The organism is Telluria mixta (assembly GCF_029223865.1).
Taxonomy (GTDB): domain Bacteria; phylum Pseudomonadota; class Gammaproteobacteria; order Burkholderiales; family Burkholderiaceae_D; genus Telluria; species Telluria mixta.
Genome location: NZ_CP119520.1, coordinates 7,146,186 through 7,201,699, shown reverse-complemented (window position 1 = coordinate 7,201,699; position 55,514 = coordinate 7,146,186). Strand labels below are relative to the sequence as shown.

Annotated in this window: 54 protein-coding genes and 2 tRNA genes (2 of these 56 cut by a window edge); 39 read left to right on the top strand and 17 right to left on the bottom strand. The window is 66.8% G+C overall.

Annotated elements, in window-relative coordinates; translation table 11 throughout:
* The 3 genes in view from P0M04_RS31655 to P0M04_RS31645 are tightly spaced (at most 60 nt apart) and all read left to right on the top strand, a layout consistent with a single transcriptional unit that may run on beyond the window.
* Nucleotides 1-1,394, top strand: partial view of a DNA translocase FtsK gene (locus P0M04_RS31655; RefSeq protein ID WP_259452532.1) — the 3' portion only. Its footprint begins 1,252 nt before the window's first position; the window shows 1,394 of its 2,646 coding nt (coding positions 1,253-2,646); its start codon lies beyond the left edge, outside the window; it ends in the stop codon at nt 1,392-1,394.
* Complete coding sequence (gene lolA, locus P0M04_RS31650; protein ID WP_259452533.1) at nt 1,391-2,005, top strand: outer membrane lipoprotein chaperone LolA; 615 nt, start codon at nt 1,391-1,393, stop codon at nt 2,003-2,005. The genes P0M04_RS31655 and lolA overlap by 4 nt, the downstream gene beginning before the upstream one ends.
* 60 nt (nt 2,006-2,065) lie before the next feature.
* The gene (locus tag P0M04_RS31645) at nt 2,066-3,385 is read left to right on the top strand and encodes a replication-associated recombination protein A (RefSeq protein WP_259452534.1); all 1,320 of its coding nucleotides are present in this window, start codon (nt 2,066-2,068) and stop codon (nt 3,383-3,385) included.
* On the opposite strand, the gene P0M04_RS31640 is transcribed toward P0M04_RS31645, so the two are convergent.
* The gene (locus P0M04_RS31640; protein WP_259452535.1) at nt 3,386-3,886 is read right to left on the bottom strand and encodes a DUF421 domain-containing protein; all 501 of its coding nucleotides are present in this window, start codon (nt 3,884-3,886) and stop codon (nt 3,386-3,388) included.
* A gap of 115 nt (nt 3,887-4,001) precedes the next feature.
* Here P0M04_RS31640 and serS point away from each other — a divergent pair, with 115 nt between their 5' ends.
* The 5 genes from serS (at nt 4,002) to P0M04_RS31615 (ending at nt 9,370) form a co-directional block, all read left to right on the top strand.
* Nucleotides 4,002-5,297: a serine--tRNA ligase gene (serS, locus tag P0M04_RS31635; RefSeq protein ID WP_259452536.1), complete on the top strand. Its 1,296-nt coding sequence runs from the start codon at nt 4,002-4,004 to the stop codon at nt 5,295-5,297.
* Between the two features lie 74 nt (nt 5,298-5,371).
* A tRNA-Ser gene (locus P0M04_RS31630) sits at nt 5,372-5,461 on the top strand.
* 309 nt (nt 5,462-5,770) lie between these two features.
* On the top strand, nt 5,771-7,111 hold the full coding sequence (locus P0M04_RS31625) for a glycoside hydrolase family 5 protein (RefSeq protein WP_259452537.1): 1,341 nt from the start codon (nt 5,771-5,773) through the stop codon (nt 7,109-7,111).
* A gap of 29 nt (nt 7,112-7,140) precedes the next feature.
* Nucleotides 7,141-8,355 carry a glycoside hydrolase family 5 protein gene (locus P0M04_RS31620; RefSeq protein ID WP_259452538.1) on the top strand — a complete coding sequence of 405 codons (1,215 nt, stop codon included), beginning with the start codon at nt 7,141-7,143 and terminating at the stop codon, nt 8,353-8,355.
* Between the two features lie 19 nt (nt 8,356-8,374).
* Entirely contained in the window at nt 8,375-9,370 is a 996-nt protein-coding gene (locus P0M04_RS31615) for a 2-hydroxyacid dehydrogenase (RefSeq protein ID WP_259452539.1), read from the top strand.
* A gap of 54 nt (nt 9,371-9,424) precedes the next feature.
* Here P0M04_RS31615 and P0M04_RS31610 read toward each other — a convergent pair.
* A tRNA-Ser gene (locus P0M04_RS31610) sits at nt 9,425-9,514 on the bottom strand.
* Between the two features lie 220 nt (nt 9,515-9,734).
* Here P0M04_RS31610 and P0M04_RS31605 point away from each other — a divergent pair.
* The 9 genes from P0M04_RS31605 (at nt 9,735) to P0M04_RS31565 (ending at nt 17,152) form a co-directional block, all read left to right on the top strand.
* Nucleotides 9,735-10,976, top strand: coding sequence for a beta-ketoacyl-[acyl-carrier-protein] synthase family protein (locus tag P0M04_RS31605; RefSeq protein ID WP_259452540.1), 1,242 nt, complete (start codon nt 9,735-9,737; stop codon nt 10,974-10,976).
* 10 nt (nt 10,977-10,986) lie between these two features.
* The gene (locus tag P0M04_RS31600; protein ID WP_259452541.1) at nt 10,987-11,811 is read left to right on the top strand and encodes a MaoC/PaaZ C-terminal domain-containing protein; all 825 of its coding nucleotides are present in this window, start codon (nt 10,987-10,989) and stop codon (nt 11,809-11,811) included.
* A gap of 16 nt (nt 11,812-11,827) precedes the next feature.
* On the top strand, nt 11,828-12,079 hold the full coding sequence (locus tag P0M04_RS31595; protein ID WP_259452542.1) for an acyl carrier protein: 252 nt from the start codon (nt 11,828-11,830) through the stop codon (nt 12,077-12,079).
* Entirely contained in the window at nt 12,079-12,972 is an 894-nt protein-coding gene (locus tag P0M04_RS31590; protein WP_259452543.1) for a diiron oxygenase, read from the top strand. Before P0M04_RS31595 ends, P0M04_RS31590 begins: the two co-directional genes overlap by 1 nt.
* Entirely contained in the window at nt 12,972-14,483 is a 1,512-nt protein-coding gene (locus tag P0M04_RS31585; protein WP_259452544.1) for a phytoene desaturase family protein, read from the top strand. The genes P0M04_RS31590 and P0M04_RS31585 overlap by 1 nt, the downstream gene beginning before the upstream one ends.
* Before the next feature lie 14 nt (nt 14,484-14,497).
* On the top strand, nt 14,498-15,292 hold the full coding sequence (locus P0M04_RS31580) for an alpha/beta hydrolase (protein WP_259452545.1): 795 nt from the start codon (nt 14,498-14,500) through the stop codon (nt 15,290-15,292).
* A complete protein-coding gene (fabG, locus tag P0M04_RS31575; protein WP_259452546.1) occupies nt 15,274-16,026 on the top strand; it encodes a 3-oxoacyl-ACP reductase FabG in 753 nt (250 codons plus the stop codon). Before P0M04_RS31580 ends, fabG begins: the two co-directional genes overlap by 19 nt.
* Nucleotides 16,027-16,037: 11 nt before the next feature.
* Complete coding sequence (gene fdxA, locus P0M04_RS31570; protein WP_259452547.1) at nt 16,038-16,361, top strand: ferredoxin FdxA; 324 nt, start codon at nt 16,038-16,040, stop codon at nt 16,359-16,361.
* 62 nt (nt 16,362-16,423) lie between these two features.
* Nucleotides 16,424-17,152 carry a helix-turn-helix transcriptional regulator gene (locus P0M04_RS31565; RefSeq protein WP_259452548.1) on the top strand — a complete coding sequence of 243 codons (729 nt, stop codon included), beginning with the start codon at nt 16,424-16,426 and terminating at the stop codon, nt 17,150-17,152.
* Between the two features lie 104 nt (nt 17,153-17,256).
* Here the strand turns inward: P0M04_RS31565 and P0M04_RS31560 are convergent, their stop codons facing one another.
* On the bottom strand, nt 17,257-18,255 hold the full coding sequence (locus tag P0M04_RS31560; protein WP_259452549.1) for an SLAC1 anion channel family protein: 999 nt from the start codon (nt 18,253-18,255) through the stop codon (nt 17,257-17,259).
* Nucleotides 18,256-18,377: 122 nt separating this feature from the next.
* Nucleotides 18,378-19,343: a methyltransferase gene (locus tag P0M04_RS31555; protein WP_259452550.1), complete on the bottom strand. Its 966-nt coding sequence runs from the start codon at nt 19,341-19,343 to the stop codon at nt 18,378-18,380.
* 195 nt (nt 19,344-19,538) lie between these two features.
* Here P0M04_RS31555 and P0M04_RS31550 point away from each other — a divergent pair, with 195 nt between their 5' ends.
* From P0M04_RS31550 to P0M04_RS31530, 5 genes are all read left to right on the top strand, one after another.
* On the top strand, nt 19,539-19,721 hold the full coding sequence (locus P0M04_RS31550) for a hypothetical protein (protein WP_259452551.1): 183 nt from the start codon (nt 19,539-19,541) through the stop codon (nt 19,719-19,721).
* A gap of 36 nt (nt 19,722-19,757) precedes the next feature.
* Nucleotides 19,758-20,627, top strand: a complete 870-nt coding sequence (ypfJ, locus tag P0M04_RS31545; RefSeq protein ID WP_259452552.1) for a KPN_02809 family neutral zinc metallopeptidase — start codon at nt 19,758-19,760, stop codon at nt 20,625-20,627.
* Between the two features lie 195 nt (nt 20,628-20,822).
* Nucleotides 20,823-22,007: a zinc-dependent alcohol dehydrogenase gene (locus tag P0M04_RS31540; protein WP_259452553.1), complete on the top strand. Its 1,185-nt coding sequence runs from the start codon at nt 20,823-20,825 to the stop codon at nt 22,005-22,007.
* Nucleotides 22,008-22,016: 9 nt separating this feature from the next.
* Nucleotides 22,017-22,613 (top strand): hypothetical protein, encoded by a 597-nt coding sequence (locus P0M04_RS31535; RefSeq protein ID WP_259452554.1) that lies wholly within the window; start codon nt 22,017-22,019, stop codon nt 22,611-22,613.
* 159 nt (nt 22,614-22,772) lie between these two features.
* A complete protein-coding gene (locus P0M04_RS31530) occupies nt 22,773-24,536 on the top strand; it encodes a M4 family metallopeptidase (protein ID WP_259452555.1) in 1,764 nt (587 codons plus the stop codon).
* Nucleotides 24,537-24,548: 12 nt separating this feature from the next.
* On the opposite strand, the gene P0M04_RS31525 is transcribed toward P0M04_RS31530, so the two are convergent.
* The 3 genes from P0M04_RS31525 to P0M04_RS31515 form a co-directional block, all read right to left on the bottom strand.
* On the bottom strand, nt 24,549-26,771 hold the full coding sequence (locus tag P0M04_RS31525; protein ID WP_259452556.1) for an alpha-galactosidase: 2,223 nt from the start codon (nt 26,769-26,771) through the stop codon (nt 24,549-24,551).
* Between the two features lie 68 nt (nt 26,772-26,839).
* On the bottom strand, nt 26,840-27,550 hold the full coding sequence (locus P0M04_RS31520; protein WP_259452557.1) for a M23 family metallopeptidase: 711 nt from the start codon (nt 27,548-27,550) through the stop codon (nt 26,840-26,842).
* Between the two features lie 24 nt (nt 27,551-27,574).
* The gene (locus P0M04_RS31515) at nt 27,575-28,588 is read right to left on the bottom strand and encodes a L,D-transpeptidase family protein (RefSeq protein WP_259452558.1); all 1,014 of its coding nucleotides are present in this window, start codon (nt 28,586-28,588) and stop codon (nt 27,575-27,577) included.
* 105 nt (nt 28,589-28,693) lie between these two features.
* Between P0M04_RS31515 and P0M04_RS31510 the strand changes: the two genes are divergently transcribed.
* On the top strand, nt 28,694-28,993 hold the full coding sequence (locus P0M04_RS31510; protein ID WP_259452559.1) for a 2Fe-2S iron-sulfur cluster-binding protein: 300 nt from the start codon (nt 28,694-28,696) through the stop codon (nt 28,991-28,993).
* 6 nt (nt 28,994-28,999) lie between these two features.
* On the opposite strand, the gene P0M04_RS31505 is transcribed toward P0M04_RS31510, so the two are convergent.
* A complete protein-coding gene (locus P0M04_RS31505; RefSeq protein WP_259452560.1) occupies nt 29,000-29,896 on the bottom strand; it encodes an alpha/beta hydrolase in 897 nt (298 codons plus the stop codon).
* A gap of 107 nt (nt 29,897-30,003) precedes the next feature.
* Here P0M04_RS31505 and P0M04_RS31500 point away from each other — a divergent pair, with 107 nt between their 5' ends.
* Together P0M04_RS31500 and P0M04_RS31495 are read left to right on the top strand one after the other, a co-directional pair.
* A complete protein-coding gene (locus P0M04_RS31500; protein ID WP_036234269.1) occupies nt 30,004-30,183 on the top strand; it encodes a hypothetical protein in 180 nt (59 codons plus the stop codon).
* 22 nt (nt 30,184-30,205) lie between these two features.
* Nucleotides 30,206-30,391, top strand: coding sequence for a hypothetical protein (locus tag P0M04_RS31495; RefSeq protein WP_259452561.1), 186 nt, complete (start codon nt 30,206-30,208; stop codon nt 30,389-30,391).
* Between the two features lie 73 nt (nt 30,392-30,464).
* Here P0M04_RS31495 and P0M04_RS31490 read toward each other — a convergent pair whose 3' ends face one another.
* Nucleotides 30,465-30,671, bottom strand: coding sequence for a hypothetical protein (locus P0M04_RS31490; protein ID WP_259452562.1), 207 nt, complete (start codon nt 30,669-30,671; stop codon nt 30,465-30,467).
* Nucleotides 30,672-30,830: 159 nt separating this feature from the next.
* Between P0M04_RS31490 and P0M04_RS31485 the strand changes: the two genes are divergently transcribed.
* Nucleotides 30,831-30,968 carry a hypothetical protein gene (locus P0M04_RS31485; protein ID WP_176936574.1) on the top strand — a complete coding sequence of 46 codons (138 nt, stop codon included), beginning with the start codon at nt 30,831-30,833 and terminating at the stop codon, nt 30,966-30,968.
* A gap of 69 nt (nt 30,969-31,037) precedes the next feature.
* A complete protein-coding gene (locus P0M04_RS31480; RefSeq protein WP_259452563.1) occupies nt 31,038-31,400 on the top strand; it encodes a hypothetical protein in 363 nt (120 codons plus the stop codon).
* Nucleotides 31,401-31,419: 19 nt separating this feature from the next.
* Here P0M04_RS31480 and P0M04_RS31475 read toward each other — a convergent pair whose 3' ends face one another.
* From P0M04_RS31475 to P0M04_RS31465, 3 genes are all read right to left on the bottom strand, one after another.
* The gene (locus P0M04_RS31475) at nt 31,420-31,641 is read right to left on the bottom strand and encodes a hypothetical protein (RefSeq protein ID WP_259452564.1); all 222 of its coding nucleotides are present in this window, start codon (nt 31,639-31,641) and stop codon (nt 31,420-31,422) included.
* Between the two features lie 127 nt (nt 31,642-31,768).
* Nucleotides 31,769-34,600 (bottom strand): bifunctional diguanylate cyclase/phosphodiesterase, encoded by a 2,832-nt coding sequence (locus P0M04_RS31470; protein WP_259452565.1) that lies wholly within the window; start codon nt 34,598-34,600, stop codon nt 31,769-31,771.
* 94 nt (nt 34,601-34,694) lie between these two features.
* Nucleotides 34,695-35,474, bottom strand: coding sequence for a fused MFS/spermidine synthase (locus P0M04_RS31465; RefSeq protein ID WP_259452566.1), 780 nt, complete (start codon nt 35,472-35,474; stop codon nt 34,695-34,697).
* Between the two features lie 76 nt (nt 35,475-35,550).
* Here P0M04_RS31465 and P0M04_RS31460 point away from each other — a divergent pair, with 76 nt between their 5' ends.
* The 7 genes from P0M04_RS31460 (at nt 35,551) to P0M04_RS31430 (ending at nt 44,167) form a co-directional block, all read left to right on the top strand.
* The gene (locus tag P0M04_RS31460; protein ID WP_259452567.1) at nt 35,551-35,826 is read left to right on the top strand and encodes a hypothetical protein; all 276 of its coding nucleotides are present in this window, start codon (nt 35,551-35,553) and stop codon (nt 35,824-35,826) included.
* A gap of 7 nt (nt 35,827-35,833) precedes the next feature.
* The gene (locus P0M04_RS31455) at nt 35,834-37,006 is read left to right on the top strand and encodes a GGDEF domain-containing protein (protein WP_259452568.1); all 1,173 of its coding nucleotides are present in this window, start codon (nt 35,834-35,836) and stop codon (nt 37,004-37,006) included.
* Between the two features lie 124 nt (nt 37,007-37,130).
* Nucleotides 37,131-38,063: a Ppx/GppA phosphatase family protein gene (locus P0M04_RS31450; RefSeq protein WP_259452569.1), complete on the top strand. Its 933-nt coding sequence runs from the start codon at nt 37,131-37,133 to the stop codon at nt 38,061-38,063.
* Between the two features lie 81 nt (nt 38,064-38,144).
* Entirely contained in the window at nt 38,145-38,936 is a 792-nt protein-coding gene (locus P0M04_RS31445) for a substrate-binding periplasmic protein (RefSeq protein ID WP_259452570.1), read from the top strand.
* Between the two features lie 40 nt (nt 38,937-38,976).
* A complete protein-coding gene (locus P0M04_RS31440) occupies nt 38,977-42,468 on the top strand; it encodes a response regulator (RefSeq protein ID WP_259452571.1) in 3,492 nt (1,163 codons plus the stop codon).
* Nucleotides 42,468-43,613: a response regulator gene (locus tag P0M04_RS31435; RefSeq protein ID WP_259452572.1), complete on the top strand. Its 1,146-nt coding sequence runs from the start codon at nt 42,468-42,470 to the stop codon at nt 43,611-43,613. Before P0M04_RS31440 ends, P0M04_RS31435 begins: the two co-directional genes overlap by 1 nt.
* Nucleotides 43,614-43,714: 101 nt before the next feature.
* Nucleotides 43,715-44,167 carry a hypothetical protein gene (locus P0M04_RS31430; RefSeq protein WP_259452573.1) on the top strand — a complete coding sequence of 151 codons (453 nt, stop codon included), beginning with the start codon at nt 43,715-43,717 and terminating at the stop codon, nt 44,165-44,167.
* Between the two features lie 7 nt (nt 44,168-44,174).
* Here P0M04_RS31430 and P0M04_RS31425 read toward each other — a convergent pair whose 3' ends face one another.
* Both P0M04_RS31425 and P0M04_RS31420 read right to left on the bottom strand, forming a co-directional pair.
* Nucleotides 44,175-44,486, bottom strand: a complete 312-nt coding sequence (locus P0M04_RS31425; protein ID WP_259452574.1) for a hypothetical protein — start codon at nt 44,484-44,486, stop codon at nt 44,175-44,177.
* Nucleotides 44,487-44,703: 217 nt separating this feature from the next.
* The gene (locus P0M04_RS31420) at nt 44,704-45,351 is read right to left on the bottom strand and encodes an ABC transporter ATP-binding protein (RefSeq protein WP_259452575.1); all 648 of its coding nucleotides are present in this window, start codon (nt 45,349-45,351) and stop codon (nt 44,704-44,706) included.
* Nucleotides 45,352-45,501: 150 nt separating this feature from the next.
* Here P0M04_RS31420 and P0M04_RS31415 point away from each other — a divergent pair, with 150 nt between their 5' ends.
* From P0M04_RS31415 to P0M04_RS31395, 5 genes are all read left to right on the top strand, one after another.
* Nucleotides 45,502-46,848, top strand: coding sequence for an IS4 family transposase (locus P0M04_RS31415; protein ID WP_281042231.1), 1,347 nt, complete (start codon nt 45,502-45,504; stop codon nt 46,846-46,848).
* 127 nt (nt 46,849-46,975) lie between these two features.
* A complete protein-coding gene (gene egtD, locus P0M04_RS31410; RefSeq protein ID WP_259450448.1) occupies nt 46,976-47,944 on the top strand; it encodes an L-histidine N(alpha)-methyltransferase in 969 nt (322 codons plus the stop codon).
* 10 nt (nt 47,945-47,954) lie between these two features.
* Complete coding sequence (egtB, locus tag P0M04_RS31405; protein WP_259450447.1) at nt 47,955-49,178, top strand: ergothioneine biosynthesis protein EgtB; 1,224 nt, start codon at nt 47,955-47,957, stop codon at nt 49,176-49,178.
* A complete protein-coding gene (locus P0M04_RS31400; RefSeq protein WP_259450446.1) occupies nt 49,175-50,104 on the top strand; it encodes a YihY/virulence factor BrkB family protein in 930 nt (309 codons plus the stop codon). Before egtB ends, P0M04_RS31400 begins: the two co-directional genes overlap by 4 nt.
* On the top strand, nt 50,104-51,303 hold the full coding sequence (locus P0M04_RS31395; RefSeq protein WP_259450445.1) for a glycosyltransferase: 1,200 nt from the start codon (nt 50,104-50,106) through the stop codon (nt 51,301-51,303). Before P0M04_RS31400 ends, P0M04_RS31395 begins: the two co-directional genes overlap by 1 nt.
* A gap of 23 nt (nt 51,304-51,326) precedes the next feature.
* On the opposite strand, the gene leuA is transcribed toward P0M04_RS31395, so the two are convergent.
* The 3 genes from leuA to senB all read right to left on the bottom strand — a co-directional run.
* Complete coding sequence (leuA, locus tag P0M04_RS31390; RefSeq protein WP_259450444.1) at nt 51,327-53,015, bottom strand: 2-isopropylmalate synthase; 1,689 nt, start codon at nt 53,013-53,015, stop codon at nt 51,327-51,329.
* 477 nt (nt 53,016-53,492) lie between these two features.
* The gene (selD, locus tag P0M04_RS31385; RefSeq protein ID WP_259450443.1) at nt 53,493-54,548 is read right to left on the bottom strand and encodes a selenide, water dikinase SelD; all 1,056 of its coding nucleotides are present in this window, start codon (nt 54,546-54,548) and stop codon (nt 53,493-53,495) included.
* Nucleotides 54,545-55,514, bottom strand: partial view of a selenoneine biosynthesis selenosugar synthase SenB gene (gene senB / locus P0M04_RS31380; protein ID WP_259450442.1) — the 3' portion only. The gene runs 17 nt beyond the window's last position; 970 of the gene's 987 nt are visible here — the last part of the coding sequence; its start codon lies off the right edge, out of view — the gene reads right to left on this strand; it ends in the stop codon at nt 54,545-54,547. The genes selD and senB overlap by 4 nt, the downstream gene beginning before the upstream one ends.

Genomic DNA, 55,514 nt, shown 5'->3' with positions numbered 1-55,514 from the left:
AGAAGCTGTCCGACTTCGGCGTCGAGGCGAAGGTCGTCGCCGCGTATCCGGGCCCGGTCGTGACGCGCTACGAGATCGAGCCGGCAACGGGCGTGAAGGGCAGCCAGATCGTCAACCTGGCGCGCGACCTGGCGCGTTCGCTGTCGCTGACGTCGATCCGCGTCGTCGAGACGATCCCCGGCAAGAACTACATGGCCCTCGAGCTGCCGAATCCGAAGCGCCAGATCGTGCGCCTGACAGAAATCCTCGGCTCCAAGGTCTATGGCGACAGCGCATCGAGCCTGACCGTCGCGCTGGGCAAGGACATCGCCGGCAAGCCGGTCGTCGCCGACCTGGCGAAGATGCCGCACCTGCTGGTGGCGGGTACGACCGGTTCCGGTAAATCCGTGGGCATCAACGCGACGATCCTGTCGCTGCTGTATAAAGCCGATCCGGCCGACGTGCGCCTGATCCTGATCGACCCGAAGATGCTGGAGATGTCGGTGTACGAAGGCATCCCGCACCTGCTGGCGCCGGTCGTGACGGACATGCGCCAGGCCGGCCACGCGCTGAACTGGGCCGTGAACGAGATGGAGCGGCGCTACAAGCTGATGTCGAAGCTGGGCGTGCGTAACCTGGCCGGCTACAACGGCAAGATCGCGGAAGCTGCCAAGCGCGAGGAACACATCCCGAACCCGTTCTCGCTGACGCCGGACGCGCCGGAACCGCTCGATAAGCTGCCGACGATCGTCATCATCATCGACGAGCTGGCCGACCTGATGATGGTGGTCGGCAAGAAGGTCGAGGAGCTGATCGCCCGTATCGCCCAGAAGGCGCGCGCGGCGGGCATCCACCTGATCCTCGCGACGCAGCGTCCGTCCGTGGACGTCATCACGGGCCTGATCAAGGCGAACATCCCGACGCGTATCGCGTTCCAGGTGTCGTCCAAGATCGACTCGCGCACGATTCTCGACCAGATGGGCGCGGAAACGCTGCTGGGCATGGGCGACATGCTGTACATGCCGCCGGGCACGGGCCTGCCGGTCCGCGTGCATGGCGCGTTCGTGTCGGACGATGAAGTGCATCGAGTTGTAAAACATCTCCAGTCCACGGGCGAACCGAATTACATTGAAGGCATCCTCGAAGGCGGCGTGGCTGAGGATGGCAGCGGCGGCGGTGCCGACGGCGTGCCGGCCGGCGAAGGCGGCGGCGAGTCCGACGCGATGTACGACCAGGCCGTGGCCGTGGTGCTGAAGAACCGCCGGGCGTCGATCTCGCTGGTGCAGCGCCACCTGCGCATCGGCTACAACCGCGCCGCGCGCCTGCTCGAGCAGATGGAGCAAAGCGGCATCGTGTCGCCGATGCAGTCGAACGGCAACCGGGACATCCTGGTGCCTGCAACGAACGCGGAATGAGAATGCTTAAAAAAACACTGATCGCTACCACTTTTCTAATTGCTGGCGTCGCCCACGCCACCGCGCTGGACCAGTTCAAATCCTTCGTGTCGGGCACCAAGTCCGCCCGCGGCGAATTCACCCAGACGCAGGTCCAGAAGACCAAGACGGGCAAGACGTCCAGCGGCACGTTCGTGTTCGCGCGCCCCGGCAAATTCATCTGGACGTACCAGAAGCCGTACGAGCAGTTGTTGCAGGCCGACGGCGAGACGCTGTACCTGTACGACAAGGATCTGAACCAGGTCACGACGCGCAAGCTGGGCGGCGCGCTGGGCAGCTCGCCGGCTGCCATCCTGTTCGGCAGCAACGACCTGGAAAAGAATTTCACCCTGGCCGAAGCGGGCACGCGCGATGGCCTGGAATGGCTGAACGCGACGCCGAAATCGAAGGACACGACGTTCGAACAGATCGGCATCGGCCTGAAGGACGGCATCCCGCAGGCGATGGAGTTGAAGGACAACTTCGGCCAGACCGTGCTGCTGAAATTCACGAGCTTCCAGCGTAATCCGGCGCTGGGCGCGCAGACGTTCAAGTTCGACGTGCCGAAGGGTGCCGAGGTCGTAAATCAGTAACACTTGCGTTTTCGTGGGCGCGGCCATATATAGGCAAGATGGAGAATAACAACGCCGCCCATGGATGACCTTTTCAAGACGGAACCTGCCGCCCCGCTGGCGGAAGCCCTGCGCCCGAAGACGATCGACGAGGTAATCGGCCAGTCCCACCTGCTGGGCGAGGGCAAGCCGCTGAACCTCGTGTTCAAGTCGGGCCGGCCGCATTCGATGATTCTGTGGGGCCCGCCCGGTGTCGGCAAGACGACGCTGGCGCGTCTGACGGCGAATGCATTCGACTGCGAATTCATCGCGCTGTCGGCCGTGCTGTCGGGCGTGAAGGACATCCGCGCTTCCATCGAACAGGCCGAGCACTACCTCGCGGGCGGGAAGCACACGATCCTGTTCATCGACGAGATCCACCGCTTCAACAAGTCGCAGCAGGATGCGCTGCTGCCGTTCGTGGAATCCGGCCTCGTCACGCTGATCGGCGCGACGACGGAAAACCCGTCGTTCGAAGTGAACTCGGCACTGCTGTCGCGTTCGCAGGTGTACGTGCTGAAGGCGCTGAACGACGACGAGATGCGCCAGCTGCTGGAGCGCGCACGCGGGCAGGGCGGCCTGTCGCACCTGCAGTTCGACGACATCGCCGTCCAGACCCTGATCGGCTACGCGGACGGCGACGCCCGCCGTTTCCTGAACCTGCTGGAGCAGACGAAGACGTCGGCCGACACCGCGCGGACGACCCACATCACGCGCGAATTCGTCGAGAACGCGCTGACCCTGAACGCGCGCCGCTTCGACAAAGGTGGCGACAATTTCTACGACCAGATCTCGGCGCTGCATAAATCCGTGCGCGGCTCGCATCCGGACGCCGCGCTGTACTGGCTGTGCCGGATGCTGGACGGCGGCGCGGATCCGAAATACCTGGGACGGCGCATCGTCCGGATGGCGTGGGAAGACATCGGCATCGCCGACCCGCGCGCCATCCAGCTCGCGAACGACGCGGTCGAGACCTACGAGCGCCTCGGCTCGCCCGAGGGAGAGCTCGCGCTGGGCCAGGCCGTCATCTACCTTGCCATCGCCGCCAAGAGCAATGCCGGCTACAACGCGTTCAATGCCGCGATGGCGTTCGTGCACAAGGACAAGTCGCGGGAAGTCCCGGTCCACCTGCGCAACGCGCCGACCAAGCTCATGAAGGAACTGGGCTACGGCCACGAATACCGCTACGCCCACGACGAGCCGCACGCCTACGCGGCCGGTGAGACCTATTTGCCGGACGGCATGCCGGAGCCGGGCTGGTACCAGCCGGTGCCGCGCGGGATCGAGGCGAAGATCGCGGACAAGCTTGCCTGGCTGAGGAGTCTCGACGACGACGCCCGGGCCGGCGGCGACCCGGACTGATCACGATTCCCGTGTGCCGCGCCGGCGCAGCACCGTCAACTGGCCGTCCGGTTCCAGCCACGCGCGCTTGACCTGGGCGATGTCGTCGACTTCATGCTCGTGCAGCATCGCATGCAATTCCTCGTCGCTGATCAGTTCCCGGCGCAGCGCGGCGTCCTGCTTGACGCCGTCCTTGATGATGCAGATCGGCGGCGCCAGCGCAAAGCGGCGGAAGCGGGGAAAGCGGAAACTCAGCCAGTTCAGGCCGTAACTCCAGCCGATGATGGTGCCGATGAGGAGGAAACCGTCGACGATGGAAATATAGTCGCCCGCCATGGCGTTCTGGGCGGCGTCGGCGATGATCACCAGCACGAGCAGGTCCGAGAGGCCCAGCGCCCCGGCGTCGCGCCGCACGACGAAGCGGAACAGGCAGAACAGGAACAGGTACGTCAGCGTGCCGCGCACGAACAGTTCCAGCGGCGGTACGCTGAACGTGAAGAGCGATTCCCAATCGACGTCCATGGCGGTTCTCTCCTCGGCATTGGACTGCCGTGCCAGCCGAAAGATCGGCGCGCGAGAACCTCATACGACTTGGTACAATTGCGGTTTCGATATCCCACCCTGCAGATTCCCGACAATGATAGACATCCAACTCCTCCGCAAAGACATCGACAACGCCGCCGCACGTCTCGCGAGCCGCAAGTACCAGCTGGACGTCGCCGGATTCAACGCCCTCGAAGCCGAGCGCAAGGCGATCCAGACGCGCACCGAGGAATTGCAGGGCAAGCGCAACTCGCTGTCCAAGCAGATCGGCATGCTGAAAGGCAAGGGCGAGGACACGAGCGCCGTGATGGCGGAAGTGGCCGGCATCGGCGACGAGTTGAAGGCCAACGAGACCGCGCTCGCCCAGGTGCAGGACAAGCTGGCCCAGTTCATGGCCGCGATCCCGAACCTGCCGCACCCGTCCACGCCGGTGGGCCAGGACGAGTCGGGCAACGTGGAAGTCCGCAAGGTGGGCACGCCGCGCGCATTCGATTTCGAAGTGAAGGACCACGTCGACGTCGGCAGCCCGCTGGGCCTCGATTTCGACACGGCCACCAAGCTGACCGGCTCGCGCTTCGCCGTGATGAAAGGCGGCATCGCCCGCCTGCACCGCGCGCTGGCGCAATACATGCTGGACACGCACACGGGCCAGCACGGCTACACGGAGTGCTACACCCCGTACATGGTCAACGCGGATTCGCTGCGCGGCACGGGCCAGCTGCCGAAGTTCGAGGAAGACCTGTTCGCCGTGAAAAAAGGCGGCGCGGAAGGCGAGGGCGAGAATTTCTACCTGATCCCGACGTCGGAAGTGTCGCTGACCAATATGGTGCGTGACGAGATCGTCGCGGCGGAATCCCTGCCGATCAGGATCACGGCGCATACCCCGTGCTTCCGCTCGGAAGCGGGCAGCTATGGCCGCGACACCCGCGGCATGATCCGCCAGCACCAGTTCGACAAGGTCGAGCTCGTCCAGATCGCGCACCCGGAACAGTCGTACGACGCGCTGGAAGAGATGGTGGGCCAGGCCGAGACGATCCTGAAGAACCTGGGCCTGCCGTACCGCGTGATGCAGCTGTGCACGGGCGACATGGGCTTTTCCGCCGCGAAGACCTACGACCTGGAAGTGTGGCTGCCGGCGCAGAACACCTACCGCGAGATCTCGTCGCTGTCGAACTGCGAAGACTTCCAGGCCCGCCGCATGCAGGCCCGCTTCCGCAACGCCAAGGGCAAGCCGGAACTGCTGCACACGCTGAACGGGTCGGGCCTGGCCGTGGGCCGTACGCTGGTCGCGGTGCTGGAGAATTACCAGCAGGCGGATGGCAGCGTCGTGATTCCGGAGGTGCTGCGTCCGTACATGGGTGGGCTGGAGCGTCTGGCGCCGGCGGCGTAATCAAATAGCCCTTCCGTTTTCCCGAGAGGCCGTCTATAATGCGGCCTCACGCGAATACAAGCGACCGGTTACCAGGAGAGGTGGCAGAGTGGTCGAATGTACCTGACTCGAAATCAGGCGTACGGGTGACCGTACCGTGGGTTCGAATCCCACCCTCTCCGCCAGAACAAACAAGGCCCCATCGGGGCCTTTTTTGTTTTGGCGGAGAGAGCAGGGCGCCTGCGCGCCCTGCGGGGTGGGATTCGAAGGGCCGGGCCTACGAGCCCGGCCCTCTCCGAATCGCCCATTTGCCGTCCGCAAGGCGGACGGCCCCGCGCGCCGAGGGCGCGCGCTGCAAAGCCCGCGCAGCTAACACAGCCTCCAACTTTCCTTCAATAATCTGCACATTGTTAGCAATCCCCCGCCAATAGCTATCCTGAAGGCATAAGTTCTTTCTACTCTGCAGGTTTATGAGAAATACCTGGAGGAGATCCATGAAAGCCTTGTCCACGCTGTCTGCCGCATTGCTCGCGGTGCTGCTCGCCGGTTGCGGAGGTGGCGGTTCCGCATCGGCGCCCACTGCTCCGGTTGCCGTCATGCCGACGCCGGCACCAACGCCGGCACCAACGCCGGCACCAACGCCGGCACCAACGCCTGCGCCGGCACCCACACCCGCGCCCGCTACAAGCCTGTACCCGAGCTACAACACGAATCCCATCCCCGCCGACATGACGGGCATGTCCCATGACGCCCAGCAGATCGCAGCCTCGGTCCGCATCGGCTTCAACATCGGTAACACGATGGAAGCCATCGGCGGCGAAACAGCCTGGGGCAATCCCCTGATCACGAACGACCTCATCAAGGCCGTCAAGCAAGCCGGCTTCAACGCGATCCGCCTGCCCGTGGCGTGGGACCAGTATGCGGACCAGAAGACGGGCCAGATCAGTGCCACCTGGCTCGCCCGCGTGAAGCAGGTCGTCCAGTACTGCGTCGACAACGACATGGTCGTCCTCGTCAACATCCACTGGGACGGCGGCTGGCTGGAAAAGAACATCACGCCCGCCAGGAAGGACGCCGTGAATGCCAAGCAGAAGGCGTACTGGGAACAGATCGCGACGACCCTGCGCGATTTCGACGAGCACGTGATGTTCGCCAGCGCCAACGAACCGGCCACGGGCAATGAGCAGAATACCGACGTGCCGACGCTGAAGGCGGCAGTCGATGTCCTGAAGAGCTATCACCAGACCTTCGTCGACACGGTGCGCGCCACCGGCGGCAAGAACGCCTACCGCGTGCTGGTCGTGCAGGCCCCGGAGACCAACATCGACCTGATGGTGAAATACATGCCGACGCTGCCGACCGACAAGGTGGCTGGCCGGATGATGGCCGAGGTCCACTTCTACGCGCCGTTCAATTTCGTGCTGATGGAAAAGGATGAAAGCTGGGGCAAACAGGCTTATTACTGGGGCGCGGGCAACCACTCGACGACGGATACCGACCGCAATCCGACATGGGGCGAGGAAGATTACGTCGATGCGCAATTTGCCAGCCTGAAGACGGCGTTCGTCGACAAGGGCATTCCGGTCCTGCTCGGCGAGTTCGCCGCCCAGCGGCGCACGAACCTGACGGGCGACGCCCTGGCGCTGCACCTCAAGTCGCGCAACTACTATCATACCTACGTCGTCAAGAAGGCCCGCGCCAACGGCGTGCAGCCGTTCTTCTGGGACATCGGGGCACCGGACGACCAGTCGGGCAGCATCTTCGATCGCCGGACGTACCAGGTGCGCGGCCAGGCGACGCTGGATGCGCTGATGGCGGGCCTGGCGGCGAAGTAAGGGGGGCGCCTTCTCAAGTGGAGACCCGGATGAGCGTTTTCTCCAGGTTCTGCATCACGTTGCTCGCGGTGTCGCTTGCGGGTTGCGGCAGCAGTGGCGCGGCCACCGCCGCCGCAACGACGGCCCGGACGGCGGCGGCCCCGTATCCGAGCTACAACACGAACCCGGCACCGGCCGACATGACGGGCATGTCGCACAATGCGCAACAGATCGCGGCGTCGATCCGCATCGGCTGGAACATCGGCAATGCGATGGAGGCGATCGGCGGCGAAACGGCATGGGAGAATCCCCAGGTCTCGAATGCGCTGATCCAGGCCGTCAAGAAAGCCGGATTCAATGCAATCCGCCTGCCCGTGTCGTGGGACCAGTACGCGGACCAGAAGACGGGCCAGATCAGCGCCGCCTGGCTCAATCGCGTGAAGCAGGTCGTCCAGTACTGTGTCGACAACGACATGGTTGTACTCGTCAACGTCCACTGGGATGGCGGCTGGCTCGAGAGGAATGTCACGCCCGGCAAGAAGGACGCCGTCAATGCCAAGCAAAAGGCGTACTGGGAACAGATCGCCACGGCGTTGCGCGACTTCGACGAGCACGTGATGTTTGCCAGCGCCAACGAACCGGGTGCGCCGAACGCGCCGGCGGCCACGGTCCTGATGAGCTATCACCAGACCTTCGTCGACGCGGTGCGCGCCACCGGCGGCCGGAACGCCTACCGCGTGCTGGTCGTGCAGGGGCCCGACACCGACATCGACAAGACGGTCAAGCTGATGCACACGCTGCCGGCCGACAAGGTACCCGGCCGGATGATGGCCGAGATCCACTTCTATGGCCCGTATAATTTCGTGATGATGGACAAGGACGAAAGCTGGGGCAACCAGGCCTATTACTGGGGCGCGGGCAACCATTCGAAGACGGACACGAAGCACAATCCGACGTTTGGCGAGGAAGCGTTCGTCGATGCGCAGTTCGCCAGCCTGAAGCGGAAATTCGTCGACAAGGGCATTCCCGTCGTGCTGGGAGAATTCAGCGCCATGCGGCGCAAGAACCTGACGGGCGATGCCCTGGCGCTGCACCTCAAGTCGCGCAATGACTACCATACCCATGTGGTCAAGGCGGCCGTCGCCAACGGCGTGCTGCCGTTCTACTGGGACGTCGGTGTGACGGACGGCATCTTCGACCGCAAGACCAGCCTGGTGCGCGACCAGGCGACGCTCGATGCGTTGATGGCGGGTCTCGCTCCCTGATTGCGCTAGACTGGCGGTCATGAAAACCGCCATCTTCAGTGCCCGTCCGTACGACAAGTCGATGCTGTCGGACGCCAACCGGGAAGCCGGCCACGACCTGCGCTTCCTGGAAGATCGCCTGACGCTTCAGACGGCCGCCCTGGCAACAGGCTGCGGCGCCGTCTGCGTCTTCGTCAACGACACGGTCGACGCAGAGGTCCTCGCGCTGCTCGCGCAGCAGGGCACACGCCTGGTGGCGACGCGCTCCACCGGCTACAACCACATCGACGTGGCCGCGGCCGGGCGGCTCGGCATCGCGGTCGTGCGCGTGACGGACTATTCGCCGCACTCGGTGGCGGAATTCGCGGTGGGCCTGCTGCTCGCGGTGAACCGCAAGATCGCCCGCGCGAGCGCCCGCACGCGCGACGGCAACTTCGATCTGCACGGCCTGATGGGCTTCGACCTGCACGGCAAGACCGTGGGCGTGATCGGCACAGGCAAGATCGGCACGATCTTCGCGCGCATCATGACCGGCTTCGGCTGCACGGTGGTCGGCCACGACCGCTATCCGTCGCCGGCGTTCGAGGCGCTGGGCGGACGCTACGTCGGCATCGACGAACTGCTGGACTGCAGCGACGTCGTCTCGCTGCACTGCCCACTGACGGAAGAGACGCGCCACATCGTGAACGCGACGTCGCTGGCGCGGGCCAAGCGGGGTGGCATCCTTGTGAACACGAGCCGCGGCGGACTGGTGGACACCGAGGCCGCGATTGCCGCGCTGAAGACGGGGCAGCTGGGCGGTCTCGCGATCGACGTGTACGAACAGGAGGCAAGCCTGTTCTTCCAGGATTTGTCGTCGACGATCATCACGGATGACGTCATTCAGCGGCTGGTGTCGTTTCCGAACGTGATCGTCACCGGGCACCAGGCGTTCTTTACCGTCGAGGCCATCGGGCAGATTATGCGGACGACCATCGAGAGTTTGACGGCGTTCGAGCAGGGGAGGGAATTGGTGAATCGCGTCCCGGTCAGCTAAGTGCCCGGCTGTTTCAAGCAAAACAAAAAGGCCCCGATGGGGCCTTGTTTGTCTTGGCGGAGAGGGTGGGATTCGAACCCACGGTACGGTCACCCGTACGCCTGATTTCGAGTCAGGTACATTCGACCACTCTGCCACCTCTCCTGGTAACTTCATCATGCGGTCGTTTCGCGTGAGGCCGCATTATAGACGGTGGGTAAGAGAATCGCAAGCGTCGCATATGCGCCGAGGCGCGCGCCACAAACTCACCCCCCGCAGGGAGGGACAACCCCCCGATAACCCGATCGGAGTATTGTCCGCCCACCCTATCCAAGTAACACTTCTCCCATCGAAATTTAACCTTTCACGTCGATTGGAGAAGTACATGCACCCCAAACGCGTCGTCGTCACCGGCTACGGAGCCGTCTCCGCCCTGGGCGAAAACGTCCCGGAAATCTGGGACGCGATCATGAATTACCGCGTCGGTTACCAGCTGACCGAGTTCCCCGACCCCAAGATCAATGCCCGCTTCTTCAGCTTCATGGAAGACAGGCGCCAGCGCTACGCCGGCTTCCCGAAAGCCGTGCTGAAAATGCTGCCGACGTTCGCGAAGAACGCCCTGGTCGCTTCGCGCGAAGCCCTGCAGATGGCCTTCGGCAGCGCCGACGAGATTCACCGGTTCGTGAAATCCCCGTTCGACATCGGCGCCATCATCGGCACCGGCTGGGGCGGCATGGACTCGGTCAACGACAACAACAACGATTACCGCGAGAGCGGCCTGTCGTCGTCGTTCGCCACCCTGATGTCCATGCACAGCATCGGCACCGCCGCCGTCGCGCTGAACTGGAATATGCGCGGCTACCAGAACACGCCGGTCGCGGCCTGCGCGACGGGCACCATCGCCATCGGCGACGCCTATGAAGTCATCAAGTCCGGCCGCGCCAGGGTGATGCTGGCCGGCGGCAGCGAATCGCTGAAGGAGACGTTCAACGTCTGGTCGATCGACGTCATCCAGGCCCTGAGCAAGGAACAGCACGACGTGCGCCGCGCCTGCTGCCCATTCAGCGCGCGCCGCACCGGCTTCGTGCTGGCGGAAGGCGCCGCCGTCCTGTGCCTGGAAGAGCGCGAGCATGCGCTGGCGCGCGGCGCCGCGATCCTCGGCGAGATCACGGGCTACGGTAATTACTCGGACGCGTACGACATGACGGCGCCCGCCGACGACCTGCGCGCGCGCCACATGGCGATCGTGCAGGCCGTCGGCCAGGCACCGGACCGCATCGGCTACATCAACCTGCACGGCACGTCCACGCCGATCAACGACGTCAACGAGACGAACACGATCAAGTCCGCGTTCGGCGACGGCGCGCCCGGCATCCCGATGTCGAGCACCAAGTCGTACACGGGCCACCTGATCGGCGCGGCCGGTTCGATGGAAACGATCTTCTGCCTGAAGACGCTGGAGACGGGCATCATCCCGGCCACGATCCACATGGACGAAGCGGATCCCGCGTGCGACCTCGATTACACGCCGAACGAACACCGCCAGGTGGAGCGGATCGATGCGGCCCTCAACGTCAGCTTCGGCTTCGGCGGCGCCAACAGCGCCCTCGTCGTCGGGCGCGCGTAAGGAGAGGGCGATGCAGACTGCAAAACACCTGGCCGCCGCGCCGATGCCGCTGACGCTGTCGTTCGACATGCCCGCGGTGGAGCAGTGGGCGCAGTTTTCCAGCGACCGCAATCCGATCCACTTCGACCTCGCGCACGCCCGCGCGGCCGGCCTCGATGCGCTGATCGTGCACGGCATGCTCGCGATGATGCCGATGAAGGAAGCCGCGTCGCAAGCCGTCGCACCCGACGGCTGGATGAAGTTCCGCACCCTGCTGCGCAACCCCATCGCGCACGACCGCGACGTCGTCTTCACGACGAAGCCGGCGGCCGACGGTATCGCGTTCCGCCTGCACGACACCACGGGCAAGACGGAACACTTCCGCGGCACATATGGCCGGGTGGGCGACCCGTCGGCCCAGTTGCAGGGCGACACGCCGCGCGGCAAGCCGCTCGAACGCGCGCACCTCGACCGGTTCTTCGCCACGTACCCGCACGTGCGCGAACGCTGGATCGCACTCGATGCGGTCGTGTTTTCCCAATTCATGCGCTCGCGGCTGCACGTCCTCGAACGCCTGGCGCACGCACACATGATGCGCCTGTCCGGCGGCGCGCCTGCATCGCGGGTGGTCGTGCAATCGAGCCACACGGTCACGTTCGACGCGGCGTTCTTCGACGCCTCCGCCGATGCGGACCAGTGGAACCGACTGCATCACGCCTTGCTCACGCCCGAATTGCTCGCCAGCGGCAATCAGATCGGCGGCGTCGTCGCGCTGCCGGTCCTGTGTGCGGGCCGTCTCGTCATGCTGGTGGAAGTCGGCCTGGTCGCCAGGTTCGACACTGATATCCCTAACTAATCAACGGAGGTAACAAATGAATGTAGCCGAATTCCTGCAGGATGCGATCGTGGAACTGAAGGACGTCGACGAGTCGACGCTCATCCCGGCGCTGACGTTCGAGGAACTGGAACTGGACAGCCTGGACTACGTGGAAATCCAGCTGCGCATCAAGAAGAAGTTCAAGGTCGAGATCACGCCGGAGCTGTTCGCATCGGGCCAGTTGAAGAACCTGGGCGACCTGTATGCGTACATCGAGACGAACCAGCCGCAGGCGGCGGTGGCGTGATGACCGGTCAACCGCCCATCATCCCGCTCAGCCCGCGCGGCCGGCTCGGCGTGGAAACCCTGATCGAAAAGTCGCACGCGGCGCCGATGGACCTGAACCAGGTCGTGCCGTGGCGGCAGGGCGTCGACCGCCAGGGCGTGCCCAAGAAAATGGAGCACTGCTGGATCTACGGCACCCCGTGGTTCGACGCGCTGACGGAGGCGCAGCGCCACGAGGTGCTGTGGCTGGAAAACGCGCGCGACGTGTCGATGTTCATCCTGCTCGAACAGACGCTGCCGCCGCTGTACATGGGCTACCTGAACGCCCACGCGGATGCGCTGGCGCCGGACGTGCGCGAATACCTGATGATCTTCTCGAAAGAGGAAATCATGCACACGCTGATGTTCCGGCGCTACATGAAGCTGGCGCGGTTGCCGCTGTTCGGCCCACCGGACGGCCTGCACGAGATGCTGACGGTGCAGCTGCCGAAGATGCATCCGGTGGCCGGCATCATCGCGACCTTGCTGCTCGAATGGGTGGCCGAGCTGTCCGCCATGTTCGTGTCGCAGGACGATGTCGTCGAACCGCTGACGCGCGAGATGTTCCATCAGCACCACCTGGAGGAAGCGCGCCACATCGCCTTCGGGCGCTGGGTCGGCGAGTCGTTCTTCGAACATGCGCCGGAAGTGCAGGCCGCACAGATGCGCCAGATGATGCTCGGCCTGATGGCGCGCCTCGTCCCGCAGTTCACGTACAACCCGGAGATCGCGCGCCACACGTCGTTCGCGTTCCCGATCGCCTGCGACGACCAGGCCGCGATCGACGCGGTGCGCTTCTCGGAACGGAGCCTGGCGCTCAACGAGAAGCGCTTCGCGCCGCTGTATGCCTGGCTGCGCAAGGTGGGAGTCTCGTGATGGACGCCGGCAGCCGTTGGGACGCGATCTGCGTCGGTGCCGGCATCACCAGCCTCGCGTTCGGCGCGCAGGTGGTGAAGCGGCATCCCGGCGCACGCATCCTCGTCATCGACAAGCACGGCGTGCCGGGCGGCTATGCGACCGTGTTCCAGCGTCCGAAGGCGGGCGCCGCCTTCGACTGCAGCCTGCACAAGCTGAGCGGCATGGGGGAGGGCGGCAATCTGCGCCGGATCTTCGCCGACCTCGGGCTCGATGCGGAACTGGGCCTGAAGGTGCCGGCCGATTATTTCGAGGCCTGCCTGCCCGGCGGCGCCATTCGCTTCGGCAACGGCGTCGACGCTTTCCGCCAGGCGCTGCACGAGCGCTTCCCGCACGAGCGCGCTGGCCTGGACCGGTTCTTCGACGAGGTGGCGGTCCACGGTCGCAACGGCTACCACCAGTTCCAGATGATGGACGGGACCTTCGAGCCGGACTTCGCGCAGCTGCGCTACGCCCACAAGCACCTGAAGCACGTGACGGTGGCCGATGCGCTCGCGCAGCGCATCAACGACCCGTGGCTGCGGGAGATCCTCGCGGCCACCGGCATCTACGTGGGCGGCTTCCCGGAAGACCTGGGCTATTTGTACTTCCTGCACGTCGTGTACGCGACGCTCACGCAGGGCAATGCCTACGTCGAGGGCGCGTCGCAGCGCCTGTCGGACGTACTCGCGGCCCGTATCGTCGCGGCCGGCGGCCACGTGCTGCTGGGGACCGCGGTCCGGAAGATCCTCAGCGACGACGCCGGCAAGGTCCGTGGCGTTGCGACGGCCAGGGGCGATTTTTACGCGGACCGCGTGTACCTGAACGCTGCGCCGCATTACGCGCTGCGCACCCTGTTCGACGACCGGCCGGCGTTGGCTCCCATACGGCGCAAGCTGAAGAACCTGAAACCGTCGCGCTCGACGACGACCGTGTACCTGACGACGGACGCGGCGCCGGCGGACCTCGGCCTCGCCAGCACCGAGACGATGATCTTCGCATCCGGCGCCGACGCGAGCCGCGCCGCACGCGCCGTCTGTGACGGCGACGAAGCGTGCGAACGGGCCTACTGGCGCGACAGCGTCATGGAAGTCACGAACTACCACGCGCTCAATCCGAGCGGCGGGCGCATCGTCTGCCTGAACGTGCTGGACACGATGGCGCACTGGCCGGAACGCCGGTCGCCCGCCTACAAGCTGAAAAAGGCGCGCGCGCTGAACGTCATGCTCGAACGGCTGTATGCCGCGAAACCGGGCTTGCGCGGGCATGTCGTCTACACGGAAGTGTCGACGCCGCGCACGTACGAGCGTTTTACCAACAACACGGACGGAGCGGGCTATGGCGCGATGGTGGGGACGGACTTGTCCGGCCATGTGTTCCACCACGCGTTCCCGATCGCGGGCGTCCATTTTCTCAGCGCCTGGGTGGCCGGCCCCAGTTACGAGGCCGCGTTCGGGTATGCCGAGATGAAGGCGAAGCAATGGGCAGCCTAGCGGGTGGGATTCTCATGCGAACGCTGTTCCGGCCCGTGTTCGGCTGGCGCGGCGACGGCCCGGCGGGCCTGGAACCGTTCGTCCACACGAGCACGGACGGCAGCTGGCTGGCCGGCGCGGTGGTCGCCAGCCGGCGCGTGCCGGCACGCGGCGTCGTCCTGCTGTGCCACCCGTTCGTCAAATACGGCATGCACTGGTTCTTCAACCACGGCTACCACGAGTGGCTGGCGGATGCCGGCTACCACGTCGTCGGTTTCGACTTCAAGGGCTTCGGCCGCAGCACGGTCGACGGCGTGTCGTTCGCCGAAGACGTCGTCGCCGTGGGCGAATGGGCGCACGAGCGCTGGCCCGGTCTGCCCGTGCACGTGCTGGGCGCGTCGTTTGGCGCCTTTCACGCGCTGCACGCCATCGCGACGGGGCGCACGGCGTTCGCGTCGGTGCTGTGCGACAGCGTGCCGGCGACGGTCGCGCGCTTCTTCGGCGGCGGCGTGACGGGTGCCGTCATGCGGGGCATGAGCACGAGCCGCTGGGCCGATGCGACGGGCACGCGTCCGATCTTCCGCTCGCTGCCGCTGCCGGACGATCTGCCGCGGCTGTTCCTGTTCGGCGGCGACGACCCGTTCATCGCACCGGCCGAGGTGGCGCGCCTGCGCGAGGCCTGCGGGGCGACCAGCGTGCGCGTGTATCCCGACTGCGGCCACCTGGAAGTGCGCAAGGCATTCCCCGGCGCCTACCGCGGCGCCATTCTCGGTTTTCTCTATCATTCATCTTCAAGCAAGGACTATCATTCATGGATTCGAACGCAGTAAAGATACAGTGGGTACTGGTCACGGGCGGCACGCGCGGCATCGGCCGCGGTCTCGTCGCCGCGTTCTGCGCGGCCGGCTACGACGTTGTGTTCACGTACCAGCGCTCGCACGAGGCGGCCGCGGAACTCGTGTGCGAGATGGCGGACATCGGCGCGCACGCGACGGGTCACTGCTGCGACAGCGCGGACGAGGAGGCCGTCAACGCGCTGGCGCGCGGGCTGCTCGTCGAGCGGGGCGCGCCGCATGCCGTCGTGAACAACGTCGGCATCACGCGCGACGCGGTCCTCATGCGCATGAGCAGCGAACAGTGGACGGACGTCGTCAACGCCAACCTGAACGCATCGTTCTACGTCACCCGCGCCTTCGCGCATGCCATGGTGGAAGAGGGCGACGGCGTGATCCTGCAGATGTCGTCCGTGTCCGGTTTCAAGGGCAACGTGGGGCAGACGAATTACTCGGCCACGAAGGCCGCGATGATCGGCATGACCCGCTCGCTCGCGCTGGAACTGGGCCGCTTCAACGTGCGGGTGAACGCCATCGCGCCGGGCTTCATCACGACCGAGATGACGGCCGACATCCCTGAGGCCAAGCTGAAGTCCCTCGGCGCCGGCATCCCGCTGCGCCGCTTCGGCACGGTGCGCGAAGTGGCGTCGCTCGCGACCTATCTCGCCTCCAGCGATGCCGCCTACATCACGGGCCAGACGTTCGTCGTCGACGGCGGCCTCACCGCGTAACGGGAGGCAGCGTGACGTATGTCGTGACCGAACCTTGCATCGGCTGCAAGCACACGGACTGCATCCAGGTCTGTCCCGTGGATTGCTTCCATGAAGGCGCGAACTTCCTCGCCATCGACCCGGAGCGCTGTGTCGATTGCGGGTTGTGCGAAGTGGAGTGTCCCGTCGGCGCCATCGTGGCGGAGAGCGGGCTGGCGCCGGATCAGCTGCACTGGCTGGCGCTGAACGAGGACCTGGCGCGGCGCTGGCCGCCCATCACGCAGCGCAAGCCGGCACTGCCGGATGCCGCCGACTGGGCCGCGCGCACGGACAAACTGGCCGCACTCGTCCGCTGAGGCGCATTTCCCCCCACGGATGTGGCATGCGCGCCGTGTCGCGATGGCGCATCCTTGCGGGCATGAACTCACCCATCGATCATCGCATCCTTGCCCTGTTCTCCGCCTGCCATGGCATCGACACGCGCGCGGGCTTTCTGGACGACGTGTATCCGCTGCTGCAGCAGATTTTGCCGCACGAGCGTTTCGTGTGCGGCATCGCAACGGTCGCCCCGGTGGCCGTGCTGGACGTCGTCAATGCCGGCTTTCCCGACGTGTTCGTCGGCGGCATCGTCGACCGGGGCGGCCGCATCGCCAGCCCCATGATCCGCCACTGGCTGATGCATGACACGCCCGTCTATTTCGACGAGACCGCGCGCGCCGCGTTCGTCGAACCGGAGGATGCCGGGTGGCTCGCGTCGTTCCGGCAGCACGGCATGCGCAACATGATCGCGCACGGCGTGAAGGACCTGCACGGCGGCGCGACCAGCTATTTTTGCTTTGCCGGCGTGACGGACGGCGACGCAGAAAGACAGCGGCTGCTGCAGCTACTCGTGCCGCACCTGCACGCGGCGCTCAGCACGCACTACCGGCTCAAGGAGCGCGCGCCGGACGTCGAGCTGTCGTGCCGCGAGCGCGAAGTCCTGCAACTGGTCTGCGTCGGCAAGACCAATGAGGCGATCGGGACGATCCTCGGCATCAGCCCGTGGACGGTCAAAGTCCACGTGCGCAACTTCATGGCCAAGCTGAACGTTTCCACGCGCGGGCATGCGGCGGCGATGGCGATGAAGAACGGCCTCGTGACCATCTAGCCACCCCCTGTCGTTCCCGCGAAGGCGGGAACCTAATTTTGCATGCGTCGCGATACCGCGTGCAAATTGGGCCCCCGCCTGCGCGGGGCGACGTTTAAGGCTATCTAACTCAGTTCACGCAGCCGGCCACGCACAATCCCCATCAGCGTCTGCACGGCGAACAGGGCGATGACGAGTGTGGCGATGCCGAGGATGAGCAGCGCGATCGCATCCATGAGCGGGCTGTCGGCCACCGCCGCGTAGCGCAGCGCCGTCACGGCCGACGCGGCGAGCGGGAAGCTGGCGGCCCACCACGCCACGCGGAACGGCGAGCACGCCGGCAGGTGGACGAGGCGCGCCAGCAGCACGGGCAGCAGGAACAGCATGACCATGACCAGTCCTTGGGCGAACGCATCGACCTGCCCGAACGTGGTCGTGTAAGCCGAGTAGCCCACGGCGAACGGCGCCATCAGGATCAGCAGCGACGGCTGCAGCGCGGGCGGCAGGGCGTCTTCCGTGATCAGCCGCGACAGCAGCATGCCCAGCAGCGGCAGCGCGAAGAACAGGCCGACGGCGAGGCCGAACACCATCACGCCATGCAGGCCGTCCCAGTGCAGCAGCGGCGCGGCCAGCGGGATGTCGAGCATGCCCACGACCGGCACGATCCACGCCGGCGCCACCTGGGCCGGCGTGTGGCGCACGGACAGCCAGCGGGTGACGATGGTCCACGCGAACACGGTCATCCCGACGGCGCCCAGCACCCACGCAAGGCGGGCGAGGCCAAGGCTGACGTCGGCCAGCAGGAACGGCAGCAGCAACAGGCTGATCAGCGGCGTGCCGAACAGGTTGCCGCCGACCGGATGGGAGAACTCGGCGCGCACCGTGGACCACCCTGCCGCGGCCTTGACGCCGTACGCGACCGCCAGCGCGACGAAGGTGAGCACGGCGACGACGCCGATGGCCTGGCCGAGGATGGCCGGCGCGCCGAACGCCTGGTGCGCGAGGCGCCACGCGAGCGCGAGGCCGGTGAGGCCCATCACGGCACCGAACAGGCCGACGGGCAGATAAGACAGGGTGGTCGGAACGGCTGGCGCGGCAGCGACAGCGGGGCGTGCGGCTTGCATGGCAGGTCTCCTCGTGATGGTGCTGAGGAGGTCATTCTCGGGGCGCGGGCACGCGGCGGCCATGCCCGGATGCGGCAGCGTTTTGCCCGATCGTCTCGATCGGCGGGCGCTTGGTTGGCCACTTACCCGCGCCGGATGGCGTGCAGCCACACGGCCGCGATGCGTTCCACGTTTTCATAGCCCTCGCAGCCCAGCTGACCGCCGAACACGTCCGGATCGAGCTCCTCGTACGACCAGCCGTCCGTGTCCGCATCGAGACGGTCGCGGATGGCGGCGAGAAACGGGTCGGCGCCGTCGACGATGGCCACGCCCGTGTACAGCAGCAGGCTGCCGCCGGGATGCAGCCGGTCCAGCGCCGCATGCACGATGCGGATCGACAGCTCGGCGCCGTGCGTGCCGCCGCCGTGGCGGTACGTCAACTCGTCCGGATCGAGGATGTAGGGCGGGTTCGACATGACGAGGTCGAAGCCGCCGTCGATCCCGTCCAGCAAATCGCTGCGGCAGGGTACGACGTTGTGCGCCCCGTTCAGGCCCGCGTTGACATCCGCGAGCGCCAGTGCGGCCGGATTGATGTCGGCCGCGTAGACAGTGGCGTCGGGGCAGCGCAGCGCCAGTTCGATCGCGCCCGGGCCGGCGCCGGCACCGATGTCGATGGCGCGGCGCACCGGCCGGCGCAGTGCCCCGTGCGGGCCGAGCATGCGTGTCAGGGCACTCGTGTAGCGGTAGGTGTCGGGGCCGAAGAACACGGCGTCCTCGTCGGATGTCGGCCAGGCCGAGTGGAAGTACAGGTGGTCGCCGATGGTCGAGGCGCGCACGTCCGCACGCCAGCCATCCGGGCCTTCGGGGACCGCCAGCCCGGCCGCGCGCAGTTGGCCGTCGATGGTCTCCGGCAGCACGCCGGTGCGGTACGGCCGGCTCCAGCCGAACACGCCGCGCAGGTCGTGGGCCCAGGCATTTTCCGGACGATTGTTGACGCGGCGGTGCGTGGCGGGAGTGACGGTCACGAAACGGTAGCCGGTGGCCTGTAGACTGCGGCCGAGCGCGGCCAGCGCGTCGTGGTGGGCGAAGGTGGGGGCGGTCGGGGTCATGCGCGCCAGCATGCATGGCGCGCGCGCCCGCGTCCGTTCGGGGGCGCACAGAGACGTGGACGGGCTGTCATGCAGGCGGGGTTCACCGTGTGGCATGATGCGGCTTATGTGAAAGTTCGAACAGATGCGGCCGCGCGCCGTATGCACAATGGACGGGCTGATGCAGGACGCGTGGCCCTACAGACGAGGACGACCATGAAAACGACGCCGGACGTAACCCTTCGCGAGCGACTGGAGCGCGAGGTCGAACGCGAGCGCCACGAACGCGTACTGCACGACGAAGAGCGCGCCGGCCTGGCGGTGGACGACGAGTTCCGCCTCAAGGATGTGCGCGAAAACATGGGGTCGGTGAAGATCAGGCGTGCCAGGGAACGCTGACGGTCCTCCGGCTCGACAACAAGCAAGGAGAACATCATGCGTTGGGAAGGCGACAGGCAGAGCGACAACATCGAGGACCGCCGCGGCGGTGGGGGAGGCGGCGGATTCGGCATCGGCGGCGGGACCGTCGGCATCGGCACGATCGTCGTGGCGCTGCTCGGCTCGTGGTTCTTCGGCGTCTCGCCGTCCACGATCCTGAACCTGCTGTCGGGCGGCTCGCCGGCCCAGGTCCAGCAGGCGCCCGCGCATCCGCCCGCGAACGACCGCGAGACGCAGTTCGTGCGCACCGTGCTCGGCTACACCGAGGACACGTGGTCGCAGATCTTCCGCGCCAACGGGGCGACGTATTCGCCGCCGCGCCTCGTGCTGTACTCGGGCCGCACGTCCACGGGCGGTTGCGGCACGGGCCAGTCCGCCGTCGGGCCGTTCTACTGCCCGGCCGACCGCAAGGTCTACATCGACCTGACGTTCTTCCGGATGATGCAGCAGCGCTTCCAGGTAGGCGGCGAATTCACCCAGGCGTACGTGATCGCGCACGAGGTCGGCCATCACGTGCAGAACCTGCTGGGCATCTCGGGCAAGGTCGACAGCGCGCGCCGGAACCTGTCCGAGACCGAGGCCAACGCCGCGTCCGTCCGGCTCGAACTGCAGGCCGACTGCTTCGCCGGCGTGTGGGCCTACCACACGAACCAGGCCAAGCAGATCATCGAACAGGGCGACGTCGAGTCCGCGCTGAACGCGGCCAGCGCCATCGGCGACGATGCGCTGCAGCGCCAGTCGCGCGGCGAGGTCGTGCCGGATTCGTTCACGCACGGCACGTCGGCCCAGCGCGTGCGCTGGTTCAAGCGCGGACTGGAGACGGGTTCCGTACAGCAGTGCAATACGTTCGAGGCGCGCCAGCTCTGAGCGTGCTTCGTTCCCGCCCAACGGCCGCCGCGTGCGGCCGTTTCCTTTTAAAAACAAAGCACTACGAATCTTTAAAAAAGTGTTCCGTAACCCCCGTTCGTTTCCGTGCGCGTATCGCCTTCCTTAGTGTTTTGACATACCGTGTTGTCCACGCCTCGTCCATTGCGGCGGGCAGTCAACCAACGAGGAGGAATTATGCTGGCAATGAATTACCGGGGACCGTATCGCGTCCGCGCCGATTACAAGCCCGATCCCGTCATCGAACACCCGGGCGACGCCATCGTGCGCGTGCTGCGCTCCTGCATCTGCGGGTCCGACCTGCACCTGTACCACGGCATGGTGCCCGATACACGCGTGGGCCACACGTTCGGCCACGAGTTCATCGGCGAAGTCGTGGACGTCGGGCGCGACGTGCAGACGCTGAAAGCCGGCGACCGGGTGCTGGTGCCGTTCAACCTGTTCTGCGGCTCCTGCTTCTTCTGCCAGCGCGAACTCTATGGCAACTGCCACAACACGAACCCGCAGGCGACCGCCGTCGGCGGCATCTACGGCTATTCGCACACGGCCGGCGGCTACGACGGCGGCCAGGCCGAGTACGTGCGCGTGCCGATGGCCGACGTGGGCCCGTACCCGATCCCCGACGACCTGCACCTGGACGACGCCGTGCTGCTGACGGACGCACTCCCCACGGGTTACCAGGCCGCCGAGATGGGCGACATCAAGGAAGGCGACACGGTCGTCGTCTTCGGCGCCGGCCCGGTCGGCATCTTCGCGGCCAAGTCCGCGTGGCTGATGGGCGCGGGCAGGGTGATCGTCGTCGACGAGGTCGAGTACCGCCTCGAATTCGTCAAGCGCTATGCCCAGTGCGAAATCGTGAACTTCCGCGAAGTGAACGACATGGCGGAGCACATCAAGAAGATGACGGACTGGATGGGCGCCGACGTCTGCATCGACGCCGTGGGCGGCGACGCGGCCGGCTCCATCGCACAGACGCTGACGGGCCGCCTGATGAAGGTGCAGGCCGGCGCCTCGACCGTGCTGCACTGGGCCATCAACAGCGTGCGCAAGGGCGGCAACGTGTCGATCGTGGGCGTGTACGGCCCGACGTTCAACGCGGTCCCGATCGGCAATGCGCTGAACAAGGGCATCACGATGCGCATGAACCAGGCCAGCGTGAAGCGCCATCTGCCGCGCCTCATCGAACACATCCGCGAAGGCCGGCTGAACCCGAAGGAAATCATCACGCACCGGGTGCCGCTGGAAGAAGTGGCGGACGCGTACCACATCTTCTCGAGCAAACTCGACAACTGCATCAAGACCGTCCTGATCCCGCCGTCCGCGCGCGAGGTCCAGGCCGTGAATGCCAGCGCACTGCATTGAGGAGACGTCATGGAAGCGAAAACCGACACCGGTGCGCAGCACCACCATCACCACCACCATCACGACGACGATGCCGGTCACGTGCATGCCCACCCGCTGCAGGGCGACATGGCGGAAGGCCCGCGCCGGCCCAGCCGCGAGGAACTGTCGCACATCCAGGGCTGGGGCGCCGACCTCGACCGCAAGAACCGCCCGGCCGTGCCGATGGAGCGCATGCCCGCGCGCTTCATCCACCCGCACGAGGGCAAGCTGCCGCAGCAGCCGGAGAACGTGGAAGTGCTCGTGTCGACGGAACGCCCCGGCATCACGCCGATCTTCGGCACCGCGCAGCCGCCGAAAGGCCTGTCCGGCATGATGCGGCGCGTGGCCTTCCGCTGGGCCGAGAACGACCTGCGCCACTGGCTCCTGCTGCTCGCCGCGGACCGCGTGAACGTCGTCGAAGGCATCGGCGAGGACCTGGCCCACGGCAAGGTGCCGAACGTGCTGGCCGAGATGGGCATCAAGGCCGAGTGGGAGCACAACCGGGCCGGCCTCGTGAAGAAGGCTGTCCTGGCCGGCGCCGTCGTCGGCACGGCCGTGTACCTGATGCGCCGGCGCGAGCGCTGATCGTGCCGTAAGGTGCGCCCGCGCGCACCGGCATGCGCGTCTTTGAAGATCGCCTCACGGCTGCCGCAAGCGCCGTGGGGCTTTTTGCGCTTGAGCAAGTTCCTTTGAGCGAGCTCGGCCACACTGCATCGGTGTGCCCGCTCAATGAAAGGAAATCTCATGAACAAGCGCAAGATGTTGCTGGCGTCGTTCGGCGCCCTGTCCCTGGCTGTCGTCGTGCCCGCGGGCGCGTCCGGTCCAGGCACCATGAGCCCGGCGGTCGCCGCGTCCCCGCAGCTCGACGCGGCGCTGCTGGCCCAGCTGGACGCGCGCCGCGCCGCGCGCGGGCAGGATGCGCGCTTCGGCTATGCGGTCATGGCCCGGCATCCCGGCACGCAGGGCACGCAGATCGCGCGCGTGGCCCACACGTACAAGAACGTGCGCATCTTCGGTTTCGAATCCGTGCTTGTGCTGGATGCCAACGGCAAGATCCTGTCCGAATCCGATTCCGGGCAGCGCGCCAATTTTGCCAAGGCGGACGCCGGGCCGGGCACCGATTTCAGCGTCGTGCCGGCGATCTCGTCGAAGGCCGCGATCGATGCGGCGCTGGCATCGCTGGGTGCCTCGGCGCGCCACGAGACGCCGCCCAGCGCGGAATTGATCATCTGGCCCGCGATGCGCACGGAACGCGTGCCCGACGCGCGCGATAAGCAGGAGCAGGAACTCAACGCGCTCGACGTGCAGGAGGTCGTCGATCACTACGAACTCGCCTACCTCGTGCACACGCGCATGGTCGTCGGCGACAAGCCCGTGTACCACGACACCATCGTCAGCGCCCGCGACGGCGCCATCCTGGCCCAGTGGAACATGCTGCAGACGGTGGTGGGCGTGGGCCACAGCCAATACAACGGCGACGTGCCCATCAACACGACGCTCAGCGAGGGCAAATACAGGATGATCGACGATGCCCGCGGGACGGGCGGCACGTTCGGCGCGATGGCGATCACGAACGCGAACCATGGCACGAGCGCAGGCAGCGTCTACGTCAACGATACGAACACATGGGGCGACGGCAAGCAGTACGTGAACGGCGGCTCGACGACGAACGCGAACGGCCAGACGGCCGCCGTGAACGCGATGTGGGGCCTAATGAACACGTACGACACGATGAAGAACGTGTTCAACTGGCTGTCGCTGGACGGGCACAACACGGCGACGTACATCGCGGCGCACGTCAACACGGCGTACGACAACGCGTATTACAGCGACACGTGCCGCTGCATGTTCATCGGCGACGGCTCCAGCTTCAACAGCCTGGGCTCGATCGACGTGATCGGCCACGAGATGGGCCACGGCGTGACGGCCGCCACGTCGAACCTGACGTATTCCGGCGAGTCGGGCGGCCTGAACGAATCGTCGTCGGACATCAACGGGGAGGCCGTCGAAGCGTATGCGCGCGGGGGCGGGAAGGGCGACACCATCCCGCTGGCGGGCAACGACTGGGTGCTGGGCAAGGAGATCAGCAAGACGGGCACGCCGCTGCGCTGGATGTACCGCCCGAGCAAGGACGGCAGCAGCCCGGACGCCTGGAACAGCTCGATCAAGCGCCTGGACGTGCACTACAGCAGCGGCCCGAACAACCGCATGTTCTACTTCCTCGCGCAAGGCTCGAGTGCGGACAAGGCCGGCGACTATTACAGCAAATACCTCGTCAAGACCCCGGCCGCGATGACGGGCATCGGTCTCGACAAGGCCTACCGGATCTGGTTCAAGGCGAACACGACCAAGTTCACGTCGAGCACCAATTACGCGGACGCGCGCGCCAAGATGATCGAGGCGGCGGGCGAGCTCTACGGCAAGAGCAGCCGCGAAGCGATTGCCGTGCAGCGGGCGTATGCCGCGATCAACGTGGGCGCGGACGTGGACGAAGCAGCGGGGCAGTAAAGGCGCACCTCGTCAGGCGACTTCCAGGACAATGGCCGCGGCCTGGAAATCGCCGGCGAGGTTGGGCTGTATCCCTTGTCCCATCCAATAGGCGCCGCTCGCCTGTTTCGGAGTGCGCGGCGCCACGCCGCCTGCAATGGCGCGCAGCGTATACACCTTCCGTGGATCGAGTCCGCGCAACTGGATATGGGGCGCCGGATTACGCATGCCGCCGGAGTGAAGGAAGGCGAAGAGGACGGCCTGGTTGCCGTCCTGCGCGACCGACAGCGTCGCCGATCGTGCCGAGCCGCCCTGCGGCGATATCAACCGGTACAAATTGCCTTGTTGGACGGTCACGCGAATACGCTTGTACTCGGCAATGAGCCGCTTCGCTTCCGCGAAGTCTTGCGTAGTCCAGTGGTTCAGGTTCGCGCCGATCCCGAGCGCGCCCTGCATGGACGACAGAAAACGGTATGCCAGCGACGTGGCACGCTTGTTGACCCAGTTGGGCGAGTCGGTGACCCATGCCATCATGATCGCCGGCGCATAGGCCTGGCTGAAGCCGTCCTGGATCAACAGCCGGTCGTACGGGTCTGTATTGTCCGACACCCAGACCTCGTCGGTCAGGGCCATGATGCCAAGATCGACACGGCCTCCGCCGCTGGCGCAGGATTCGATCTCGACCTTCGGGTGGCGCCGGCGCAGCTCGCCGAGCAGCTTGTAGAGATTGTCCACATACGTCACGTACAAGCGTTGCTGCTCGGAAGGCGGCACCTGCGGCCAGCCGGGTTCGGACCAGGCGCGGTTATGGTCCCACTTGAGAAAGGCGATGTTGTTCGAGGCGAGCAGCTTGTCCAGCACCCCAAGGAGATGGTCATAGACGTCCTTACGCGCCAGGTTGAGCACCAGCTGGTCGCGGGCTTCGGAGCGCGCACGTCCCGGAAAGTGGATGACCCAGTCCGGATGGGCCCGGTACAAATCACTGTCCGGATTGACCATCTCCGGCTCGACCCACAGTCCGAATTCCATGCCCAGGTCGTTGACGCGCTTGATGAGTGGCGTCAGCCCGTTCGGGAATTTCTTCGTGTTGACGACCCAGTCGCCCAGGCCCGCTTTCGAACTGTTGCGCGCACCAAACCAGCCATCGTCGACGACGAAGCGTTCGATGCCGAGGCCGGCGGCCTTGTCGGCGAGCGCCATCTGGCCCGCTTCGTCGACGGCGAACTCGGTCGCCTCCCACGAATTATAGAGAACGGGGCGCGGACGCAATGCCGGTGCTTCCGGCAGGATCCGCGTGCGCTGATAGCGGTGGAAGAGGCGCGACGCGCCGCCGAAACCATCGCCGGAAAACCCGGCGTGGAACACGGGAGAGGCGAGGCGTTCGCCGGGCTTGAGCCGATAGGCGAAATCGAAGGGGTTGTAGCCGGCCGTCACGCGGACACCGCCAACCGCATCCATGTCGACACTGATGCGCCACGCGCCGCTCCAGCCCAGCGCGCCGAACCAGACAGGACCCGATTCCTCTTCGGTCATGGCCCGGCTCAGCGCAATCCATGGATTGGCCTGATGGGAGGTGACGCCCTTGCGGCTCTCGATCACCGTCGCGCCGGGACCGACGGGGCGGGTTTGCAGGGCGAACTCGCCGGCCCAGCGCCCGGTGAGGTACGACAGACGATAGTCGTCGTCGTAAGGCAGGTTAATGCTGGCCGCCGCCATCTGGTCGACCTGGATCCAGCCGTTCGTCCGGTTCTCGACGACGGCACTGCGCGACAGGATGCCGGATGCGGCATCCATGGCATAGGCGAGCGTGACGTGCACGGCGCGGCTCACGTCCTTGAGCCTGACCACGATGCGTTCGCCGTCGAGCTGGTGGTCGACGTAGCGCAGGTCCAGGTCGCGCACGCCGTCGGGAAAGGTGACCTTGAGCGCCGGCTCCACCGTCAGGCCCGCGCCGAAGCCGGGATACTCGAACGGCGTGACGGTGATGGAGGTTTCGTTGCTGGAGTTTTCGGGGACGGGCGCAGGCGCCGGCAGCCGGTCGTCCGCGGACAAGGCGCTGCCCCAGTACATGGTCTGCAGATGGCCATCCGCGTTGACACCGAACGCATACGTGACCGCGCCGCCGTCGAGACGAAAGACGCGCGTGGCCTCGTCGATGGTCGGGCGTGCGCGGGCGGCATTGCCGATGGCGAGTCCGGCGAGTCCGCCCAGCATGCCCATGCATACGGCGCGACGGCGTCGATCGATGTTCTTCATAGTCTCCTCAGCCAGCGTTTTTGTTCAATATTAGCGCAATGGCTGAGGAGGAGCCGAAAAGCAAAACTTCAGGGTTGCAGCAACGGATATGGATTCACAGGCGTCCCTTTCCACCACTGCTTTTCGGGCGTCAGCTCGAACACGGCGAAGTGCAGGTGCGGCGCGTTCGGATCGGCATTGCCGGTCGCGCCCACATAGCCGATCAGGTCGCCGCGCTTGACCTGCGCGCCTTCCTGCAGGCCGTCCGCATAGCGGTCCAGGTGCGCATAGTAATAGGCATATTTTTCGGTCGGATCGAACTGGTAGACCGTCAGCCCGCCCGGCTTGCTCGTGAATAGCTTCGCGATCTTGCCGTCCGCCACCGCCACCACTTTTGTCCCCTTCGGCGCCATGATGTCGAGCGCTTCATGGTGGCGTTCGGTGCCGCGCGGCTGGTCGTACATGTCGGTGAGCTTGGAGAACGGCATGCCGTCGACCGGCACCAGCAGCTTGCCCGGCGGGACGGAAGGTGCGGGTGCCGTGCCCGATGCGGCGGCCGGCGTGTCCGACGCGGCGGGACGCAGCGGCAGGTCGAGTTCCGTGAGGTCGGGCATCACCTGCGGCGCCGGCGGCAGCTTGCCGTCGATGCCGTTCGATGGCGGCGGCGGTGCGGGCAGGGCGCCCGTGTTCGTGGCCACGGCCGGTGCAGTCGCGGGGTCGTGGGGCATCTGGCGCAGCCAGACGAACAGACCGCCGGCGCCCACCAGCACGCCGAGCAGGAAGGTCATCAACCATCTCATCGCCGTCTCCTTTTTCTTGGTGTCTTAATCCTGCAGCACGACCTCCGTGCCCGCCTGGACGAGGCCCGCCACTTCCGACGCGCTCCAGTTCGTCAGGCGGATGCAGCCATGCGATTCGCTCTTGCCCACCGAGGCCGGCACCGGCGTGCCGTGGATGCCGTAGTGCGGCTTGGTCAGGTCGATCCACACGACGCCGACCGGGTTGTTGGGGCCCGCCGCGACCGTCGTCTTCTTGTCGCCCGGCTTCGCGTCCCAGAACAGTTTCGGGTTGTAGTGGTACGTGGGGTTGCGGTGCACGCCTTCGATCTTCCAGTTGCCGATCGGCAGAGGATCGTGGTCGCTGCCGCTCGACACGGGATACTGGGCCAGCACGGTGCCTCCGGCGTCCTGCAACTGCAGGATGCGGGCCTCCTTCGACACGACGACGCGCGCGGCCGGCGTCAGCGCCGGGGTGCCGATGACGTTCGGGACGACGATCTGCTCGCCCGCGCGGCCCAGGTCCTTGCCGGGGTTGAGCTTTTCCAGCAGCGCCGGGCTGGCGTGGAATTTTTCGCCGAGGCCTTCCGCCGGCGTGGCATAGCCGAGCGTGGGCAGCTTGGCTTTTTCCATCATGTCGTCCGGCACGCGCTGGAACGGGCCCGCGACGTCGGTGTCGGCCAGCGTGTACGTCAGCAGGGTCGGCGTTGGATCGGTGTTCAGCGCGTTCCAGGTGGCGTCGTCGAGCTTGCCGGTCGGATCCAGGCCGCGCGCCTTCTGGAAGCCGGCCAGCGCCTGGCGCATGTTGGAACCGTAGGCGCCGTCGATTTCGCCGGGCGAGAAGTGGGCGCGGTCCAGCAGCACCTGCGCGCGCAGCAGCCGCTCGGATTCGGCGGCCTGCGTGGTAGCAGGGGCGTGCTGCGCGGCCGGCGCCGCTGCTTGCGGCGGTGCCGCCGCGTTCGGACGTGCGGCCGGCTGCGCCTGCGGTTGCGCGGCGCCCACCGGACCGGCGAGGCCGGCCAGCAGGGCGATCAAGAGGGGGATGCGGGTCGTTTTCAACATGGTGTCCTGCCTGAAGATGCGTTGGCTTCAGGTTAGTGCCGTGCAAGACAGGACTCTGTGCGGGAACGAACCCACCATGGCAGGGTCGGCGGTACAATCCGCCGCATGACCACGTTGACCATCACCCTGCAGCCGTCCGGCTGGTCCTTCGACACCGATACGGAGACGACGGTGCTGCACGCCGCCGAACGGGCCGGCATCGACCTGCCCAGCTCCTGCCGCAACGGCACGTGCCGCACGTGCATCTGCCGGCTCGCGGGCGGCAAGGTGCGCTATCTCGTGGAATGGCCAGGCTTGTCCCTCGACGAAAAGCGCGAGGGGTATATCCTGCCGTGCGTCGCCGTCGCGTTGGAAGACCTCGTGGTCGACCAGCGGCTCGCGAAAAAGGTCGTCTTTCCCGACTGAACCGCGTCAGCGCGCGTCCGATAAACCCAGCGCCGCTTCGATCGCGCGCAGCACGCGCGGCCACGCCGGCGACGTCGCCGCCACCTCGTCGTAATGGCTGGCGCCCGGTAGGATCACGACCTCCGCGCTGTCGCCGGCTGCACGGGCGCGGGCGGCGAAATCGTGCGCGACGCGCGGGGGCGAGACCGTGTCCAGCTCGCCGGTGACCAGGATCGTGCGGCTGCCGTTCGGCATCAGGTCGCCCGCGTTCGTGTCGGAAAAGACGTCCGGCCGGTCGGTGCTGGGTGTGCCGGCCAGTTCCACGATCTCGCGGCCGCAACTGGTTTTCAGCAGGGCCGCCTCGCGCCGCAGGTCGGCCAGGCCGCCCAGGCTGACGACCTGGCGCACGGGCACGATATCCTTGCGGTACAGCGGGCTCGTTGCGGGGATGCGGGGCCGTGCCGCCAGCCATTGCACGAGCTGGCCGCCGGCCGAGTGCCCGACGGCCACGAGGCGGCCGAGGTCGAGCGGGTGCTCCCTGGCCGTGCGCGCGAGCAGGTCGAGGGCCGCGTTCATGTCCTGGTAGGTGCCGGGGTAGCCGCCGCCGGTCTCGTCGACGCGGCGGTATTCCACGTTCCACACGGCGATGCCGCGTGCGGCGAGGGCACCCGCCACGTTGCGCAGCTGCGTGATGCCGCCGAATTTCTTCGTCCAGCAGCCGCCGTGCACGAGCATGGCCACGGGGAACGGTCCCGTGCCGGACGGCAGGAACAGTTCGGCGTACTGCGACGGTGCGGCGCCGTAGCGCAGGGTGGCGGCGGGCGCGGGGCCGGACAGGGCCAGGTAGTCGTCCAGGGTCATCGGGGCGGCGTGCACGGTAGAGGTCATGGCGAGAGTGAGCGCGAGGGTGGCGAGGCGAGTCATGGGCTCGACTATAGCAAGAGTGAATGCGGCCCGCACGATTGAAAACCCGCCGCGATCTTCCATGCTAGGCTGCACACAACGTCAACCGCAACCATAAGGAGATCATCATGACCCAATCGAAATCCACCGGTAGCCAGAACAAGCAGTCGGGTAACCAGTCCGAGGAAGACGTCCAGAAACAGAAGGCGGGCGTCAAGGAGAAAAGCAGCCACGACCACATGTCGACCGTGAAGGCCGGCAAGGGCAAGGGCGCCGGCGGCGGGGCCAAGCAGAAAGAGGGCCGCTGAGCCCGTTCGCCGGAGAAAACCGATGAGTTTGCCGGAACAGGCCCAGGGACAGGACCAGAAACGGGCACATTCCACGCCGGATCCCACGACACAAGACCCGGAGCTGCCGCCGCCGCAGCCCCGGCCCGATCCGGATGACGTGCCGGCGCCGGCGCGCGCACCGGTGAAGGAGCCGGACGCGCCGGAACCGCCCATCAAGGCGGCGTGAGGATGTGAAGGGAAGAGGATGGGGCGGACCGTCGTGTCGCCCCATCCTTTGTCACGAGGTTCAGGCCCGAGGTTCAGGTCTTGTTAGGCGTGGATTGCTGGTTGCCGCTCTTGGCGGCGTCCTGCTTGTTGCCGTCGTTGCTGCCGCGCTTCGGGATGTCGCGGATCATCTCGTCCGTTTCGTGCTGGCCGGGCGAGCGTTCTCCGCTGCCGATGTCCGCTTCGTGCATGTTGGGCGGGGCGTCGGCGCCCGGATCCGGTTTCGGAATGTCGGTTCTCATGGTGTGCTCCATTGCGTTGTCGTGTTGGCGCGATACTAACAGTCCATGTCGGGTCCCGGCGCGCAATAGGATCGCCACTTGTGTACGCTGGCGCACATATGTCTTTTAGGAACTTTTTAATAATAGGCCTGAGGCCAACGACTTTCGGAGGAGAGAAGCATGAGCACCACCCTGTACAACAAGATCCCGCTGGGCCGCGGCCCGCTGCTGGGCTCGCACAAGATGCACGCGGCCGTGGCGTTGGGCGTCCTCGCGGGGGCCGGCATCGTCTGGGCTGCCGTGCGGGCGTTGCGCTGACGGCCTGACAGGTTGCCGAGAGGGCCCGCCGCCGTTACCATGGCGGGCTTGTTCTCTTGGAAAGTGGTAATGAAGAATCTAAAACTGACGGGCGACGAATACGACGCGCTCGAATTCATCCGGCGCGGCGCGAAGACCGACCGCGTCAATGCCTGTGTCGGGCGCAACGCGAAGCGGCTGTCGGGCCTGAAACTGATCCAGTATGGGAAGAACGGAAGCCTGGCGCTGACGGCGCAGGGGACCGAACTGCTGTTCCTGCGCCGCTGCGTGGAGGCGTTGCGGGCGATCGAGGCGGATCCGGCGGCGAGTGTGGATGACGACGTCGTCCAGTTCCTCAGCCGCAAGTCGCATATCGCGGCGCGGGCCGAAGGCGGGTTCGAACTGACGGCGCGGGGACGTGAATCCCTGGCGGACATCGCCGCGCAGGGGTGAGTCGTCCGGCTACGGCCGGTTAATTGGTGCGGCGGCGGTTCGGGTACACCAGCGCCCGCACCGCGATCTCCGCCGGCACGCCCATCGCCGCGAGGAATTCCGCGGCGCGCTGCAGTCCCAGCGTGGGAACGGACGCGACGGCCTGGTTGACGAGGTCGCGCGTGCGCATGTCGGTGCGCGGCCTGCGTTCCGCCAGGGTGGCCGCGGCGGTGTCGATATTCAGTTCAGTCATCATCATCATCAATGCTCGGTGAGTGTATTGCTAAAGAGTCACGGAGTATTGTATGAGAACGATATTGATTAAGCCACAGGAAATTGCACGAAATATCGCACTTGTCATCCAAACTTAAAGCGGATTCGAGATTTCTTCAGGCGACGGCCGTCTGCGGCTCGTCTTCCGGGGTCGTCAGGCCGCGTCGCTGACGCAGCAATTGCTCGAATTCATGGGCCGGGAGCGGCTTCGAGAAATAGTATCCCTGCATTTCGTCGCAGCCCTGGTGGCGCAGGTAATCGAGCTGTTCGGCCGTCTCCACACCTTCGGCGATCACGGACAGGCGCAGGTTGTGCGCCAGCGCGATGATCGAGGCGACGATGGCGGCGTCGTTGGCGTCGTGCGTGATGTCGTTGACGAACGAACGGTCGATCTTCAGTACGTCGATCGGGAAGCGCGACAGGTACGAGAAGCTCGAATACCCCGTGCCGAAATCGTCGATCGACAGGTTCACGCCCAGCGATTTCATGCGATGCAGCAACTCCACGGCCGGCGTGACGTCGCTCATGAACAGGCTTTCCGTCAGCTCCAGCTCGAGGCAGGACGGATCCAGGCCCGTGTCGTTGAGTACGGCTTCGATGCCCGGCAGCAGGTCGGCCGCGCTGAACTGGCGTGCCGACAGGTTCACGGCCACGCGCAGCTTGCCCAGGCCCGCATCCTGCCACGCCTTGTTCTGGGCGCACGCGGTGCGCATCACCCAGGCGCCGATCGGCACGATCAGGCCCGTGTCCTCGGCGATGCCGACGAAGCGCCCCGGCGGCACCATGCCCAGTTCCGGATGCTTCCAGCGGATCAGCGCTTCCATGCCGACGATGCGGCCCGTCTGCAGGTCGACCTGCGGCTGGTAGTGCAGCACGAATTCGTTGCGTTCGAGGGCGTTGCGCAGCGCGCTTTCGATGCGCACGCGCTCCAGCGATTCCTCGTTCATGGCCGGTGTGTAGAACTGGAAGTTGTTGCGGCCCAGTTTCTTGGCGCGGTACATGGCGATGTCCGCGTGCTCGATCAGGTTGTCGGCCGGGGTGCCGTCGCTCGGGAAGGCGGCCACACCGATGCTGCACGTGACGAAGAATTCCTTGGTGCCCAGGATGACGGGCTGCGCGACGGAATCCATGACGCGCTGCACGATATCCGCGGTGAGCGGCTGGTCGGTGTGTTCGGACAGGATCACGACGAATTCGTCGCCGGACAGGCGCGCCACGGTGTCGGTATCGCGCAGCGACGAGCGCAGGCGCGCCGCGACCGTCATCAGGAGGACGTCGCCGGCCTTGTGGCCCATGCTGTCATTGACGAACTTGAAGCGGTCCAGGTCGATCAGCATCACCCAGACCTGGTGGCCGCTGCGGGTGGCGTAGGCGACGGCCTGGCCCAGGCGGTCCTGCAGCAGCGAGCGGTTGGGCAGGCCCGTCAGCACGTCGTGCTGGGCCACGTGGTGCACGCGCTGCTCGGTGACCTTGCGCGCCGTGATGTCGCTGCCGGTGCCGCGGTAGCCGGTGAAGCGGCCCGTCTCGTCGAACGTCGGCTGGCCGTTGATGCAGAACCAGCGCTCCTCGCCGTTGTCGTCGACGACGCGGTATTCGAGGTTGCGGAACGGGTCGTGCGCTTCCAGGGTGGCGATGTGGTCGCGGCCCAGCTCCGTGTCCGTCAGCGCGGGCACGTAGTCCCAGCGGCGCCGGCCCAGCACGCGCTCGGTGGCGATGCCGGATTTTTCCGTGAAGTCGCCGGTCACGTGCGTGAAGCGGAATTCCTCGTCCTGTTCCCAGTACCAGTCGGACGACATCGCGACCAGCTGGCGGAAGCGCTGCTCGCTTTCCTGCAGGGCCTTCTCGGTGCGCTTGCGCGCGATGACGTCGTCGATCAGGCGCTGGTTCGTGAGCTTCAGGTCGGCGGTGCGCTCGCGCACCAGTTCCTGCACCTTGCGCGCGCGCTCGCCGGCCGCCTGCACGAAGGCGCACAGGAGCAGGGTCGACAGCACGCCGCCGACCAGCAGCAGGGTCGAGCCGAGGTGGTCGGCCAGCCACGGGTTGGGCGTGGCGATGGCTTCCACGGACCACGACTGCCCGCCGACGGTGAACGTCGTCAGGGACCGTCCCGTGTACCCGGCCGCCAGCAGCGCCATGGGGGACTCGGTCGCGACGCCGTCGCGGCTCGCGTAGACGAGGTGTGCCGGATCGGCGCGGCCGCCCGCGTAAAAACGGAGCTGGATGCTGTGGTCGTCGAGCAGGCCGGCGCGGGCGAGTGCCGCCTTGACGAGCGTCGGCACGTAGATCACGGCGGCCGTATCGCCCAGCAGCTTGCCGCCCTGGGCGTAGACGGGCATCAGCACTTCGAAGCTGGGCGCGCCGGGTGCCTGGGCGATGCGCAGCAGGCCCGTGAGCGCGGCGCGGCCGCTTGCCTGGGCGCGCGCGAGGGCTTCGGTCACCTGCTGGTATTCGCTGACGTTCAGGCCGAGGGCTGCCTCGTTGCCCTGCATCGGTTCGAGATAGTCGACCACGTTGTAGCGCGGGCGCTTCGGTGCCGGCACCCGTTTGCCGTCCTGCATCTCGCGCAGGACGAGGTCCGGCTGGAACTGGCGCAATTCCGCCTCGACGGCGGCGCGCTCGTTGCCCTCCACGACGCGGTGGAAATTGAAGGCGCGGATGTACGGATTACGCTGCAGCAGCGGGGTCGTGAAATCGTGGAATTGCGCGCGCGTGACCGGCTGGACGGTCGTAAACAGCTGGTTGGTGACGTTCAGGACTTCGACGGCATCGTCCATGCCCTGGCGCAGGGCGGCCACGCGCACACCGGTGCCCTGTTCGAAGGCCAGCGCCTTGTTGTCGTATTCGAGACGGCTGACGGCGACCGTCAGCACAGCGGTTGCGGCGAGACCGCCGGCCAGCGTGAGGCCCGCTGCGAGCGTGAGCGAAAACGGCAGTCGGCGACGCGACATCCAGTGATCCCTATGCATGAAAGATGAGAGCTTGCCCTAAGGCATGAAGAGGCATCAGTTTGTCACAGAAACTCTAGTTTCCGCAAACAAATTGTCACAAGCGGGACCGTGGGGCGCCAAGGTGTGGTAGGGCCAAAACAGATCGCGATGCGATCCAGACAAGGATGATTCGAATGGCTAGCCGGTTCAATAATCCCAGGCCGAGTCCGCGCCGGCGCCGCAGCACCGTCAGGCGGCGCAGGGCGGCATCGCCGGGTGTGTGCAAAGCGTACACGATGCGGTTGTTGCCCGCGACCTTGTCGAGCCAGCAGGTGTGGCCGGGGAACACGGTCTCGAGCGCGTCCATGACGTCCGGGTAGCGCGGATCGTATGTGAAGACGTTGGCCACGAGCACGCCGCCGGGCTGGAGCGCCCGGCGGCAGTCCATATAGAAGGGCGTGTCGGCCAGGCTGGGCGGCAGCCCGCGGGCGTCGAAGCCGTCGACCAGCAGCACGTCCGCCGCGCCGGGGTGTGCGGCCAGCCAGTCGGCCGCGTCGGCGTGGACGACCGCGAAGCGCTCGCTGTCGGGCGGCACGCGGAAGGCGTCGCGCAGGGCGATCACGTCGGCGCGCAATTCGATCACGGTGATGTGCGCGTCGGGAAAATGGCGGTGGCAGAACTTGGCCAGCGAGCCGCCCCCGAGCCCGACCATCACGATGCGGCGGGGAGACGGCGCGAACAGGACAAAGCCCATCATGGCGCGCAAATAGGCCAGCACAAGGGCGTCGGGCCGGGCCAGCAGCATCTCGCTCTGGATGTCGCCTGGGACGAATTCGAGCGTCCGGCGGCCCCGGCGCGTACGTACGAGCGGCGGGGTGGGGCTGTCGTGAGGCATGCCGCAAGTATAGGTGAACTTGTTGCGGTCGATAGGTTTCTGATAAGCTGGCCGTTGCAGCCCAAGCGGAGACCTCATGTTCCTGGACCACCCGACCATTACCGCCACCAACAGCCAGACCGAGCCGGACCGCATCGAGCGCCTGGATCGCGTCTATGGATATGCAATGGCGCTGGCGGATGTGGACGGCAACCCGGGTTTCGTCGAGAAGCTGACCCAGATCCACGACCACAAGGGGACCCTGATCGTGTTCTGGCACGCGCCGCCCACCGAGGCCGAGCGCGAGTACTGGACGCGTGCCTGGTCCAGCCGGGTCGGCGACGGCACGACCGCGGTCGTGCACGAAGTCTGAGGCGCCGATGGATGCCACCACGATGGTCCTGGCATTGGCACTCGGCAACCTCGCCCTGTGCGCCACCCTGTTTTTCTTCGAACAATCCGGCCATGGCGGACGTCCCGCCGTGCCGACGTGGGGCTGGTCGCGCCTGTACCAGGGCGCCGGCTGGCTGCTGCTCGCGATCGGCGCGGCGGGTGTCGTGCCGGAAGGCCTCGCGCTCCCGATCGCCTACGTCCTCGTGTTCGCCGGCGTCGCGTGGGAATCCGGCGCGGCGTGGGAACGCGCGGGCCGCCTGCGCTGGCGCCGCGCGACCCTCCCTGCGCTGGGGCTGGCCGTCGCCGCTTTCCTGCTGTGCTGGCTGATCGATCCGATCGGCCTGCGTGCCGTGGCCGCGTCGCTGGTCCTGGGCGCCTTTTATTTATCGCTGGCGGCGGCGCTGGCCCGTGGCTGGGCGGCCGCATCGATGCTGCAGCGCTTCCTGGCGCTGGCGACGACCGTGCTGGCCATCGTCGTCGGCGCGCGCGGGGCGCTCGTGCTGCTGGCGCCGGCGGGCTGGGGCTGGATGACGAGCGATATCCTGCGCCAGCTGCACTCGGGCGCGCTGTATTTGCTGGCCCTCGTCGGCGGCTTCGGCTGGCTGCTGCTGGGCCGCGAGCGCGAACAGGCCGAGCTGGCGCGCCTCGAAATCGTCGATCCGCTCACCGACGTGCCGAACCGGCGCGGCTTCTTCCAGGCCCTGGCCCCGTGGATGGCGCTGGCGCGCCGTCCCGGCCAGCCGACCGCCCTCGTCGTGCTCGACCTCGACCAATTTAAACGCATCAACGACAGCTACGGCCATCCGGCCGGCGACGTCGTGCTCGCGCACCTGATCGACACCTGCAAGCGTCAGCTGCGCGACAGCGACCTGCTGGGCCGCCTGGTCAGCGTGGAATTCGCGATCCTGCTGCCGCGCACGAACCTGGACGATGCGACCATGGTCGCCGAGCGCATGCGCGCCGCGATCGAGGCGCAGCGCGTCAAGACCGAGCGCGCGATGATTTCATTGACGGCCAGCTTCGGCGTCACGACGATCCGCCCGGACGACAGCACCGTTACCCTGCTGGCCCGCGCCGACGAAGCGCTGCGTGTGGCCAAGAAGGCGGGGCGCAACCGGGTCGAAGTGGCGGCGCCTGTACTGGCGCCCGTCGAGGAATGATTGTCGTGTTCGCCATAGCGCCCGTGACGCGCTTGGCTTATGATGATGCGGTCAACGATGCTCCTGTCATCGATCCGTCATCCAGCCCCGCTATCGTGGCGCCGTTTTCGACTTCGGAGTCTGCATGAGCACCACATCCCCCATCCACGCCGCACTCGTCCTTGGATCGGACAGTTTCCGCCTGCTGGTCGGTACCGTCGAGGACGGCACGCTGCGTCCCCTCGACAGTTTCCATGCGCCGCTGCGCCTGGCCGCCGCGCTCGATGCGCAGGGCTGCCTGAGCCCCGAGGCGATGGACAGCGCCTTCGACTGCCTGCGCACGATCCGCGCGCGCCTGGCCGACCATGCGCTGGCCGCCGTGCGCGTGGTCGCGACGTCGACCTTGCGCATGGCCCGCAACAGCCATCTGTTCCTGCCGGCCGCGCAGCAACTGCTCGGCCATCCGGTCCACGTGCTGACCGGCGAGCAGGAGGCCGTCCTGACCTATCTCGGCGTGGCCGACGGCGCGGCGGCGCACGATGCCGATACGCGCACGCTGGTGCTGGGCATCGGCGGCGGCTCGACGCAACTCGCGCTGGGCAGCGGGCGCCAGGTGCAGAAGGTGGCGTCGCTGGGCCTGGGCACGTCGCGCCTGGCGCTGACGTTCTTCAGCGGCGGGCGCATCGACGCCGTGTCGTTCGCGGCCGCGATCGCGTCCACGCGCGCCAAGCTGGGTGACGAGACGCCCGCGTTCGGCCCCGGCCGGCGCGACCGCGTGTGCGGCGCGTCCGGCACGATCCACACCCTGGCACGGCTGCTGGCCGACAACGACCTGGCCGGCCCCATCACCCGCGCCCGGCTGGAGACGCTCGCGGCGCGCGCGCTCGACCAGGGCGGCGGCGGAGCGCCGCTGGCGGGCCTCGGCCACCTGCGCCTGCGTGACGTGACGGCCGCGCTGGCCATCCTGCTGGGTCTCATGGAAGAGCTGGAGATCGAGGAACTGGAAGTACCGAAGACCGGGCTGCGCGCCGGCGTGCTGGCCGAGTTGCGCCACGGCCGCGCCGCCCTGGCGGCTTGACGGTCCAGGTAGGTTTTGTCGGCAAGGTCTGGCATACTGTTGTCTGTTTTTAATCATTATTGCCGCCGCCATACCTTCGCCATGCTGCGCTTCCTTCGCCACGGATCGATCGCCTGCTGTTTACTCGTCGGCGCGCCGTCGTTCGCGGCGGGGACGGTGTCCCTGTGCTTCGAGCGCCAGGAAGTGCTGCCATGGCGCACCCTGGACGGCGGCGGGCTGAATTTCGAGCTGCTGGCCGAGGTGGCGCGGCGCCTCGGGCTCACGCTCGATTACCAGAGCATGCCGTGGAAGCGCTGCCTCGCCCAGGTCAAGGCGAACCAGGTCAACGGCGCGTTCGCCGTCAGTTTCAGCCGCGAGCGCCTGGCGCTGGGTGCGTATCCCGGCGTGAAAGGCGCCGATGGCCAGGCCGATTCCGCCCGGCGCATGCACGTCGACCGCTACGTCCTGGTGCGGCGCAAGGGCGGCAAGGTCGACTGGGACGGCAAGCGTTTCACGAACCTCGATGGCCGCGTCGGCATCCAGCTCGGCTACTCCGTCGGCGACTTCCTGCGCGCCCAGAACGTGGCCGTGGACGAGGGCAGCCAGCAGTCCGACGAGCTGGTGCAGAAGATGCTGGCCGGACGCCTCGTGGCGGCAGCCCTCGGCGGCGGCGACGCGATGCGGCTGATGCGCTCGCCCTACGCCAGCCAGATCGAAGTGCTGCCCGTGCCCCTGATCGAAAAACCCTATTACCTGTTGCTGTCGCACGCGTTCGTCGCGCAGCAGCCGGACCTCGCGGAACGCATCTGGAAGACGATCGAGGAGGTACGCACGAGCCCCGCCTACCGCCGCCGCGAGCGCGAGCTGACCGGCCATCCGGGAGGCGGCCATTAATCCGCTGACGTCCACCGGCGCGCGCCGCCCGGGTGGCCTGGTGCGCGGCCTCGTCGACAGCTGGCGCCAGAACATCGTGTTCCGGCTCGGGGCCGGCATCGTGCTGGCGGTGGCGCTGTCGACGACGGCATACACGACCTGGGTGATGCACTCGCTGCACCGGGAGGCCAGCGCGCGCCTGGGAGAACGGATCGAGCGCCAGGCCAACGTGGTGTCGCACGCGCTGGCGCGGCCGCTGTTCGACATCAACAGCGCGGCCGTGTCCTCGGTGGTCGATGCGCTGGGCGGCACGCCGGAAGTGATCATGCTGCGCGTGCTTGCGCCGAACGGCATGGTGCTCGCGTCGCTCGGCTCCGGGGCGGACGAGGAGGGCGCCGAACGGGTCCAGCAGAAGGTCGTGTACCACGACGGCAACCGCGAGTACCTGGTCGGCTCGATCGACCTGGCGATCTCGCGCCGCCAGATCGACGCCGACCTGCGCCGCCAGATCATCCAGACCGTGCTGGGCAACCTGATCCTCACCCTGACGATCACTTTTTGCGTGCTGCTGATCGGCCGCCGCATGACGCAGCCGTTCGCCGACATCCAGGAAGCGCTGGAAAAGCTGGCGCGCGGCGAGACCGACATCCACCTGTCCGGCATCGGCCGGCGCGACCAAATCGGCCGGCTGTCGTCCGCCGTGCGCAGCTTCCGCGACACGTTGAACCGGCTGCGCCGCGCCGAACAGGTGACGAACGGCCTGCTGCGCGAAAAGAGCGTGATCGAACAGCAGCTGCGCGACCTGAACGAAGACCTCGAACAGAAGATCGCCGCGCGCACGCGCGAACTGCTGGATTCCATGCGCATGGCGCAGGGCAGCCAGGCCAAGCTGCAGGCCATCGTCGACACGGCGCTCGACGCCGTCGTGCGCATGGACCGCCAGGGCCGCATCGTCGGCTGGAACGCGCAGGCGGAAAAGATGTTCGGCTGGAAGGGCGAGGAGGTGCTGGGCCGCGATCTGTCCGAATGCATCGTGCCGGAACGCCACCGCGCGGCGCACCGCAACGGCCTCGCGCGCTACGAACGCAGCGGCGTGGGCGGGGTGCTGGACAGCCGCATCGAGACGTACGCGTTGCGCCGCGACGGCGTGGAGTTTCCGATCGAGCTGGCCATCACGCGCGTGCAGCTGGCCGCCAGCGACGACTACGAATTCTGCTCGTTCATCCGCGACATCTCCGAGCGGCGCGAGCGCGAGCAGTCGCTCGTCGCGGCCAACGTGCGCGCGGAGGCGGCGAACGTGGCGAAATCCGAATTCCTCGCCAACATGAGCCACGAGATCCGCACGCCGATGAGCGCGATCATCGGCATGGCCTATCTCACGCTGCGCACGGAGCTCTCGCCCAAGCAGCAGGACTACGTCGGCAAGATCCACCGCGCCGCGCTGTCGCTGCTGGGGATCATCAACGACATCCTCGACTTTTCCAAGATCGAGGCGGGCAAGCTGGACGTCGAGCACATCCCGTTCTGCCTGGACGACGTGCTCGCGAACGTGGCCAGCGTGACGAGCCAGAAGGCGGCCGACAAGCACCTGGAGTACCTGTTCCACGTGCCGCACGCGATCCCGCGCATGCTCGTGGGCGACCCGCTGCGCCTGGGCCAGGTCCTCATCAATCTCGTCAACAACGCGGTGAAGTTCACGCCGGCGGGCGAGCTGGAACTGTCGTGCATGCGCCTCGACGATCCGGCCGCGGACCGCTTCCGCGACGGCTATGCCACCCTGCGCTTCGCCGTGCGCGACACGGGCATCGGCATGAGCGAACAGCAGCAGGCGAAACTGTTCCGCGCGTTCAGCCAGGCCAACGGCAGCACGACGCGCGAGTATGGCGGCACGGGCCTGGGCCTGTCGATCTCGCAGCAGCTGGTCGGCCTGATGGGCGGGCGCATCGTCGTCGAGAGCAGCCCGGGCAAGGGCTCGACGTTCCACTTCGACCTCGACTTCCCGCTGTCCGGCGAGCCGGAACGCGTTGCCGTCGCGCCGCCCGAACTGGATGGCGCGCGCCTGCTGCTCGTCGACGACAGCGACGTCGCGCGCGAGATCATGAGCGAGGCGCTGCAGACGCTGCCGCTGCGCGTGGATGTCGCCGCCAGCGGCGCCGAGGCGGAAAGCGCGCTGCTCGCGGCCGACGCGGCCGGCGACCCGTACCGCGTCGTGCTGACGGACTGGCAGATGCCGGGCATGAACGGCATCGAACTGGCGCGCCGCATCGCCGGCAATCCGGCGCTGCGCCAGCCGCCGTCGACCGTGCTCGTGACGGCGTTCGGGCGCGAGGAAGTGCAGAAGGAAGCCGAGGCCGCAGGCATCCGCGGCTTCCTGTGCAAGCCGATCGGCCAGTCGGCCCTCGTCGACACGCTCATCGCCCTGTTCGCGCCGCCCCGTGCGCCGAACGCGCGCAGCAGGAGCGAAGCGGCGGGCGACCACGTGGCACGCGTGCTGCTCGTCGAGGACAACCAGGTCAACCAGGAGATTGCGCTGGAACTGCTGCAGGCGCAGAACATCGCGGTCGATGTCGCCGCCACCGGCAACGAGGCGCTGGACATGCTGTACGACGGCGGCCCGCAGGCCTACGACCTCGTGCTGATGGACCTCGAGATGCCGCAGCTGGACGGCCACGCGGCCACCGTCGAACTGCGCAAGGATGCGCGCTTCGACAAGCTGCCGATCGTCGCCATGACGGCGCATGCGCTGGCCGAGATCCGCGAGCGCTGCCTGCGCGAGGGCATGCAGGACTACATCACCAAGCCCGTCGAGCCGGAAAAACTGTATGCCACGCTGGCGCGCTGGATCGGCCAGGCTGTGCCGCCGCCGCTGTCGGCCGGCGGTACCGTCGTGGCGGATGGCCCGACGCTGCCGGGCCTGTCGACCGTGTCCGGCATCGATTCCGCCTACGGCCTGCGCCACGTGGCCGGCAACGTCGCGCTGTACGTGCAGCTGCTGGACCGCTTCCGCGCCACCCAGCGCGATGCCGGCGCCCAGATCCGCGCCGACTACCAGGCGCGCCGCCTGCGCCAGGCCGCCGCGCGGGCGCACACCTTGCGCGGCGTGGCCGGCAACATCGGCGCGCGCGAGTTGCAGACGCTGGCGCAATCGGTGGAAGAGGGCCTCGGACTGGCGGCGCCCGACCGCGGCCGTCTCGCGGCCGGCGTGCGCGCGCTGGAGGCCGCCGTCGATGCGACCATGGAGTCGCTCGACCGTTATTTCGCCCGGGCCGCCGTCGCACCGCCGCCGCCCGAAACGCCCGCGCCGCCGGCGCTGTCCGCGGATGCGGACGACGCCGCGACGGACGCCATCGTCCAGCTCGACCAGCTGCTGGCCGAGTACTCGGGCGATGCCATTGACTACTTCGAGACGGTGCGCGCGCGCCTGGCCGGTGTGCTCGACGCCGAGCACATGGCGCGGCTGGAGCAGCACCTGTCCCGTTACGAATTCGAAGAGGCGCGCCAGCAGTTGCCGAAGACGGCCGCCGCAACCCGCCCCGATACCGCGGAAACCTGATGAACATTGTCACCACCGGAAAAACGAGCACGAGCAACAGGGACAAGCCGACGATCCTGATCGTCGACGACACGCCCGACAACATCATGCTGTTGTCACGCCTGCTCAAGGACCGCTACAACACGAAGGTCGCCAACAACGGCAGCCTGGCACTGCAGATCGCGCAGTCGACGCCCGGCCTGGACCTGATCCTGCTCGACGTCATGATGCCCGGCCTGGACGGCTACGAGACGTGCCGCCAGCTGAAGGCGAACCCCGTCACGGCCGACATCCCCGTGATCTTCCTGACCGCGAAGAACCAGGTCGAGGACGAGGCGATGGGGCTGTCGCTGGGCGCCGTCGACTACATCGCCAAGCCGATCAGCCCCCCGATCCTGTTCGCCCGCGTGGCCACGCAACTGACTCTGCTCGACGCGCGCCGCCAGCTGCAGGCGCACAACGAGAACCTGGAAAAGCTCGTGCAGGACCGCACCGCGCAGCTGGCGCTGATGCAGGAAGCGATCATCATGGCGATGGGTACGCTGGCCGAGACGCGCGACAACGCGGCCGTGACGAAGGGCGACCATCATATCCGCCGCACGCAGCACTACGTGCGTGCGCTGGCGCGGCACCTGCAGCGTCATCCGCGCTTCGCGGCCGACCTCACGGACGAGAACATCGAACTGCTGTACCGCTCGGTGCCGCTGCACGACATCGGCAAGGTCGGTATCCCCGACCGCATCCTGCTGAAGCCCGGTGTGCTCGACCGCGAGGAATTCGAGGTCATGAAGCTGCACGCCGTGTACGGCCGCGACACCATCATGCTCGTCGAGAAGCACATCGGCGGCACCAACGGCTTTTTGATGTTCGCGCGCGAGATCGCCCACTCGCATCAGGAGAAGTGGGACGGCTCCGGCTATCCGGACCGCCTGGCGGGCGAGCAGATCCCGCTGTCGGCCCGCCTGATGGCCGTGGCCGACGTGTACGACGCGCTGATCTCGCGCCGCGTATATAAACCGGCGTTCACGCACCAGCAGGCGCTGGACGTGATGCGCAAGGGGCGCGGCACGCACTTCGATCCGGACGTGCTGGATGCGTTCTTCGAGATCGAAGGGGAGTTCGCGGCGATTGCCGACGAATTCCGCGACGCCGATCCCGACGCCTGAGCTTCCTGCTCATCTTCCGCATACGAGCCAAATGATATATATTGTTTGGCTTGTTTGAAGATGGAGGTCCCATGGCGAGGACGAGCAGGGCGCAACCCGCGGTGAAAACAGCCGTAAAGACAGCCGCGAAGCCCGCGGCGAAGAAGGCGGCGACGACGAAAGCCGCGCCCGTGAAAAAAGCGGTGGCGGTCAAGAAGGCCGCGGTACCGGCCAAGACCGTGCGCGCGAAGGCCGCGCCCACGCCGGCGAAGATGGCCCAACAGGCTGCGCGCGCCATCGCGGTGCCGGCGAAATCCACGCGCACGAAGGCAGCGCCCGCGCCCGCGCCGCTCGCACGTCCGCGCCTCGTGCGCGACAGCTTTACCATGCCCGAGCAAGAGTATGCCGTGCTCGCCACCGTCAAGCAGGCCTGCCTGAAGGCCGGCTTCGAGGTCAAGAAGAGCGAGCTGCTGCGCATCGGCGTGGCGCTCCTCGGGCAGCTCGACACAGCGTCGCTGCGCGCCGTGCTCGACAGCCTGCCCCAGCTCAAGACCGGTCGTCCACCGGGCGAGTGAGCCGCGTTCAGTGATGGGTCGGCGGCGGCGGTTCGGTGCGCGCTTCCGCCGTCAATTCCTTCAGCTCGCGGATCGGGATATTCGACTTTTCATGCATCCGCAGCAGGATGGTGGCGCCGACGTTCAGCTTGCGGTGCCGGATCTTGCTGATGATGGGCGGTTGTACCTCCAGGACGCGGCACAGCTCCGCGTCGTTCTTCAGCTGCATACGCTGAATCAAAGTGTCGAGTAATTTGTTTGGAACAAAACTCGACGGCTCCATGGCCCGGGCGCGGTGCATCGCCTCGAGCAACTCCTGTTTTTTCTGCCGTACGCTCATGAACTCCTCCACATGGGAAATATGTTCAAGACAGATCGACTGTTTTGGAGAGTTGCAGGGTCCGTCCGGTTCTTGCCCCGCCCGAACGGAATCCAGCCCGACCGATTTGTTGATGACTTATGCCTGGTGGGTTTGTTGGAATGCTACTACGGAGTTGACAATTACGCCGCACTGTTCATGACTAAAACGCCATAAGATGCGTCTTTCTTGTCGGAACTTACGCTAATTTCAATCCGGCACGGGTCAGGACGAACGTCCGGTCCGCCAGTGCGGCGGCCGCGTGGGAGTGGGTGACCATGATGGCGCCCGCGCCGCTGGCCTTGATCTCGGCGCGCAGCAGGTGCAGGATGCCGTCGGCCGTGTCGGGGTCGAGATTGCCGGTGGGCTCATCCGCCAGCAGCAGGGCGGGGCGGTGCACGAGCGCACGGGCGATGGCCACGCGCTGCAGCTCGCCGCCGGACAGCTGGCGCGGGAAATCGGCCCCGCGTCCGCCGAGGCCGACTGCGTCGAGCATCTGCGTGGCGCGGGCCGGGTCGGGCCGGCCATTGAGCAGCAGCGGCAGCGCGACGTTCTGCAGCAGCGTCAGGTGCGGCAGCACGTGGAACGCCTGGAAAATGAACCCCATGCGCGTGCGGCGCAGCCGGGTGGCCGCATCGTCGTCGAGCGCCGACATCGGCGTCCCGTCGACGCGGACCTCGCCCGCATCCGGCGCATCGAGCCCGGCAATCAGGTTCAGCAACGTGGACTTGCCGACGCCGGACTCGCCCATGATCGCGACGAATTCGCCGGGCTCGAACCGGTGCGACAGCGCCGCCAGCACGGTGCGGCCGCCATAAGACTTGCTGAGATTGACGAGTTCGAGCATGGAACGCCGATTGACAAAACCACTACTCTAGCACGCCACCAACACCGGGGTCAGAGCCCGAATTTGAGCAATTTCCCAAAAACGGGCTCTGACCCTAATGCCGGTCACTTAAGGACTTGACCGACGCGATCCAAGGGCTAGAACGGATTTATGTTCAACGTAAATCCGTTTTCTATCATGGCTCTGCAACTTGACCTGGATTACTCGGCCTCGCTGACGCCGCAGGAATTTGACCGTTTCGCCAGCCTTATCGATCCGGCGTGGATCGATGAGGCTTTGCAACAGACTGGCACTGTGTCGGTGCGTCGTCGTCGGTTACCGGCCGATCGGATGGTCTGGCTGGTAATTGGACTGGCATTGTTTCGAAACGAGCCGATCTGGCATATCGTCAAACAGCTCGATCTTGCCGATGGCCCGGCAGCCAGCACACCTGTCCCCAGTGCTTCAGTGGCGGGGCGTGAGCGTTTAGGCGAAGCCCCATTGGAATGGCTGTTCAAGCGGACGGCAAGCTGCTGGGGTGAGCGTGCCCCAGCGGAGAGTGCGCTGTTTCATGGCCTGCGCAGTTATGCTGTTGATGGCGTGGTCTGGTCGGTGCCGAGCACGCCAGAAAACGAAAGGGAGTTTGGCCGGCCCCGGGGAGGTGACGGACGTGATGGCGCTTGGCCGCAATTGCGTGCCGTCTGCCTGATGGATACCCACAGTCACCTGCTGCGCGCGGTCGACTTCGGAGAGTGCCAGACAGGTGAGCTGAGCTATGCAAAGACACTGATACAGGCTGCGCCTGATAACTCGCTCACGATTTTTGATCGAGCCTATTTCTCGGCCGCGTTTCTACTGGACTGGCAACGGTCGGGCCTGCAAAAGCATTGGCTGATACGCACCAAAACCTCGCTGTGTTATGAGGTAGTCTGCCAGGTGGCTCCCGGTGACTGTCTGGTACGGCTTCCCGTCTCACCTCAGGCGCGTCGGCAGCATCCGGATCTTCCCTCGCACTGGCAGGCTAGACTGATCGAATGCACGGTGGGCGGACAGCCTCGACGATTTCTCACCTCGCTGTGCGATGCGCATCGTTTCCCCGCGCGTGACGTCGCCGCACACTACGTGCAGCGATGGGAGATCGAACTCGGTTTCAGGGAAATGAAGCAAGGCATGCTGAAAAAAGCGCCTGTCCTGCGCAGCAGGCTGCCGGAACTCGTGCGCCAGGAAGTATGGGGAATGTTGATCGCCTACAACCTGCTGCGCCATGAAATTGCCCAGATGGCCACTGAACTGAACGTGCCACCGCAGCGCCTCAGCTTCCAATGGCTGGCCCTGGCCATCGTTACCGCGCTGTACCACTGGCCGCTCGAAACACCCGGCACCTTCCCCAAGCGATTGGCATCGCTACGTGAACAAGCACGTGCCTACCTTCTACCAGAGCGACGAACACGCTCATATCCGAGAACAATAAAATCCAGGAAATCCAAGTACCCAACAAAACATGCCAGCCCCGCTTAACTGACTGGCATTAGCTCTGACCCCGGTGTTTTGCGGGTGCGTGCGGAATCGCGGAATCGCGTATCATGGCCGGAACGGCAACATTCCAGCCGGCCGCACGGTGCGGCCGCACCACCGAGGACACCCGATGCTGAACGCGACGTCGCCCGCAGTGCCCGTAGTCAACAACGATGGATTGCACGTACCCGCCGAACTGGCTGCGAGTCTCACCGCGCGCCAGGCCTGGATTTCGCCCAAGTTCCTGTACGACCCGCTGGGTTCGAAGCTGTTCGAAGCGATCTGCGAATTGCCCGAGTACTATCCCACGCGGACGGAAGCCGGCATCTTCGACCTGCACGGCCCCGAGATCGCGCGCACGGTCGGTACCGGCTCCACGTTGATCGACCTGGGCGCCGGCAATTGCGCCAAGGCGGCGAATCTGTTTCCGCTGCTGCAGCCGCGCCAGTACGTCCCTGTCGACATCTCGGCCGAATTCCTGCTCGATGCCGTCGAGCGCCTGCGCCAGCGCTTCCGCCACATCGAGATGCGGCCGCTCGGCATGGATTTCTCGGGCAGCCTCGAACTGCCCGACAGCGTGCGCGAGGAGCGCCGCCTGTTCTTTTATCCCGGCTCGTCGATCGGCAATTTCACACCGGAGGAGGCGCGCGATTTCCTGCAGCGCGTGCATGCGCAGTGCGGGCACGACGGGGGCCTGCTTATCGGCATCGACCTCGCCAAGGAACACACCGTGCTGGACGCAGCCTACGACGACGCGCTGGGCGTGACGGCCGCGTTCAACCTCAACGTGCTGCGCCACGTGAACCGCCTGCTGGGCGCCGACTTCGACATCCGCCAGTGGCGCCACCGGGGCTTCTACAACCCGGCCCAGGGCCGCGTCGAGATGCACCTGGAAGCGCAGACCGCGCAGCAGGTGACGTGGCGCGGCGGCAGCCGCCGGTTCGCGGCGGGCGAGTGGATCCACACGGAGAACAGTTATAAATACCGCCAGAGCGACGCCGTCGGCCTGCTGGCCCAGGCCGGGTTCGCGGCCACGCGCGTGTGGACCGATCCGAAGCAGTGGTTCGCCGTGATCAACGCGCGCGCACTGTCGCATTGAAGGAGCCGCGATGGGAGCTTCCGAACACCGCCTGTCGACCGCGTACGAACACGTGCGCCAGCGCACGCTGCACCTGGCCGAACCGCTGACGGCCGAGGACTGCTGTGCCCAGTCGATGCCCGACGCGAGCCCGGTCAAATGGCATCTCGCGCACACGACGTGGTTCTTCGAGACCTTCATCCTCGAGCCGCGCGAGCCCGGCTTCCGGCCCCACAACCCGGCCTTCCGCGTGCTGTTCAACTCGTACTACAACGGCGTCGGCGCGAAGCATCCGCGCGCGCAGCGGGGCCTGCTGACGCGCCCGACGCTGGCCGAGGTGCAGGCCTACCGGGCCATCGTCGACGCGCGCGTGCTGCGCCTGCTGGCGGCTGCGCCCGACGATGCGGAACTCATGGCACTCGTTGAGCTGGGCCTGCAGCACGAACAGCAGCACCAGGAACTGATCCTCACGGACGTCAAGCACCTGCTGTCGCGTAATCCGCTGTACCCGGCCTATATCGACTCGCCGCTGCCCGCATCGGGCCCGGTGGAGCCGCTGGCCTGGATCGATTTCGACGGCGGCCTCGCCGAGATCGGCCACGCTGGAGAGGGCTTCGCCTTCGACAACGAAAGCCCGCGCCACCGGCAATACCTGCAGCCGTTCGCGCTCGCGTCGCGTCTCGTGACGAACGGCGAGTACCTCGAATTCGTCGAGGCGGGCGGCTACCGCGATCCGGCGCTGTGGCTGTCGGACGGCTGGGACCTCGTCGCGAACGGCACGCTCGCCGAGCCGCTGTACTGGGTCCGCGATGGCGACCGCCTGCGCGAATTCACCTTGCACGGCCTGCAGGCGCTGGACCTGGCGCGGCCCGTCACGCACGTGTCGCTGTACGAGGCCGACGCGTACGCGCGCTGGCGCGGCGCGCGCCTGCCGACGGAGGCGGAGTGGGAATTTGCGGCGCGCGACGCGGCGCTGACCTGCGGCGACCTGCATCCGCGCGCGGCGGGCAGCAGCGGACTCGCGCAGATGTTCGGCGAATGCTGGCAGTGGACGGCGAGCAGCTACGCGCCTTACCCCGGCTTCGCCCCGGCCGCGGGCGCGATCGGCGAATACAACGGCAAATTCATGGTCAACCAGTACGTGCTGCGCGGCGCGTCGTGCGCGACGCCCCACGGCCACGCGCGCGCCAGCTACCGCAACTTTTTCCCGGCCGGCGCGCGCTGGCAGTTCACCGGCATCAGGCTGGCGCGATGAAACCGGCGCGCGGCCTGCGCCTGCGCGTGCTGAACCGGCGCGCGAACGCGTGGATCGTCGCGCACCCGCTCGACTTCACCCTGCAGTGCGTACGCGCCTTCCGCGCCAACCAGGGCCTGCTGCTGGCCGGCGCCGTCGCCTATTACGCGCTGCTGTCGATCGTGCCGTTCCTGATGCTGGTCGTCGTCGTGCTGTCGCACTTCATCGACCAGGTCAACCTGCTGCTCACCCTGCGCCGCTACCTGGAGCTGCTCGTGCCGGGGCAGTCCGGCTCGATCGTGGCGGAGGTGGCGCACTTCCTGGACACGCGCGACCTGATCACGTGGGTGCTCGGCTTCACGATGCTGTTCTTCAGCTCCCTCGCGTTCACCGTGCTGGAAAACGCGATGAGCGTCATCTTCGTGCACCGCGTGGCCGTGCGCCGGCGCCACTTCCTCGTGTCGGCCGTGCTCCCGTACTGCTACATCATCGCGCTGGGCTTCGGCGTGATGATCGTGACGCTCGTCGCCGGCACCCTGCAGGTGATCGGTTCGGAGAGCGTCGAACTGTTCGGCCACACCTGGTCGCTGCACGGCGTATCGGGCGCGCTCCTGTACCTGCTGGGGCTCGTGGGCGAGATCCTCGTGCTGACGTCGATCTACCTCGTGATGCCGGTGGGACGGCTGTCGCTGTCGCATGCGCTCATCGGCGGCGTGACGGCGGCGCTGCTGTGGGAAGCCGCCCGCCACGTGCTCGTGTGGTACTTCACCACGCTGTCCAAGGTGAACCTCGTGTACGGCTCGATGAGCACCGCGATCGTCGTCATGTTCAGCCTCGAGATCGCGGCCAGCCTGCTGCTGTTCGGCGCGCAGGTGATCGCGGAATACGAACGCGTGGGACAGAAGGGACAAGGAGAAGATCCGCAGCCGATGCGGACGGCACCCTGATGGCCAATATCGTCTTTTGCTGGGAGCTCGGCGCGGCGCTGGGCCACGCCGGCCGCCTGAAAGCGCTCGCTCAACCGCTGCGTGCACGCGGCCATGCAGTGTCGTTCGTGCTGCGCGACCTCGTGCACACGCGCCGCCTGCTGGCCGGGGCAAGTAGCCGCGGCATCCCCGTCTACCAGGCGCCCCTGTGGCTGCACCGCGTGGAAGGGCTGCCGCCCGGCGAGGCGAGTCTCGCCGACATCCTGCTCGCCTGCGGCTGGCTCGATGCGGACGCGATGGCGGGCCTCGTCGACGGCTGGCGCCATTTATTCAGCGCGCTCCAGGCCGATGTCGTCGTGGGCGATTACGCACCGGGCGCGCTGTTGGCCGCGCGCAGCCTCGGTATCGCGAGCAGCGCCGTCGGTGCGGGCTTCCAGATCCCGCCGGCGGGGCCGCTGCCGCCGCTGCGCGACTGGGAAACCGTGCCGCGGGCGCGCATGGCGGCGACCGAGGCACGCGTGCTGGCGACGGCCAACGCCGTGCTGGCCCGCCACGGCGCGGCGCCGTACGGGCGCGCGGCCGACCTGCTGCGGGGCGATGTGCCGCTGCTGTGCACGTGGCCGGAACTCGACCCGTGGGGCCGCGCCGAGGCCGATGAGCGCTGGTTCGGCCCGACGATCGCCGGTGCCGGCGCGGGCGTGCCCGCCTGGCCGGAGGGCGCCGGGCCGCGCGTGTTCGCCTACCTGCGCGGGCCGCATCCGGAACATGGGGTGATGCTCGACGCACTGGCGCGCGCCGGCTGCCGCACGCTGTGCTACCTGCCCGAGGTGGCGGCGGGCGCCGCGCCGCCGTATGCGCATCTGTCGATTGCCTGGGCCGCGGGACCGGTGGCGCTGCACGAGGCATTACGTGAATCCGCCTTCGCCGTCTGCCACGCGGGCGAGTCGACCGTGTCGCAGGCGCTGCTGGCCGGTGTGCCGTTGCTGATGCTGCCGCGCACGGCCGAGTCGTTCCTGACGGCGCGGCGCGTGCGCCGGCTGGGCGCGGGCATCAATGTGAACGAAATGGCGCGGCCGCTGGACTGGGATGCCGTCGTGGGCCGGATGCTGGAGGGGAGTGACTTCCGCGCGGCGGCGCAGGCATTCGCCCGGCGCCACGCGGATTTCGATGCCGGCCGTCAGGCCGAAACGATCACCGCCATGCTGGAGGCGCTGCTGTAGGGTGGACAGCGTAGCTGTCCACCCTACGCAGCCTGCTGCGGCGCCTGTTCCGCGCCGAGCGCCAGGTGGCGGTTCACGGCCGACAGCACGGCCTTGAACGACGCGGTCACGATGTTGCTGTCGATGGCGGCGCCGAACAGGGTCGGGCCGTTGGCGAGGCGCAGCTCGACGTAGCAGGCGGCGCGCGCATCGGCGCCCGAGCCGATCGAGTGCTCGTGGTAGTCCATCAGGCGGATGTCCAGGCCGAGCGCGTTGACGAAGGCGTCGATCGGGCCGTTGCCGGTGCCCTGGTGCGGTTCCGTCACGCGGTTGTGCTGCACGGTCGTGTCGATCTGCACGCGTTGTTCGCCCTCGCTGTTTTCGACCAGGCGGTGCGAGATGTAGCGGTAGGCGGCGTTTTCCTGGTTGAAGTACTCACGGTCGAACAGCGCGTGGATGTCGGCGGCGGCCACTTCGCGGCCGGTGGCGTCGGCATGCTTCTGCACGACGCGCGAGAATTCGATCTGCAGGCGGCGCGGCAGTTCGAGGCCGTATTCCTGCTCGAGCAGGTAGGCCATGCCGCCCTTGCCGGACTGGCTGTTCACGCGGATCACGGCATCGTAGCTGCGGCCCAGGTCGGCCGGGTCGATCGGGAGGTAAGGCACTTCCCAGATGGCGTCCGCCTGCTGCTTCGCGAAGCCCTTCTTGATCGCGTCCTGGTGCGAGCCGGAGAACGCCGTGAACACGAGGTCGCCGACATACGGATGGCGCGGGTGCACGGGGATCTGGTTGCATTCCTCGACGAGCTGGCGGACGCTGTCGATGTCCGAGAAGTCCAGGCCCGGGTGCACGCCCTGGGTGTACAGGTTCAATGCGAGGGTGACGAGGTCGACGTTGCCGGTACGCTCGCCGTTGCCGAACAGGCAGCCTTCGACGCGGTCGGCGCCGGCCATCACGGCCAGCTCGGCGGCGGCGACGGCCGTGCCGCGGTCGTTGTGCGGGTGCACGCTGATCACGAGGTTCTCGCGCTGCTTCAGGTTACGGCACATCCATTCGATCTGGTCGGCATAGACGTTCGGCGTCGCCGCTTCCACGGTCGACGGCAGATTGACGATCACCTTGTTGTCCGCGCTCGGCTGCCACACGTCGACGACGGCGTCGACGATGCGCTTGGAGAAATCCAGTTCCGTCGTCGAGAACGATTCCGGCGAATACTCGAGGCCCCATTTGGTGTCTGGATGCTGGGCGACCAGTTCCTTGATCAGCTTCGTGCCGTTGACGGCGATCTGCACGATCTCGTCCTGGTTCATGCCGAACACGACGCGGCGGAACACCGGCGCGACCGAGTTGTAGACGTGGACGATCGCCTGCTTCGCGCCGACGCACGACTCGACGGTGCGGCGGATCAGTTCGTCGCGAGACTGGGTCAGGACGATGATCGTGACGTCGTCCGGGATGCGCTTTTCCTCGACCAGCATGCGCACGAAGTCGAAGTCCGTCTGCGACGCGGACGGGAAGCCCACCTCGATTTCCTTCACGCCGATCTGCACGAGTTTTTCGAAGAAGCGCAGTTTCTTTTCCGGGCTCATCGGCTCGATCAGTGCCTGGTTGCCGTCGCGCAGGTCGGTGCTCATCCAGACCGGCGGCTTGTCGATGATGCGGTTCGGCCACTGGCGGTCGGCCAACGGGACGGCGGGGAAGGGGCGGTATTTGGCGGAAGGATTGGTCAACATGGCGGTGGCTCCTGAGTTCTAAATGCTGGTGAAGGTGTCGTTTCGATCGTTGTGGCGGAGGGCTGCCGGACGGGCCACGGACGCTAGGCCCGGCAACCGATCGGTAGTTTTAGCGAGCGAAACACCACACGTGCGCCGGCAGACAGCAGGAAAGCTCCGGCGGAAATAACAGACAGCGTGGATGTGGTAGTGGCAAACATCGGTACAACTTTCCTTGGGCTACGAATCCGGCAAGCTTGGCCGGGCGGGACAGCGGCGATTTACGCGCGTAGTAGCAGGGCTGCCAGCGTTAGCGCGCCGGCAAGCGATAGGGAAGTCGACAGAGGCAGAGGGGAGAACATTTCTCCACTCTAAGTGAATTTTGTTTGGTGTGTCAAGCGTTTCGTATGTTGTCGTTTGGTTACCACGGTTGCGCCTGTTTTGCGACAGGCGGTTTCCCGTGGCATCGTCACAGTACGACGTTTGCGCGTGGCGTGATCAGCCGACGACGACTTTCGGCGCGCCGGCCGCCATCGAGCCGATGACGGCCGCGTCGCCGAAACCTTCACGGCGGAACAGCGCGAGCACCTCGTCCACGCTGCCCGGGTCGCACGACACGAGCAGGCCGCCCGACGTCTGCGGATCGGTCAGCAGCACGCGCTGCGTGTCCGTGATCGCGCCGCCCAGTTCGACGTCGTGGCCGTACGCATCCCAGTTGCGGCCGGACGCGCCCGTGAAATAGCCGGCGTGGGCCAGCGTCTCGACACCCGGCAGCAGCGGGATGTTCGCCATGTCCAGCTGCGCGGTGAGTTGCGCGCCGCGCGCCAGTTCGAGCAGATGGCCCAGCAGGCCGAAGCCGGTGACGTCCGTCAGCGCGTGCACGCCCGCCAGTTCCGACAGGGCCTTGCCCGGCTTGTTCAGCTTCGTCGTGTTCGCGACCATGGCGGCATAGCCGTCCGCATCCAGCTGGTCCTTCTTGAGTGCGGCCGACAGCACGCCCACGCCCAGCGGCTTGCCGAGGACGAGCACGTCGCCCGCGCGCGCATCCGCGTTGCGCTTGACCTTCGACGGGTGCACGAGGCCCAGGACGACGAGGCCGTAGATGGGTTCCACCGAATCGATCGTGTGGCCGCCCGCGATGGGAATGCCCGCTTCCGCGCAGATCGATTCGCCGCCTTGGATGATCTTGCCGATCGTCTCCAGCGGCAGCTTGTTGATCGGCATGCCGACGAGGGCCAGCGCCATGATCGGCGTGCCGCCCATCGCGTACACGTCCGAGATCGCGTTGGTGGCGGCGATGCGGCCGAAGTCGAACGGATCGTCGACGATGGGCATGAAGAAGTCGGTCGTCGCGATCAGCGCCTGCTCGTCGTTCAGCTTATAGACGGCCGCGTCGTCGGCCGTCTCGATGCCGACCATGAGCTCTTTCGGCACGGGGAAGCCGCTCGACTTTTTGAGGATCTCGGACAGCACGCCCGGCGCGATCTTGCAGCCGCAGCCGCCGCCGTGGGAGAACGAGGTCAGTTTGATGGGTTGGTCGGCGGATGTGTTCATTCGGTGCTCTCGTGGTCTTGCGTTGAGGGGAAGAGAAGATTATCCACCAAGTCGAGCAGGCGCGCTCGCTCGGCGGCGGGGGCGAACAGGGCCGCGCGCGCGGCGCACTGGCGGCGCAGGCGGTCCGCGAAGCGCGCATCGGTCGCGCTGCGTTCGATCAGGCGGGCCAGCGCATGGGCGTCGCCGGGCGGGAACAGACCGGCGTAATCGTCGCCCAGCATGCCGACGTTGCCCGAGATGTTCGATGCCAGCACGGGCACGCCGCTCGTCACGGCCTCGATGATGACGTTCGCGCCGCCCTCCATGCGCGAGGCGATCACCATCGCGTGGCAGCGGCGCAGGCGGCGCCGCGTTGCCATGTGGGGCAGGGCGCCGAGCCAGCGGTAGGCGGGCGTGGCCGCCTGCGTCTCTTGCGCGCGGCGGCCGAGATCCGGATCGAGCGCGGCGCCGATGTGCACGAGGCGCACGCCCGGTGTGCGGACGAGGCGGGCCGCATCCATGAACGTCTGCGGATCTTTTTCGCTGCGCAGGTGGCCGATCATCGCGACGTCGAGCGGCACGCGCGGCCGGGCGGGCCGCAGGCGCGGGGCCGATTGATAGATCACGTGCGTCTTCGCGCGAACGGCTTCCGGCAATTCGTCCAGCCCGCGCGGCTGCAGTACGACGAGCGCGTGCGCGCGGGCGAGCGAGGCTTGCGCCGTGGCGTCGCCGCGGATGTCGCGGTACAGGTCCGTGCCCGTCAGGACGAGCAGTGCGGGGCGGTCCGGATGGGCATCGTTGAAGGCCGCAAGCGCGGCGGCGGAACGGCGCGCGTGCAGGGCGATCAGCAGGTCCGGTACCGCGTCGCCCGGTTGCCAGCCGGGGCCGATAGTGACGCGGTAGTCGCGCGCGAGGTGGCGCCGCCAGCGGCTGGCCGTCTGCCAGTTGCCGTTGTTTTCGCGGGCGGATGCGGGGCTGACGATGTGG

Excerpts from the sequence above, each read along its gene's own strand:
- P0M04_RS31605 (WP_259452540.1), top strand. The coding sequence starts at position 9,735 with ATGCACCCCAAACGCGTCGTCGTCACCGGCTACGGAGCCGTCTCCGCC.
- P0M04_RS31475 (WP_259452564.1), bottom strand. The coding sequence starts at position 31,641 with ATGATGATGATGACTGAACTGAATATCGACACCGCCGCGGCCACCCTG.
- lolA (WP_259452533.1), top strand. The coding sequence starts at position 1,391 with ATGAGAATGCTTAAAAAAACACTGATCGCTACCACTTTTCTAATTGCT.
- P0M04_RS31490 (WP_259452562.1), bottom strand. The coding sequence starts at position 30,671 with ATGAGAACCGACATTCCGAAACCGGATCCGGGCGCCGACGCCCCGCCC.
- P0M04_RS31620 (WP_259452538.1), top strand. The coding sequence starts at position 7,141 with ATGAGCGTTTTCTCCAGGTTCTGCATCACGTTGCTCGCGGTGTCGCTT.
- selD (WP_259450443.1), bottom strand. The coding sequence starts at position 54,548 with ATGAACACATCCGCCGACCAACCCATCAAACTGACCTCGTTCTCCCAC.
- P0M04_RS31565 (WP_259452548.1), top strand. The coding sequence starts at position 16,424 with ATGAACTCACCCATCGATCATCGCATCCTTGCCCTGTTCTCCGCCTGC.
- P0M04_RS31580 (WP_259452545.1), top strand. The coding sequence starts at position 14,498 with ATGCGAACGCTGTTCCGGCCCGTGTTCGGCTGGCGCGGCGACGGCCCG.
- P0M04_RS31515 (WP_259452558.1), bottom strand. The coding sequence starts at position 28,588 with ATGTTGAAAACGACCCGCATCCCCCTCTTGATCGCCCTGCTGGCCGGC.
- egtB (WP_259450447.1), top strand. The coding sequence starts at position 47,955 with ATGGGAGCTTCCGAACACCGCCTGTCGACCGCGTACGAACACGTGCGC.
- fabG (WP_259452546.1), top strand. The coding sequence starts at position 15,274 with ATGGATTCGAACGCAGTAAAGATACAGTGGGTACTGGTCACGGGCGGC.
- P0M04_RS31530 (WP_259452555.1), top strand. The coding sequence starts at position 22,773 with ATGAACAAGCGCAAGATGTTGCTGGCGTCGTTCGGCGCCCTGTCCCTG.
- P0M04_RS31525 (WP_259452556.1), bottom strand. The coding sequence starts at position 26,771 with ATGAAGAACATCGATCGACGCCGTCGCGCCGTATGCATGGGCATGCTG.
- P0M04_RS31505 (WP_259452560.1), bottom strand. The coding sequence starts at position 29,896 with ATGACTCGCCTCGCCACCCTCGCGCTCACTCTCGCCATGACCTCTACC.
- P0M04_RS31640 (WP_259452535.1), bottom strand. The coding sequence starts at position 3,886 with ATGGACGTCGATTGGGAATCGCTCTTCACGTTCAGCGTACCGCCGCTG.
- leuA (WP_259450444.1), bottom strand. The coding sequence starts at position 53,015 with ATGTTGACCAATCCTTCCGCCAAATACCGCCCCTTCCCCGCCGTCCCG.
- P0M04_RS31520 (WP_259452557.1), bottom strand. The coding sequence starts at position 27,550 with ATGAGATGGTTGATGACCTTCCTGCTCGGCGTGCTGGTGGGCGCCGGC.
- P0M04_RS31615 (WP_259452539.1), top strand. The coding sequence starts at position 8,375 with ATGAAAACCGCCATCTTCAGTGCCCGTCCGTACGACAAGTCGATGCTG.
- P0M04_RS31460 (WP_259452567.1), top strand. The coding sequence starts at position 35,551 with ATGTTCCTGGACCACCCGACCATTACCGCCACCAACAGCCAGACCGAG.
- P0M04_RS31550 (WP_259452551.1), top strand. The coding sequence starts at position 19,539 with ATGAAAACGACGCCGGACGTAACCCTTCGCGAGCGACTGGAGCGCGAG.
- P0M04_RS31480 (WP_259452563.1), top strand. The coding sequence starts at position 31,038 with ATGAAGAATCTAAAACTGACGGGCGACGAATACGACGCGCTCGAATTC.
- P0M04_RS31555 (WP_259452550.1), bottom strand. The coding sequence starts at position 19,343 with ATGACCCCGACCGCCCCCACCTTCGCCCACCACGACGCGCTGGCCGCG.
- P0M04_RS31470 (WP_259452565.1), bottom strand. The coding sequence starts at position 34,600 with ATGTCGCGTCGCCGACTGCCGTTTTCGCTCACGCTCGCAGCGGGCCTC.
- P0M04_RS31425 (WP_259452574.1), bottom strand. The coding sequence starts at position 44,486 with ATGAGCGTACGGCAGAAAAAACAGGAGTTGCTCGAGGCGATGCACCGC.
- P0M04_RS31625 (WP_259452537.1), top strand. The coding sequence starts at position 5,771 with ATGAAAGCCTTGTCCACGCTGTCTGCCGCATTGCTCGCGGTGCTGCTC.
- P0M04_RS31585 (WP_259452544.1), top strand. The coding sequence starts at position 12,972 with ATGGACGCCGGCAGCCGTTGGGACGCGATCTGCGTCGGTGCCGGCATC.
- ypfJ (WP_259452552.1), top strand. The coding sequence starts at position 19,758 with ATGCGTTGGGAAGGCGACAGGCAGAGCGACAACATCGAGGACCGCCGC.
- P0M04_RS31420 (WP_259452575.1), bottom strand. The coding sequence starts at position 45,351 with ATGCTCGAACTCGTCAATCTCAGCAAGTCTTATGGCGGCCGCACCGTG.
- P0M04_RS31495 (WP_259452561.1), top strand. The coding sequence starts at position 30,206 with ATGAGTTTGCCGGAACAGGCCCAGGGACAGGACCAGAAACGGGCACAT.
- egtD (WP_259450448.1), top strand. The coding sequence starts at position 46,976 with ATGCTGAACGCGACGTCGCCCGCAGTGCCCGTAGTCAACAACGATGGA.
- P0M04_RS31400 (WP_259450446.1), top strand. The coding sequence starts at position 49,175 with ATGAAACCGGCGCGCGGCCTGCGCCTGCGCGTGCTGAACCGGCGCGCG.
- P0M04_RS31645 (WP_259452534.1), top strand. The coding sequence starts at position 2,066 with ATGGATGACCTTTTCAAGACGGAACCTGCCGCCCCGCTGGCGGAAGCC.
- P0M04_RS31500 (WP_036234269.1), top strand. The coding sequence starts at position 30,004 with ATGACCCAATCGAAATCCACCGGTAGCCAGAACAAGCAGTCGGGTAAC.
- P0M04_RS31445 (WP_259452570.1), top strand. The coding sequence starts at position 38,145 with ATGCTGCGCTTCCTTCGCCACGGATCGATCGCCTGCTGTTTACTCGTC.
- P0M04_RS31450 (WP_259452569.1), top strand. The coding sequence starts at position 37,131 with ATGAGCACCACATCCCCCATCCACGCCGCACTCGTCCTTGGATCGGAC.
- P0M04_RS31485 (WP_176936574.1), top strand. The coding sequence starts at position 30,831 with ATGAGCACCACCCTGTACAACAAGATCCCGCTGGGCCGCGGCCCGCTG.
- P0M04_RS31600 (WP_259452541.1), top strand. The coding sequence starts at position 10,987 with ATGCAGACTGCAAAACACCTGGCCGCCGCGCCGATGCCGCTGACGCTG.
- P0M04_RS31415 (WP_281042231.1), top strand. The coding sequence starts at position 45,502 with ATGTTCAACGTAAATCCGTTTTCTATCATGGCTCTGCAACTTGACCTG.
- P0M04_RS31435 (WP_259452572.1), top strand. The coding sequence starts at position 42,468 with ATGAACATTGTCACCACCGGAAAAACGAGCACGAGCAACAGGGACAAG.
- P0M04_RS31540 (WP_259452553.1), top strand. The coding sequence starts at position 20,823 with ATGCTGGCAATGAATTACCGGGGACCGTATCGCGTCCGCGCCGATTAC.
- P0M04_RS31590 (WP_259452543.1), top strand. The coding sequence starts at position 12,079 with ATGACCGGTCAACCGCCCATCATCCCGCTCAGCCCGCGCGGCCGGCTC.
- P0M04_RS31560 (WP_259452549.1), bottom strand. The coding sequence starts at position 18,255 with ATGCAAGCCGCACGCCCCGCTGTCGCTGCCGCGCCAGCCGTTCCGACC.
- P0M04_RS31455 (WP_259452568.1), top strand. The coding sequence starts at position 35,834 with ATGGATGCCACCACGATGGTCCTGGCATTGGCACTCGGCAACCTCGCC.
- P0M04_RS31395 (WP_259450445.1), top strand. The coding sequence starts at position 50,104 with ATGGCCAATATCGTCTTTTGCTGGGAGCTCGGCGCGGCGCTGGGCCAC.
- serS (WP_259452536.1), top strand. The coding sequence starts at position 4,002 with ATGATAGACATCCAACTCCTCCGCAAAGACATCGACAACGCCGCCGCA.
- P0M04_RS31595 (WP_259452542.1), top strand. The coding sequence starts at position 11,828 with ATGAATGTAGCCGAATTCCTGCAGGATGCGATCGTGGAACTGAAGGAC.
- P0M04_RS31465 (WP_259452566.1), bottom strand. The coding sequence starts at position 35,474 with ATGCCTCACGACAGCCCCACCCCGCCGCTCGTACGTACGCGCCGGGGC.
- P0M04_RS31510 (WP_259452559.1), top strand. The coding sequence starts at position 28,694 with ATGACCACGTTGACCATCACCCTGCAGCCGTCCGGCTGGTCCTTCGAC.
- P0M04_RS31535 (WP_259452554.1), top strand. The coding sequence starts at position 22,017 with ATGGAAGCGAAAACCGACACCGGTGCGCAGCACCACCATCACCACCAC.